Source organism: Streptomyces pseudoechinosporeus (assembly GCF_054783935.1).
This window is the reverse complement of record NZ_BAAGPS010000012.1, coordinates 85,612-131,014: the sequence shown is the minus strand read 5'-3', so window position 1 is coordinate 131,014 and position 45,403 is coordinate 85,612. Positions and strand designations below refer to the sequence as shown.

The window sequence follows — 45,403 nt, the reverse complement described above, 5'->3', positions numbered from 1 at the left end:
CACGTCCTGATCGCCCTGCTCGCACCGGTTCTCACCTCGTACGACCCCATCGCGAACAACGCCGACCAGGCGCTGCTCGGGCCCAGTCGGGAGCATCTTGCCGGGACCGACCAGTACGGCCGCGACGTACTGACGCGCGTCCTGTACGGCGGCCGGTACGCGCTCGGTGTCTCCGTGACCGCGACGCTGCTGACCGTCGCGCTCGGCACGATGGCCGGGTGTGCGGCGGCGCTGCGCGGCGGCTGGTTCGACGATGTGCTGGGGCGGGTGCTCGACGCGGTCCTCTCCGTGCCGCCCGTTCTGGTGCTGCTGGTCGTCGTCACGGCGCTGGGCACAGGGCCGTCGGTGATCGTCCTCGCGATCGCCGTCGTGTACGTCCCTCAGGTCGTACGTGTCGTGCGGGGCGCGGCGTTGGCGATTGTGCCCGCCGACTACGTGACCGCCGCCCGGGCCCGCGGCGAGGGCACCTGGGCGATCCTGCGGCGTGAAGTCCTGCCGAACATCACCGACGTGGTGTGCGTGGAGTTCGCGATGCGGGCCTCATGGGTGGTGCTGTTGATCTCCTCGCTCTCCTTCCTCGGCTTCGGCGCCGATCCGCCGACTCCCGACTGGGGACTGATGGTTGCCGAGAACCGGACCGCCATCACCGTCGTCCCGATGGCGAGTCTCGCGCCCATCATCGCCCTGGCGACACTCGTGGTGGGGCTCAACCTCGCGGCCGACGCCCTGTCCAAGGCGTGGGGCGTCGACCGGATCAGGGAGGGGCTCTGATGACCGCCAAAGCTGCTGCCACTGCCACCGCCATCGTGTCCGTGGACTCCCTGTCCGTCGCCTACCGCTCGGGCGGACGTGACGTGTCCGTCGTCCATGAGGTGTCGCTCGACGTACGACCGGGCCGGACGCTGGCGCTGGTCGGCGAGTCGGGCAGCGGGAAGTCGACGGTCGCGGCGACGCTGCTCGGACATCTGCGGCATGGCTCGCGGGTGACGGGGGGTACCGTCCGGGTCGACGGCGCCGATGTATTCGCCCTGCCCGCACGGGAGTTGAGGCGGCTGCGGGGTGGGACGGTCGCGATGGTCGGCCAGAACGCCGGGCAGGCGCTGACGCCGTCCATGCGGATCGGACGGCAGATCGCGGAGGTCGGCGGGGCAGCCGGACCTGCTGGAACAGGTCCGGCTGCCCCGCCCCGCCGGACTCGCCCGCCGCTACCCGCACGAACTGTCCGGCGGTCAGCAGCAGCGCGTCGCCATCGCCATGGCCGTCGCGGCCCGGCCGAAGGTCCTCGTCCTCGACGAGCCGACGACCGGTCTCGATGTCGTCACCCAGCGCGGTGTCCTCGACCTGATCGGGGCTCTGCGCGACGAACTCGGCCTCGCCGCCGTGCTGGTGAGCCATGACCTCGGCGTCGTCGCGCACATGGCCGACGAAGTGACCGTGCTGCGGTCCGGGCGGATCGTGGAGGCCGCGCCCACCGGCCGGCTGTTCGCGGCGCCCCAAGACCCGTACACCAGACGGCTGTTGGCGAGCGTGCCGCGGCTGGATGACGCCGGGCTCGCCCTCGTGGGTGAGGCGGGGGAGCGGGAAGTGCGGCCCAGGGCCGTTGTTCCCGACGCTTCTCCTGTCGCCGTCTCGGCGCGGGACCTCACCGTCGACTATGGATCGTCCCGTGCCGTGGACGGAGTCTCCTTCGAGGTCCGGCGCGGTGAAGTCCTCGCCCTCGTAGGGGAGTCGGGCAGCGGAAAGTCCACGCTCGCCTGGGCGCTCGCCGGCCTGCGCGCTCCATCGGGCGGCGCGATGACCCACGAGTCGGGTGACCTCGCCCGGCCCGCCCGCAAACGGCCGTTGTCGTTGCGGCGCCGGGTGCAGCTCGTCTTCCAGAACGCCGATACGTCGCTGAATCCGCGCCGTTCGGTCGGTGACGCGGTGCGACGGCCGCTGCGGTTCTTCGGTACGGCGCCTTCGCGCGCGGAGGCCGCCACTCGAGCTCGGCAGCTCATCTCCGACGTACGCCTCGATCCCGCGTTCGCCGACCGGCTGCCCGCGCAGCTATCCGGCGGGCAGCGGCAGCGGATCGGGATCGCGCGGGCGCTGGCAGGGGAGCCCGATGTGCTGATCGCGGACGAGATCACGACGGCGCTGGACGTGTCGGTACAGGCCGACGTCCTGCGGCTGCTCGACGATCTGCGGCGGGAGCGGGAGTTGGCCTGCCTGTTCATCAGCCACGATCTCGCCGTCGTACGGGGGATCGCCGACCGGGTGGTCGTGCTGCGCAACGGCGTCGTGGTCGAGGAGGGCCCGACGGACGCCGTCTTCGCCGCACCCGGGCACCCCTACACCCGGCAGCTGATGGCGGCGGCCCTCGAACCCGACCCCGACGCGCGGCCTCTCGTGGCGGACGCCCCCGAGTGGACGGATGCCGCCGAACCGGACGACCTCTGGACGGACCACGGCGACGGCCACCGGGTCCGGCGCTGGCGCACGGCAGGCCGTGGCGAAGGAGACATGTGAGGTACCGCGAGCATTTCGAGCGCCAGGTCGTGCGCCAGGACGTCTGGATCCCCACCCGGGACGGCAGGACGCGCCTGCACGCCCGGATCTGGCGACCGATCGACGCCGCGGACGACCCCGTCCCCGCCCTGCTCGAATATCTCCCGTACCGCAAGACGGACTGGACCGCCCCCCGGGACGCCCAACGGCACCCCTGGTACGCGGGCCATGGCTACGCCTCCGTCCGCGTCGACATCCGAGGCCACGGCGACAGCGAGGGAACACCCGGCGACGAGTACGACGCGCAGGAACTCGCGGACGGCGTGGACGTCGTCAACTGGCTTGCCGAGCAGCCCTGGTGCACCGGCAAGGTCGGCATGTTCGGCATCTCCTGGGGCGGCTTCAACTCACTGCAGATCGCCGCCCTCGCCCCCGAACCGCTCAAGGCGATCGTGACGGTCTGCTCGACGGACGACCGCTACGACAACGACGTGCACTACACCGGCGGCGCCGTCCTCGGCATCGACATGCTCGCCTGGGCGGGCACGATGCTCGCGTTCGCCGCCCGCCCGCCGGACCCACGGAGCGTCGGCAGGGACCGCTGGCTGCCGATGTGGCGCGAACGCCTCGACGCCCTCGAACCCTTCCTGCACACCTGGCTGGCACACCAGCAGCGCGACGACTACTGGCGGCACGGCAGCGTCTGCGAGGACTACGGCGCCATCGACGCGGCCGTGCTCGCCGTGGGCGGCTGGAACGACCCGTACCGCGACACCGTGCTGAGGCTCGTGGAGCGCCTGCCGGACGACCGCGTACGAGGGATCGTCGGGCCCTGGTCGCACCAGTACCCGGACCGCGGGCTCCCGCCCGGCCCCGCGATCGGCTTCCTCCAGGAGACCCTGCGCTGGTGGGACCAGCACCTCAAGGGCGTCGCTGCATCCGACAGCGCCTCCGGCGCGGGGGGCATCATGCGCGAGCCGAAGCTCCGCGCCTGGATCAACGGCTCGGTGCCGCCCGCCACTTCGTACGAGGTCATGCCGGGCCGCTGGGTGGGCGAGCCCAACTGGCCCTCGCCATCGGTTGCTTGGGACGAACGTCCGCTGGGACAGACCCACGCCCCCGTCCTCGTCCGCACGTCCCAGCACACCGGCATCGACGCCGGCCGCTTCTTCCCGTTCGGCAACGCCAGCGACCTCCCGCCGGACCAGCGGGAGGAGGACGGCCGCTCGGTCTGCTTCGACTCGGAACCCCTCAACGACCGCGTGGAGATCCTGGGCCGCCCACGCGTGAGGCTCCGACTCGACAGCGCGACCCCGCGCGCCCACGTGATCGCCCGCGTGTGCGACGTCGCGCCCGACGGCTCCTCCACTCTCGTCACACGCGGCGTGCTCAACCTGCTCAGCAGGCGGGGGCGCGAGAGGGCCGTGGAGTGGACGCCGGGCACGTACGAGACGGTGGAGTTCGAGCTCGGCGGCACCGGTTACGCCTTCCCGCCTGGTCATCGCATCCGGGTCGCCGTCTCCGACACGTACTGGCCCTGGGTGTGGCCGCACGGCGAGCGCGGCGCCGGCCTGACCGTGGTGCCGGCCGACAGTGCCGTACTCCTTCCCGTACGGGATCCCGCGTACGACGAAGGCAGGGAGCCGATCCGCTTCGAGGAGCCGGAACAGGCGCCACCGCTGCCGGTGACGTACGAGCGGCCCGCCCCAGCGCGGCCGGAGCGGCTGGTCACGCACGATGTCGCGAAGGGCGAGTGGACGCTGGAGGTCGACCCCAACTACGGGGGATCCCGGACCTATCCGGACGAGCTGCGCTACGAGGAGAGCGCGCGCGAGACATACCGGATTCGCTCCGACGATCCGCTGTCGGCGACGGCCGTCTCCGAGTGGGGCATCCGGCTGCGGCGCGACGGCGACTGGGACGCTGAGATCATGGCGCGTACGGAGCTGCGGGCCACGGCCACGGAGTTCATCATGGACAGTCGCATCGAAGCACGGGCGGACGGAGAGACAGTGGCCAAGCGCGCATGGCATCGCGTCATCCCGAGGACATCGGCATGAAGGCCGCCAGGACGCCCCGCCGTGCCGTCGCCGCCGCCGACCGTACCCGGCAGCCCACCGAGGTGCGCCGCCGGCTCATCGTGGAGGCGGCCGTGCCGCTGATCGCGGAACGCGGGTACCAGTCGGTGGGCGTACGCGATGTCGCCGCCGCGGCCGGGGTGTCGGTCGGCACGGTCACGTATCACTTCGGCAGTGTGCAGGAGATCCTCTCCGAGGCGATGGTGCTGCACATCGAGCGGTACTACGCGGCGCTGCACGAGGCCGCCGAGCAGGCGTCCAGTGGCCGTGAGGCGCTGCGGCTGCTGATCGACGCGCTGTTCACCGAGGACACCGAACGGCACTGGCGGATGTGGTTCGACTACTGGAGCGCGGGCGACCGCGACCAGGACCCCGAGCGAGCCTTCGCCCGCGGCCAAGCTAGACGGTACGAGGACTGGCACAGCCAGATCCGCGCCCTGATCGAACGGGGCGTCGCCGAGGGCGAGTTCGTCTGCGCGGACCCGGCCGGCTTCACGGTGCGGTTCGCGGCGCTCTCCGACGGCCTGGCCCTCCAGTGGCTGCGCCAGGCGCCTCCGCTGAGCACACAGGACGCCCGTCGGCATCTTTACCGGCTGGTAGAGACGGAGTTGGGGACGGGGCGCCAGGGCCCTTCTGCGTAAAGGGTTGCGCAAAGTCTTGACCGTGACTCGATCACGCCCCTACGGTGCCGCCGACGCTACGAACCGTGTTCGAAATGCCGAACAACCGGGTCGAGTTGAGAGAGCCCGACTCCCGGAGCCGAAAGTCCGAGCCGCCCATGCCCGAAACTCGCCACATGCGACGTCACCGACGCGCCGACACCGACGGATGCCCCCACCCGTGCTCGTCGGCTGCCCGACGTTCCCCGACACCTGAACACCGGTAACACCTGACCATCGGCCGAGCCGTGCCAGCCCGTACGAGCGCGGCCACGTCGTCGAACCGGTTCGACGGCCCTCCTGAAAGGACGTCACCCATGCCCTCCGCTGACAGAGCCGCGCGGCGCAGAGCCCCGGCCGCCGTGGCGCTGGCCCTCGGCGCGGGCCTGCTGGCCGCGCCGGCCGGCCCCGCGCAAGCGGCCGATCCGCCCCAGCCGACCGCCCACTACACCTTCGACCAGGACGACCTCGCCTCCGGCAAGATCACCGACAGCTCCGGCAACGGACTGACGGCGGATCTGGTGAACGGCTCCACCGCCCAGTCCGTCGAGGGCACGGGCGGCGGCAAGGCGCTCGCCCTGCCCGGCGGGCCGGACACGTCCAACGGGGCGTACGTCCGCCTGCCCCGCGAAATCATCGGTGACGCAAGCGACTTGACGGTCTCCGCCCGGGTGAAGTGGAGTGGCGACAAGTCGTCCTGGCAGCGGATCTTCGATCTGGGCACCAACACCACCAAGTACTTCTTCGCCACCCCGTACAACGGCAACGGGGTGCTGCAGACCTCCGTGACCACCGGCGGAGGGGGCGCGGAGAACCAGGTCAAGGGTTACGCGCCACTCCCCGCGAACGAGTGGAAAACCATCACCGTCACCCTCGACACCTCCGCCGGCCGGCTCACCACGTATCTCGACGGTGTGGCGGTCTCCTCCACCGAGACCAGCATCAAGGCCAAGGACGTGCTGGAGAGTTCGGCCACGGCCGCCGGTTACATCGGCAAGTCCCTCTGGCCGGATCCGCTGCTGAAGGGCGCGGTCGACGACTTCGCCGTGTGGCACTCGGCGCTCAGCGCCGAACAGGTGGCCGGCACGGTCCCGACCCTGCCCACCCTCCAGGAGCTCTCGAAGACGTCCTTCGAGGCCCGTACGACGAACGGGACCGCCCCGACCCTCCCCGCCGCCGTCCGCTCCACCTACTCCGACGGCTACGACCGCGACACCCCGATCACCTGGGACGACATACCGGCCGACAAGTACGCCCAGCCCGGGACGTTCACCGTGGCCGGAAAGGCGGCCGGGCGCGACGTGAAGGCGACCGTCACCGTGGTCCGCGAAGGCCAGCTCACCGTCGATCTTGGCTCGGACACGGGCAAATTCCACGGCGGCGCCTCCGGCACCCTCTACGGCGTGTATGGACCGGACGTCCCCACCAACAACCTCATCGAGGGCATGGGCCTGCGCACGGTCTCCACCAAGGCGCAGGACGGCCCGCAGCATCCCGGTGCCGACGCGCTGGAGGTGGTCAAGCCGCTGGCGGACTCCACCGATGGTGACGTGTACATCTACATGACGGACATCCACCGCGGCTTCCCGTACCAGTGGCCGGGCGACACCCCGGAGGAGAAGGTCAAGCTCTACCGGGAGAAGGTCGCCAAGCAGGTCGACCAGGTCCTGAAGCTGCCGAAGGAGTACCAGGACAACGTCGTCTTCGTGCCGTTCAACGAGCCCGAGGGCAACATGTTCGGTACGGGCGAGTGGAGTTACAACAAGACCAGCTGGCTCAACGACCCGGACGACTTCTTCGCCACCTGGGACGACTTCTACAAGCTGATCAAGGGCAAGCTGCCGGACGCCCGTATCGCTGGCCCCAACACCAGCGTCCTGTATGACCAGGTGAAGGGCTTCCTGACCCACACCCTGGAGGCCGGCACCCTCCCGGACGTCATCACCTGGCACGAGCTGAGCCACCCGGAGGCGGTGCGCGACAGCACCGCCAAGTACCGGGAGTGGGAGAAGGACCTGTTCAAGGGCACCGACCGCGAAGGCACCCAACTCCCCATCAACATCAACGAGTACGCCTTCAACTACCACACCTCGGTACCCGGCCAGATGATCCAGTGGGTGTCCGCGATCGAGGAGTCCAAGGTGGACGCCGACATCGCGTACTGGAACATCGACGGCAACCTCTCCGACTCCGCGGTGCAGTCCAACCGTGGCAACGGCCAGTGGTGGCTGCTGAACTCGTACGCCTCGATGAGCGGGCACACGGTGCAGGTGACCCCGCCGTTCCCCGGCGAGAACTACACCATGCAGGGCGTCGCCACGCTCGACGAGAAGAAGAAGCAGTCCCGGCTGATCTTCGGCGGCTCCACCGGCAAGGGGCACATCACCTTCGACAACGTCCCGAAGAAGGTCTTCGGGGACCGGGTGCACGCCTGGGTGAAGGAGATCGACTGGAGCGGTCAGGTGGGCGACAACTCCGGCCCGAAGCTGCTCTCGGAGCAGAACCTGAAGGTCGGTGCCGACGGCAAGGTCGTCGTCGACTTCGGCGACGGAGGCCTGCCGACGCTCAAGGAGTCCTCGGCGTACGAGATCGTCCTCAGCCCGGCCGGGAAGGCGAAGGACACGCAGTCGCCGCCCGTGCGCTGGCAGGACTCGTACGAGGCGGAGGACGCCGCCCACACCGGGTCCGGCTACTCCAAGAACGGCCCGGAGGGCTCGCCGCGCGACGTGTCGAAGTTCTACACCTCCGGCGGCTACGACGTGGGCGGCCTGCGCACCGGCTCGGACGTCACGCTCGACTTCACCGTGGACGTGCCCGAGGACGGCACCTACGACCTGAGCGTCTTCGCCAACTCCCTCAACACCTTCGACAAGGTGAAGGAGCAGGGCCCGACCAACGTCTTCCTGCGCGTGGACGGCAAGGCGGACAGCGAGCAGGAGCTGCATCTGCCGCTCGGCTACAAGTGGGTGGTGTGGGACCACACCGACACCAAGGTCAAGCTCACCAAGGGCAAGCACACCATCACGCTGGCCGCGAAGAGCGCCGACGGCAAGGGCGCCACGAAGGGTGATGCCATAGTCGACCGCCTTACCCTCTCCCTCCCCGAGGCTTCGGCCGACACCCAGGTGTACGAGGGCGAGTTGGCTTGGCTGGGCGGTGGGGCGCAGCCCGTCTACACCCTGCCGAAGCAGCCCGCCACCGGCTCGGGCGCGGTCCGGCTCCCGAAGAACGGGACCGCCACGTTCTGGGTCTACTCACCCGCCGACCGAGAGGCCACTCTCAAGGTCGACACCCTTGGCGGCTCGGGCGCCCGGATGTCCGTCAACGGGCACGACGTCCTGCGCCTGGGCAAGGGCAGCAGCAGCGCCGCGGTCTCCCTGACGGGCGGTGTCAACAAGGTGACGGTGACCGGAGGTTCGTCCACCACCCTCGTCGATCGCCTCCGGGTCACGCCCACTGAGGGCGCGCTCCCGGCGCGTACGTACGAGGCGGGCGACGCCAAGCTCGCCGGTTCGGCCAAGCTCGCAGAGCTCTCCCTGGCCACCGACGGCACGGCGATCACCGACATCGGCGGTGACCCCGGCAACGGCAACACCGCGACGTTCACCGTCAAGGCCGACCGGTCCGGTCTGCACGCGCTGCGGGTCCGCTACTCCAACCCGGAGCAGTCCGAGGCCACCCACTACAACCCGGACCCGCTCGCCCGCCACGCCGACATCAGCATCAACGGCGGCAAGGTGCAGCGAGTGGGCTTCCCGCACAGCTTCCACCAGAACAACTTCTGGGAGCTGACCATCCCCATCGAACTGAAGAAGGGGCAGAACACGATCGCCTTCCGCTCCGAGGAACTGCCGAACTTCGACGGCACCTCCTACGCCTCGGACACCTTCCCCGGCGTACTGCTCCGCTCCCGCTACGCGCCGCTGATCGACCGGATCACCGTCGCCCCGTACGCCCGGGAGACCCGATGAAGTGATGACCACCGGCGGCGCGGCGATGAGGGCGCCGCGCCGCCGGTACCCCACGCAGGTGCCCGGGTCCGCCGAGAGGTCGGCGGACCCGGGCACCTGCCGTTCACGGCTCTCTCAGTTCGTCGCGGCGGTCAGCGCCCTGGTGATCGCCCGGGTCATACGCAGGATGCCGGGGGAGCGGACCGGGCAGGGCCTGGACTTCTCGGTGGTGGGGGCCAGGCAGAAGTGCAGGTAGTCGTCGTCGCGGTGCAGGGCGGTGCGGTTGTTGCCCGGCTGGGTGCAGTACGCGGGGTGGTCGCGTTCGTACGCCGTGCACGGCAGGTGCTGGGCCCAGGTGTAGCGGGCGTCGGCCGGGCCGACCTCCTTGCCGGCGTCCGCGACCAGGCCGCCGGACGCGTCGGCCTGCTCCTCGTAGATCGCGTTGACGCGGCGGACGCGGTCCGGGGTGATCGGGTCCGGGCCCTGAAGCACCCACACGACCTTCGGCCGGTTCTCACCTCCCGCGTTCGCGATCTGGTCGGTCAGTTTGCGGGCGTCGGAGGTGTAACGCGCGAAGTACTCGGCCGGCGCCTTGCCGTGCGTGATCCCGTCCATGCACCACGTGTAGTCCCAGGCGTTGCCCCAGAACTGCAGCACCACGAAGTCCGGCCGCAGCGAACGCACCAGGGCGGCAGCCTTGTCCCTGTCCGGGACGAGCGACTTCTCGCCGGTGCCCTCCAGGTAGTCGCAGAGCGTCGTCCCCGAGTACGGGGCGCTGGTGTAGCGCGCCTTCAACTCGTCCTGGAGGAGCCCGCCGAGCACCTTCTGGTTCTCCATCGCGAGCGAGTCACCGAGGTACAGCACGGTGGGCCGCTTCGCGGGCGCCTCGGGCACGGCGGAGGCGGGCGGCCGCTGCTGCTGCGTGGTCGAGGTCGGCGACGGGACCGGCGCCATCGCCGCCGCTGTGCCGGAAACGGGCCGCTCGGGCGGCGCGGCCTCGGGCCCGGAGGAGGGATCTCCACAGGCTCCGAGCAGCAGCAGACCCACCAGCACCCCGCCGACCCACGCCTTGCGCATACAGCAACTCCCGCCCCACCCACCGAAAACGGCCCCCAGACAAGCACAGCGGGGCGCGCGGGGGAAGTGCCCTGGCTGCCAAGGCCGGGCGGTCACTCGGGAGCGGGCGGGCGAGCCCTGGTCTCAGATCTGATTCCGGGCCAGGTGCCGGGCGGTCAGGGCCAGTTGGAGGCGCAGGCGGCCCTGTGGGGTGCGTACCGGCCAGCCCAGCAGGGACTCCGCGTGGGCGAGGCGGTCCTGGAGTGTGGAGTGGTGGAGGTTCAGTTCGGTGGCCGCTGTGCGCAGGCTCGGGGAGGTGATGACGGCGTACAGCGTGGGGAGGAGCCAGGGGGCTGCCGCGGCGGCGTGGTCGAGGGCGTGTACGTCGGGCGGGGGCTCGATGCCCGGGGTGACCACGGCTGACAGCAGGGCGAGCGTGCCGAGTTCGTCGGCGTGGACGACGCGCGGGCCCGGGTCCTGGTCGCTGCCCCCGGCCGTGAAGCGCAGGGCCGTGCGGGCGGCGGACCAGGAGCGCGGCAGTTCCAGGACGGGGACCGCCGGGCCCACACCCACCCGGCCCTCGTGCGGCAACTCCGGGCCGGGGACCGGCTGGACGAGGGCCCGCTCACCGGAGGCAAGGCTCAGGGACGGCTGCTTCTGAGGGCCGCCGCGCAGGGCGATCGCGCGGGCCTGACCGTCCGGGTCGAGGCCGAGCCCGCGTGCCGCGTGCAGCCGGGCGGTTTCCGCGGCCGTCGGGTCGAGCACCGTCTCCAGCAGGGCCGGATCCTCGGCCGGGCCGTGCACAGGGGCTCGCCCCCGGGTGCGGTCCAGGACATGCCGGGCGGCGCTCGCGGTCCGCTCCAGGACCATGGCGTCGACCACCGTCCGCGGTCCCGTGCGCTCCAGCCACACCGCGGGCGCCCCGCCCGGGATCAGCGGCGCCGAAGGCCACTCGGGGCGTACGGGCCCCAGCTCGTCGCGCCGCCGCCCGTCGGACTCGACCCTGACCCGTACCTGCCTGGCCTCGTCGACGAGCCGCGCGGGGCAGCCGGACAGCACCGCCGCACCCCGCACCAGGGCCTCGAGCCCGGCGCGCCCCTCGACCAGCCGGTCGAAGTAGGCGATGACCTGGACGGCGGCTCCGGCGTCCGGGTCGAGCGCGGCCAGGCGGCCAGCCAGCTCTTCCATCTGCTCATTCTCGGTCAGGAATCACCATTTGGTGCCATGGGTCAGAAGCCATCCTGTACGCCCATGAGTGATGCGTCACTCACCGAGCAGTCGGTGCAGCCACCGCAGCCGGGCCGCCCGGGCGTCCTGGGACAGCGCGGCCTGCGGGGCGAGTCCGTCGAAGCCGTGGAACGCGCCCGGCCACACGTGCAGCTCGGCCTGGCCGCCCGCCTGCCAGATCCGGGACGCGTAGGCGACGTCCTCGTCGCGGAAGGTCTCGGCCGAGCCCACGTCGATGAAGGCCGGAGGCAGCCCTGACAGGTCCTCGGCGCGGGCCGGAGCGGCGTACGGGGAGACGTCCGCCGTGCCGCGGGCCTCACCGAGCAGCGCGGTCCAGCCGGTGTCGTTCGCCGTACGGTCCCAAATGCCGAGGCCGGCCATCTGGTGGGCGGAGGGGGTGTCGTTGCGGTCGTCGAGCATCGGGTAGAGCAGCATCTGGCCGATCGCACGCGGCCCGTTCCGGTCGCGGGCCAGCAGTGCCAGCGCCGCGGCGAGCCCGCCGCCCGCGCTGCCGCCCGCCAGGATGATCCGGTCCGGGTCTGCGCCGATGTCCTTGGCGTTCTCCGCCGTCCACAGCAGGCCCGCATAGCAGTCCTCCACCGGGGCCGGGTGCGGATGCTCCGGAGCGAGCCGGTACTCCACCGACACCACGACCAGGCCCAGTTCCTCGGCCCACTCCATTGTCAGGTCCATGCCGAGTCGGCTGTTGCCCAGCACCATGCCGCCGCCGTGTGTGTGATAGACGACCGGCCGCGGACCGGGCACGGAGGTGGGGCGGCAGATGATCAAGGAGATGTCCGGTGCGCCCTCGGGCCCGGGCACCGAACGCTCCTCGACCTCGAAGGCGCCGTCGCGGCTCAGCACCTCGTTCGTGGGCAGTTCGAAGGGGCCGTCGTCGCCCAGCCCCCGCGCCATCGGGATCCACTCCGGCAGGAGGGTGGTGGGCGCCTGATCGCCCATGACGGCGAGCGCCGCGGCCAGCTCGGGGTCGAAGGGCGGGGGAGTGGTGGTCATCGGGTCCTCCTCGATACGGCGTCGTTGCCTGACGCCGATCATCACCGTCCCTGAGGGACGCGGGGGCCCGCCGTCCGGCGGAAATCTCCCGCAGGACGGCGGGCTGCGTAACCGTTTCGTCTCGAGGACGGCGGGCTGCGTAACCGTTTCGTCGCAGCGCAGGCCGCTCTACAACCCAACTCCTCCGGCGCCGGTCTAGCTGGCACAGAGCACACCACGCAGGTCGAGGAAAGGGAAAGGCCCGCCATGGGGGACATACGCAGACGGGGAGCCGTCGTACTGGGCATCACGGGGCTGGTGGCGCCGCTGACCGTCGCGCTGGGCGCGGTGCCCGCGCAGGCGGCGAGCTGCAGCACGCAGGCCGGTCCGTATCAGAAGCAGGTGGAGAGGTTTCTCGGCCGGACCGTCGACGGCAGGCAGTCCGCCGCCGACTGCAAGGCGATCAAGGCCTTCCAGACCAAGCACGGGATCACGCCGAACATCGGGTACGCGGGCCCGGTCACCTGGGGCGTGATGGACCTGATGCAGAAGCAGAAGGCCGTCGGGAACAACCCCAACAGGGACGGCAAGTGCCCGGTCAACAAGGGCCGCATCGCCTGCGTGAACCTGACGCTGCAGCTCAGCTGGATCCAGGACGGCAGCAGGCTCGTCTACGGCCCGGTCCCGGTCCGCACCGGACGCAACGGATACGAGACCCGTACCGGTCTGAAGAAGATCTACTGGCGGAACATCGACCACGTCTCGACCATCTACGACGTGCCGATGCCCTACAGCCAGTTCTTCGACGGCGGCCAGGCCTTCCACTCCGTCGGCGTGAGCATGTGGAACCCGCCCGGCTCGCACGGCTGCGTCAACATGACGAAGACCAACGCCAAGAAGTACTGGTCGCTCCTCAAGAAGAACGACGACGTCTTCGTGTACGGCCGCAAGCCGGGCACCTGAGCGGTCCGGCCCGGCCGCCCCGAAGGGCAGCCGGGCCGCAGTCGATACAGGGCCGGTCACTCCTCGGGCGCGTCCCCGAAGTCCGGTATGTCCAACCTTGCCCCGCCCTGCCGTGCGGAGTCGTGCGCGACGATGCCCGGCAGGGTGTAGCGGGCGGCCACCCACGCGTTCACCGACGGCAGGGTGCGCGTGTTCACCGCGGTGACGAAGTCGTCCACCAGGAAGTGGTGGCTGCCCTCATGGCCGTTGTGCAGATTGTCGAACTCTCGCGGCAGCCGCGAGCGGTCGTGCACCGGCGCCGAACCGGAGGTGAAGGCGGCCCTCAGGTCCGGCGCGATGTGCTGGAGCGACGGGTCGTCGGGGGACATGGTGGGCTTGGGCTCCAGCAGCTCACTGATGTCCTTCACCCCCTTCTTGTCCTGCCACATGGCCACTGTGGCGAGCTGTTCCATGCTGGCGTCCGTACCGAAGAACCGGAAACGCGACTCCCGGATGTGCGAGGGGTAGCCGACCCGCCGGAACTCGTTCGTACGGAATGAACCGCCGCCCGCGACCTCGAACAGCGCGGTCGCGTTGGAGAAGTCGTTGCCGAACTGGCTGACCTCCTGGTCGAAGACCCCGTCACCGCGATCGTCCTTGACGCCGATCGCGGACACGCTCACCGCATGCGTCTGCCAGGCGCCGAGCACCCCGCCCACCGAGTGCGTCGGGTAGAGCAGCGGCGGATAGCTGGCGGTGGACTTCCAGTCCTCGCCGCCGCTGTACTGGTAGGCCTCGTAGAACCCGAGGTCCATGTCGTGCACATAGTCGCCCTCGGCGTAGAAGAGCCGCCCGAACGCGCCCTCGGCGATCTGGTTGCGGGCGTGCACGGTCGCCGGGTTGTACTGGCTGGTCTCGCCCATCATGTACGTCAGACCGGTGGCGCGTACGGCATCGATGATCGCCGCGATCTCCTCCGCAGTGATCGCCATCGGCACCGCCGAGTAGACATGCTTGCCCGCGTTGAGCCCTTGGACCACCAGCGGCCCATGGGTCCAGCGCTGCGTGAAGATCGCGACGGCGTCCACCGCCGGTGACTCCAGCATCGCCTCGTACGAGGGGAAGGTGCCCGACAGCCCTTCCGCGGACGCCAGTTGCTCGGCCCGCTCGGGCAGGAGGTCGGTGACAAAGACCTCGCTCACACCGGGATGGGCCAGGAACAGCTTGGCGAACTGGCCCGAGAACTGTCCGGCACCGACGATGCCGAGGGAGAACGTCATGTAGGGGGTGCCCTTCACTGGTCGAGTCACTGGTCGAGGATGAGATTGATCTGGTCGTTGGTCTCGTCGAGGCTGCTCACCGGCTTGCCGTTGCCGTAGATGTCCTCCATGGCGGGCTGCATGAGCGCGTTGACGTCGGCCGCGTAGTTGGTGATCGGGTAGGAGAACGTCCGGAAGTTCTTCTTGTCGGCCACGGGCTCGGTGAAGGCCGTGACGTCGATGCCCTTCTTCTTGTAGGCAGCGGTGGCGGCCTCGGTGCCGGCCGGCGTGGCGGGGAAGACGACCCCGGTCTGGCCGACCACGGTCTGGCACGCGTCGGAGGCCAGATACGCCACCCACTTGCGGGCGTTCTCCTTGTTGTCGGAGGCCTTGCTGATGGAGTCGGCGAGGCCGTTCATCATCGTGGCGCGCTTGCCGGTCGGACCGGCCGGGGTGAGGGCGGTGCCGGCGTCGATGCCCTTGGTGCCGTAGTACGTGGAGATCATCCAGGCACCGTCGAAGACGGTGGCGGCCTTGCCCGCGGCGAACTGCGTGATGCCCTGGTTGGACTGGACGTTGTAGTCGGAGAAGGGGGCCATGTAGCCCTTCTTCGCCAGGCCGAAGTACCAGTCGATGGTGGACTGGAAGGTCTTGCTGTCGTACTGGTACTCCGTGCCCCACCGGGCCTTCTCGGTGTAACTCCACCCGGCGGAGCCGGTGAAGGGGCTCCACTGGGTCTGGCCGTCGCCGTAGCCGCCGCCCTGGGAGGCGAGCCCGTACACCTTGACGTTGTTCTTGTCGAAGCCCGGCTCGTCGCCCCGCTTGCCGTTCTTGTCGACGGTCAGGTGGGCGATGGCCTTCTCGAAGGTGCCGCCGTCCTTGGGGTTCCAGGAGAGGCTGTTGAGTTGCTCGGCGGTGACGCCGGCGTCCTTCGCCATCTTCTGGTTGTAGAAGAGCGCGACGGTGTCCCAGTCCTTGGGGGCGCCGTAGCGGTGGCCGTCCTGGCCGATCCAGCTGGCGGCAAGCCCCGGCTGATAGTCGTCCTCGTTGATGCCCAGGTCGTCGAGTGGCTCCAGCACCTGAAGATCGGCGAACTGGCCGAACTTCTGGATGTGGTCGGTGAAGACGTCCGGCTGGGTATCCGCGATGAAGCCGGCGGTGAGCTTGGTCCAGTAGTCGCTCCAGCCCAACTGCGTGATCTTGACCTTCAGGCCCGGGTTCTCCTTCTCGAACCCCTTGGCGCAGGTCTGGTAGGCGGGCAACTGGTTGGAGTCCCACAGCCAGTACGTCACCGTGTTCGCGGAGGCCCCGGTGGAGTCGCCGTTCGCGCAGCCGGTCACCAGGGACAGGGTCAGCGCTCCGGCCAGCGCGGTCAGCGTACGAAGTCGCATGGTCATTCCCTCACTTGATCCCGGTGAAGCCGATGGAGCTGACGATGCGGCGGGCGAAGCAGGCGAAGAGCACCAGCATCGGCAGCGCGGCGATCAGCGTCGCCGCCATGAGCCCGGACCAGTCGACGCCGGTCGCCGGGGTCTGCGCCCGGAACACCGCCAGCGCCACGGTCAGCACGCGCGAGCTGTCGCTGTACGACACCATCAGCGGCCAGAAGTAGTCGTTCCAGGACGTGATGTACGTCAGCACCGACAGGGTGATGATCGGGGTGGACGCCATCGGCAGGACGACCCGGAAGAAGATCTTGATCTTCCCGGCGCCGTCGAGCAGCGCCGCCTCCTCGACCTCCCGGGGGATGTTCATGAAGAACTGCCGCAGGAAGAACACCGCGAACGGCGTCATGAACATCGTCGGCAGCGCGATGCCGAGCAGCGTGTCCACCAGCTGGAGTTCCTTGATGAGCACGAAGTTCGGCAGCAGCGTGAAGATGGTCGGCACCATCAGTCCGGCCAGGAACAGGGCGAACACCTTGTCCCGGCCACGCCAGCGCAGCCGTGCGAAGGCGTACGCGGCCATCGCGGAGAAGAAGATCTGGCAGGCGGTGATCACCGTCGAGACGCCCACCGAGTTGAGCAGATAGCGCCAGAAGTCGAGCCCGCCGCCCGCGCCGCCCTGTGCGACCGCCTCCTCGGCGGACTGCAGACCGAGGGCCCGCTCGAAGCCGCTGGTGGTGAGGTCGACCGGCAGCGGGTTGGTGGGGTCGGCGCCCAGGCCCGCGTTGGTGGAGAGCGCGGTGCGCAGGATCCAGTAGAAGGGCAGCATGGTGATGAGGACGATCAGGCCCATCCCGGTCCAGGCCGCGGCCCGTCCGAAGGAGAACCTGCGCCGCTCCGGTCGTATGCCGGTATTGGTCGTTGTTACGGCAGCCATGTCGGTATCTCCTTTCCGTCAGCCGAGGTCGCTCTGGCCGGCCCGGGTGAGCCGGTACTGCAGGACAGTGATCGCGCTCAGCACGACCAGCAGGGCCACCGACATCGCCGAGGCGTAGCCGAACTGGAAGCGGCCGAAGGCGGAGCCGTAGATGTAGTACTGGAGGACGTTGGTGGCGTTCGCCGGGCCGCCCGCGGTGGTCACCGCGACGGTGTCGAAGACCTGGAACGAACCGATCACCGTCATGATCAGCACCACCGCCAGCACCGGCCGCAGCAGCGGCATCGTGATCCGCCAGAACATCCGCCACTCACTCGCGCCGTCGACCCTGGCCGCCTCGTACATGTCGTTCGGGATCGCCTGGAGCCCGGCGAACAGGAGAAGGGCGGTGTAGCCGACGTGCCGCCAGACGTTGATCAGGGCGATGGTGGGGATGGCCCAGGTCTCGTCGGCGAGGAAGGGGATGCGATCGACGCCGAGACCGCTGATGATCTCGTTGCCGATGCCGAGCTGGGTGTCGAGCATCCACAGCCAGACGAGACCGGCGACGACGTTCGACATCAGATACGGGGTGAGCACGATGCCCCGCAGCAGGGACGACTGCGTGAGCCGCTGGAGCAGGACCGCGATGGCGAGCGCCGCGACCGTCTGGACGCCGATGTTGATGATCACGTACTCGACGGTGACCCACAGCGAGTCCCAGAAGATCGGGTCGTTGACCATACGGACGTAGTTGTCCAGCCCCACAAACTCCGCCGGGGTCAGCAGGTTGTAGCGGGTGAAGCTGAGCCAGATGCCGCGCAGGGTGGGCCAGAGCAGGAAGACCAGGAAGCCCAGCATGGCCGGTGCGATGAAGACGGCCGCGAGGGCGCCGTCACCGCGAGGCCGGGCCTTGGCCTTCTTCACGGGCGCCACGGCTTCGGCACCTCTGAGTGGTAGGCGGGATGGTGGGCTGCTGGAGGCGACGGTCATCGGGGGACTCCCTGCTCTGCGGCTCGTCCTCGTGCCCCACTTACTTTTGATGCGGAATAATCTGCGCGTCAAGAGTCGTGCATGCACCTTCTCGAAGTGGTGCTTCCGGCCTGGCGATGGCCGTATCGTTTCCATGTTGCTTCCACAGCAAAATAAAACATGCGAACGTGCGAGGATTCACGCCATGACCACACTTACCGCCAGCTGGCTGCCGCTCAGTCCCGGCGAGCGTTCCGTGGCGATCGAGGTGCTCACCCACGGCCCGCTGTCGCGCAGTGAACTCGCCCGGCGACTCGACCTCTCCGCGGGCAGCGTCACCCGGCTGACGAAGCCGCTCATCGAGTCGGGCCTGCTGGTCGAGGTCGCCGAAGGCGCCACGCTCGCCGAGGTCCGCCAGGGCCGCCCCTCCCAGCCCCTGGACATCGTCGCCGAATCCCGCAGGTTCGTGGGCTTCAAGATCACAGAAGACATGGTGTACGGCGTCGTCACCACGCTCAGAAGCGACATCGTGGCCCGCCGCGACCGTCCGCTCGCCGGCCATGACCCGGACGAAATCGTCGACGTACTACGGGAGTTGACGGACGAGTTCGCGCGCGACTTCCCCGCCCTTGCCGGGATCGGCATCGGCGTGGGCGGCCGTGCCCACGACAGGTCCGTCGTCGACGAGTCGGCCTTCCTCGACTGGCACGACGTACCCCTGGGCCGACTCGTCGAGGAGCGCACCAGGCTGCCCGTAGTCGTCGAGAACGATGTGGCCGCACTCGTCGAGGCCGAGAGCTGGTTCGGCGCCGGACGAGGCCTCGACCGGTTCGCGGTCCTCACCATCGGCGCGGGCATCGGTTACGCCCTGGTGATCGGCGGCAAACGGGTCGCGACCGCGGAGGACGGAGTGGGCTACGGCCGCTTCTGGATCGTGAACCCCAACGGCCCGCTTACCCCCGACGGCCAACGCGGCAGCGCCGTCTCCCTGTTGACCATCCACAACATCCGCTACCAGATCCAGGCCGCCACCGGCCAGGACCTGTCGTACGAGGAGATCCTCACCCTCGCCGCCGCCGGTGATCCCATGCCCGCCCGCGTCATCGACGAGGCGGCCCGCGCCCTCGGCACACTGGTCGCCCAGATCGCCAACTTCGCCATGCCCCAGAAGATCCTCCTAGCCGGCGAGGGCGTGGGCCTGGTCGACGTCGCGGGCCCGGCGGTCGAGGAGGCCATCCAGGCCAACCGCCACCCGCGGGCGGAACCGGTCAACCTGGAGACCAAGGTGTCCGACTTCCACGACTGGGCACGGGGAGCGGCCGTACTGGCGATCCAGGTGCTGGTGCTGGGAGGCGTCGAAGCATGAGGTCAACGCACCCGCGCGGCTACTTTCGAGTAGCCGCGATGACAGCAGCCACTCACCTGGCCTTCACACCGAGGCCCGTATGATTCACGCTATGTCCACCACTCCACATCGCGCTCCGACCGCCACCGGGCGATCGGCCGCCGAGGTCAACGAGGAGATCCGCGCCCTGTGGCTGCGGACGGGTGGCACGCTCAGCGGCGAGCAGCGGCAGGAGTACCAGCGGCTGGTGCTGGAGTGGGCGGCTGCCTATGAGCGCGCCTCGAACACCCCCGTGACCCAACCGCCCGCGGACTCCCGCAAGGCGGCGTGACCGCCTGCTCTCCAAGTGCCTCGTCATCCCTTCATCGCCCCCTGAAGCAGTCCCGCGATGAAGCTGCGCTGGAAGATCACGAAGAGGATCAGGATCGGCAGCATCACGATGATCGTGCCCGCGGCCAGCGTGGGGATGTCCGTGGTGTTCTGACCCACGAAGAAGCCGAGGCCGGCCGGGGCGGTGTGCCTGGTGGTGTCCTGGATGAGGACCAGCACCAACAGGAACTGGTTCCAGGACCACATGAAGACCAGCAGACCGAGCGTCATCAGGGACGGGCGGGCCAGCGGGAGCAGCACCCGGAGCAGGATCGTGGCCGACGAGGCGCCGTCGATACGGGCCGCCTCCACCAGTGACGTGGGCGTGGACTGGAAGTGGGTGCGCATCCAGAACACGCTGAACGGCATGAACAGCGCGATCTCCACCAGGATCACACCCAGGTACGAGTTGGTCAGGCCGAGGCCCCGCAGGTCGAAGTAGAGGGGGACCACGATCAGTTCGACCGGGATGGTGAGTCCGGCGATGAAGAAGGCCGCGACCGCGTTGCCGCCCGGCAGCCGCATGGTGCCGAGCGCGTAGCCCGCCAGCGCGGCGAGCACCAGACAGGCGGGGACGACACCGACCGCGATGATCAGGCTGTGCCGGATGAGATCGGAGAACCCGGCCACCGACCACGCCTGCTGGTAGTTGTCCCAGCTCCACCTCTCCGGCCAGGTCAGGCCCACCACCGGCGTGCCCGCGGGCTGCACGGAGGCGAGGAAAACACTGAGGAACGGGATCACGACGGCGATCGCCATGACCGTGAGAAGCCCGTAGCCGGACCAGCGTTCCGAACGCGTGGCGGTGGTCATGTCGCCGGTCATGTCTCCGTCCTCGACAGACGGTTGATGAGGTAGACGATCGCGAGGATCAGACAGCCGAGCACGACGGCCAGGGCCGCGGCGAGCCCCACCTTGCCCTCGGAGAACGCCAGCCGGTACACGAGGAGACCGGGAACGGTCGTCTGCTCACCAGGCCCGCCGTTCGTCGTCACGTACACGATGTCGAAGCTGGCGAGCGCGGCCACCGTCGTCACGGTCATGGCCACGGCCAGCTCACCGCGCAGATGCGGCAGGGTGACGGAGACGAACTCCCGGACCGGGCCCGCCCCGTCGAGCCGCGCCGCCTCGTACAGATGGGGATCCACCTTCTGCACGCCGCTGAGGAAGAGCATCATGCACAGGCCGCTCAGCACCCAGCTGCCGACCAGTCCCACGGCGATCAGCGCGGCGTCGAAGTCACCCAGCCACGCCCGCGTCACACCGTCCAGGCCGACCGCGCGGAACGCCTGGTTCACCAGCCCGTCGTCCCCGTACAGCCAGCGCCAGGTGACACCCACCGCGACGAGGGGGATGACCTGCGGCAGCATGAACAGGAAGCGGTACGCCCCCATGCCGGGCCGCCGGTAGCGGGCCAGCAGGCCGGTCATCGCCAGGCCGAGCGCGATGGGGATGAACGAGAAGAACACCACCAGCACAAGGGCGTTGAACACCGACCGGCGCAGCACGGAGTCCTGGAGGATCTCCTGATAGTTGCCGAGGCCGACCCACTCGCCCAGCGTGACGCCGTCCCACTCGAACAGCGACAGGTACGCCGTGTGCAGGGCGGGCAGCACCGCGAAGGCGACGTAGACGAGGAATGCGGGCAGTACGTACACATAGCCGCGCCACGGACTGCGCCCACGGGCACCTGGAGGCCGGACCGGCGGCCTACTCGGCATGGTGTTCCTCCCACTCGTCCTGAAGTGAGTCGAGGTAGTCCGCGGGCTCGACACGATCCGCGATGAGCTTCTGCACCCCGGAGCGCAGCCGGTCGAGCATGGCGGGCGCGGCGAAGTCGGGGAACGTGGTGATCCCGTCGTCGGCGATGGCCCGTCGATGGCCCTCGGCGATGTCGGCGAGCACGCCTTCCGGTTTCGCCACGGCCTCGGGGTTGGGCGGCAGGAAGCCGTTGTCGCCGATGATCTGGCCGGCCTCGGGCGAGGTCAGGAAGTCGAGGAACGCGCCTGCCGCTTCGGGGTGTTCGGTCCGGGAGGAGACGGCGTAGGCGACGCTGAAGCCGGAGGCCACCGTGGGTGCGCCGGCGCGTTCTCCCGGCAGCGGGAAGAATCCGACGTTGTCTCCCATGGCGGTCGCCAGCTGCCCGGCGGCCCAGTTGCCGTTGACCAGGAAGACGCTGTCGCCCTGGGTGAACTGGGCGGTGGAGTCGAGCTGTCCGGTGCCGTTGGCGGACTCGTTGTAGTACCCCTTGCGGCCCCACCCGATGACGCGTTCGCTCGCGGTGAGCCCGGCCCGGGTCTCGATGGTGGCGTCCTCGGTGCCGTTGACCCAGTCCCAGTAGTCGTCCGTGGGCATCAACTGGTTGAGAAGCGCGGCCCACAGGTGCAGGCCGCCGGAGTCGAGGGCACCGACGCCGAGCGGCGTCAGGTCCGCGTCCTTCGCGGCGGCGAGCTGGTCCTCGAACTCCGCCAGCGTCCTGGGCGGCCCCTTGATCCCGGCCTGCTCGGCGAGCTCCCTGTTGTAGTAGATCCCCGTCATCGACAGACCGGCCGGGACCCCGAACAGGGCCCGCCCGCCGGTGGCTTCGCTCTTCCGCCCCGCGGTGAGCTGGTCGAGGCTGACCGGAGGAATGGACTCGTCCCAGCCGTACGCTTCCCGGTACGGCGCCAGGTCGAGGATGTGGCCGTCCTGAGCGAGGTCGGTCATCCCCACCGCGTACTGCGCGATGTCGGGGGCGGAGTCGGAGGTCATGGTGAGCTTGAGGTTCTGGACGTAGTCGGAGAACGTCTTGTACTGCGGCTCGACACTGATCCTGGGATGGTCCTTCTCGAACGCGGCGATCAGCGCGTCGACCATCAGCGGGGCATCGGCGAACTGGACGCGCAGGGTGATGTCCCCCTCCGGCACGGCGGTCGAGGACGGGACGCTGCGCGGACCCGGAACCGCGGCCGTGCTCCCGGGTGTCAGGGCGTCGCAGGCGGCGAGCGGCAGTACGAGGGCGATGGCGCAGGCCGCCCGGGCGATACGGCGGCGTAAGCGCCGCGTGCTCTTCAGCATCGGCCTCCTTGCGTGGTCTCGTCGGGCGGACCGGTGCGTCAGCCCCCTTCGGAGGCGCTGGCTGGGGAGTCGCTGACGTGGCTGTGGACCGTACCAAAGGGGCATGCGGCTGCCCAGACCCCCGGATGACCCCTCGTGGCCACCAAGTAGCGGGACCAGCCCGGCAGTTGACCGGCACCGCACGCTCTGCTGTCGGCGAATCTGCTACGGGCCGAGATTCCTTACGCCACGCCCGAGTCGGGCCGAGGGTGGAGGCACCGCGGCGATGCGGCAGTCACCACAAGGAGGAGCGATGGCACCACTCAGCACCGGCCGGTCCCCGGCCACCGGCTGGGCCCCGGCCCTGACACCCCGAGCCGAGGAGGGCGACACACCTCCGTCACGGTTCGACGACCACCTGGCCGCCCAACTCCTCGGCCAGCGCATCGTGTTCCTCGGCACGCAGGTCGACGAGGTATCCGCGAACCGCGTCTGTGCCCAACTGCTCGTGCTGTCCGCCGAGGACCCGCGCACCGACATCAGCCTCTACATCAACAGCCCGGGCGGCTCCGTGTCGGCGGGCCTGGCGATCTACGACACGATGCGGCTGATCCCGAACGACGTCGCCACCCTCGCCATGGGCTTCGCCGCGAGCATGGGCCAGTTCCTGCTCACCGTCGGGACGCCCGGCAAGCGCTACGCGCTGCCGAACGCACGGATCATGATGCACCAGCCCTCGGGTGGCATCGGCGGCAGCACCGCCGACATCGCGATCCAGGCGGAGAACCTCGAGTTTACGAAGAAGACCGTCGAACGGATCACCGCCGAGCACACCGGCCAGAGCGAGGAGACGATCGCCCGCGACGGCGACCGCGACCGCTGGTTCACAGCCGAGCAGGCGCGGGAGTACGGCATGGTCGACCGCGTCGTCGAGGCGCTCGACGACGTCCGCCCGGCCGCCTCGAAGCGACGGATGGGACTCTGACATGAGCCAGTACACGATCCCCAACGTCGTCGAACGCACCCCCCAGGGCGAGCGCGCGTACGACATCTACAGCAAGCTGCTGGCCGAGCGGATCATTTTCCTCGGCACCGAGATCGACGACGGCGTCGCCAACGTCGTCATCGCCCAACTGCTCCACCTGGAGTCGTCCGCCCCCGAGCGGGAGATCGGGATCTACATCAACTCGCCCGGCGGCTCGTTCACTTCACTCATGGCGATCTACGACACGATGACCTACGTCAGCGCGCCGATCTCGACGTTCTGCGTCGGCCAGGCCGCCTCGACCGCGGCGGTGCTTCTGGCAGGGGGCGACCCCGGACGGCGGCTGATCCTGGAGCACGCCCGGGTGCTGCTCGGCCAGCCCGCGAGCGGTGGCGCCCGGGGAACGGCCGCCGACCTCAGCCTCCAGGCCAAGGAGATGATGCGCATCCGTTCCCAGGTCGAGGAGGTGCTGTCGGTCCACACGCAGCACTCCGTGGAGACCCTGCGCGCCGACATGGACCGCGACAAGGTGTTCACCGCGCAGGAGGCCGTGGCGTACGGCCTCGCCGACCAGGTGCTCAGCCGACGGGTGCTGGCCGCGGCGTAACGGGGCCGGTCCGCTCAGGCTCAGGCGGCCAGACGTACGTCGCCGAACCGTGACTGCGCCTCGGTGGGCCGGGGCGTGGTGCGGGACCTGAGCGGCCGGGCGGGCTGGACGAGCCTGCTGTGGGCGCGGGCCAGCAGGTCGGCGAGGCCGAGTCCGAGCGCGTGGGCGGCGGCCGCGAGGACCTCGGACGAGGCCTCCTTGCGGCCGCGCTCCAGCTCGGAGAGGTACGGCATCGAGATCCGGGCCGCGTCGGCGACATCCTTGAGCGTACGTTCCTGAGCGAGCCGTTCGCGCCGCAGGACGTCACCCACGACGTCCCGCCACAGCGGCTCCTTGGGTGCCGGCTCGGCGGGCCCAGCAGGCTCCGTCGGTACCGGTCGCAGGGGAATGACGCGGGCTTCGTCGGGCGCGTGGCTGCTCACCGTTCCAGCCTAGAAGCGTGACGCGTGTCGGGAAGGGGCTCGCGTTCCGCCCTCGGCGAATCTTGAACGTCCCGTCACCACTTCCCGTACCTCCTGGCACAACCGGTCCATGCCCCGGCCCATGCCCATGTCCAGGAAGGAAACCACGGTGACAAGATCCCGCCTCCGCCCTCTGTGCACCGTCGCGGCGGCCTTGTTGAGCACCCTGCTGGTGGGGTGTTCGGCCGAGTCGGCGGAACCGGCGAGCAAGCAGAGCCCGAGCCCGAGTACGGTCTCCCCGCCGCCGGCGCCGGCGAAGGTCGAGGTAATCGCGTCGCTGACCGACTGCAAGCCGGAGATCCGCATCGAGGCGGACGAACTACGCGAGGGGGTGTGCAGAACCGCGCGCGGCGACTGGACCGTCACCACGTTCCCGCAGGAGAAGTTCAAGGAGACCTGGCTGGATGCCGCCGCCGTGTACGGCGGTACGTACCTCGTGGGCCCGATGTGGGCGATCGGTGCCCAGCCCGCACTTCTGAAGAAGCTGCGCACCGAAGTCGGCGGGGAACTGCGGAAGTTGAGCGGCGTCGGCGGGCAGTCGTCCGCGCCGTAGCCCGGTCAGTGCGGGTGCGGCTCGTCGCGGTGGACCGGGCCGTGCGGCCTCTCGCAGTGGGCGTCGTCGAAGGCGCTGGCGTGGACCTCGAGGACGTCCGCGGGCGCGTGGTCGACCTGGAGCGTGGTGTGGCTGATCCCGTAGTCGTTCTGGAGGGTCCTCTCCAGGTCCCGGCGCACCGTGTGGCAGTCCGCGACGGGGTCGACCAGGACGTGCGCGGACAGGGCGGGCTGCCCCGAGGTGATGGTCCACACATGCAGGTCGTGCACCTCGGTCACCGTGCTGTGCGCGACGAGCCGGTCCCCGATGCTGTCCGGATCGAGGTGCGCGGGAGCCGCTTCCAGGAAGATCCGCCCGGACTCGCGTACGAGCCTGTAACCGGCCCTGACCATGAGGACCACCACGACCAGGGTCGCGATGGCGTCGGCCCGCGCGAACCCGGTGAGCAGTACGACGAGACCGGCGACCGCGGTGCCGACGAACGCGAACAGGTCGTTGAGGATGTGCTGGTAGGCGCCCTCGACGTTGAGCGAGGTGCGGTTGGCCTTCGAGATGCACCAGGCCGCCGCGACGTTCACCACGATCCCGGCAAGCGCCGTGGCGAGTACCAGCCCGCCCTCCACCTCGGGCGGATCGATCAGCCGCAGCACGGCCTCGTACGCCAGCCAGGCGCCGAGCAGCAGCAGCGTCAGCCCGTTCGCCTGCGCGGAGAGGATCTCGGCCCGTTTGAGGCCGTAGGTGAAACCGCCGCGGGCCGGGCGTGCGGCCAGCCGCATCGCGATGAGCGCCAGCACGATGGACACGGCGTCGGTGAGCATGTGCGCCGCGTCCGAGATCAGGGCGAGCGAGCGGGCGATGATGCCGATGACGACCTCGATGGCCATGAACGAGGCGATCAGCGTCAGCGCGATCGCGAGCCAGCGGCGGTCCGCGTCCGCGGCCACACCGTGCCCCTCGTGCCCCTCGTGCCCGGCGTGCCCGCCCGGCCCGTGTTCGTGGTGCGCGCTGGTCATCTGTTGCCCCCTCGATTCAATGGCTGACTCACGCAGTGAAGCGCACCTCGCGGAGATCGGCAAAGGCTGCATCGGTGACCGTTGTCATCATCGTTAACAGGCCTCTGACCAGCGCCGATGCTGCTGGTCACCGAGAGGCTCCGAAGGCCGCGGAGGCCCCGCGGTCAGGCGCCGAAGAGCTGCGTCCAGTACGTGCCCGCCGCGCCGCCGCCCGCGAAGCCGATGCCTATGTGGGTGAAGGCCGGCTTGAGGATGTTGGCGCGGTGGCCGGGGCTGTTCATCCAGCCTCGTACGACCTCGGCGGCGGAGCGCTGGCCGCAGGCGATGTTCTCGCCGATGGTGCGACGGGTGCTGCCCGCGGCGGCGGCGCGGTGCCAGGGTTCGCTCCCGTCGGGGGAGGTGTGGGAGTAGAAGGCGCGGGCCACCATGTCCGCGCTGTGCGCCTGTGCCGCCGTGGTGAGCAGAGAGTCGGGGGCGAGGGGCGGCAGTCCGGCCGAGGCGCGCTCGGCGTTGGTGAGCGCGATGACGTCGGCGGCCGTCTGCGCGAGCCCGCCGGGGGTGAAGGGCCGGGCCCACAGCGCCGTCCAGTAGAGCGTGCCGGAGCGGCTGTCGGGGACGTACGCCACGCCGGTCTCGGTGAACGCCGGGTCGTGGAGCGTGCCGCGGGACTGCTCGCCCGACAGGCAGTACTCCACGAACTCGGCCGGGGTGCGCGGGCCGGAGACCAGGTGTTCGCCGACGGTGAGATACGCGTATCCGCCCGCGGTGACGCGCTGGTACACGGACAGCCCGTCCGCGCCCTCGGAGCCCAGACGCCCTTGCGCGGCCATGCCGACGGCGTGGGCGCGGGCCGCGGTTCCGAGCCGGGCGTCGAGCGAGACGGGTGGTGAACCGGCGGCGGTGCGCGCGGAGTTGACCAGGCCGAGAAAGCCGTCGGGGTCTGCGGCACGAGGGCCTCCGGCCGGTGCGGCAGGTGAGATACGAGCACTCGGAGCCGGAGCCGGAGCCGGGGCCGGGGCCGGGGCCGGGGCCGGAGCGGTGCCCGGGCGTGCAGCCGGTGCGCGCCCGGTTCCGCGCAGCCGGTCGAGCCCGGCACGTGCGACGCTCAGGGCCGTCGCGACACCGGTGCCCCTGGAGCCCGAGGCAGGGGAGCCCTCTGGAGCCGCGCCCCCGCCCGCGTCGGCGTCCTCGCTGACGTCCACGCCGAAGTCCCGTGCGATGCCTGCCAGTCCGTCCGCGTACCCCTGGCCCAATGCGCGGATCTTCCACGTCGTGCCGCGACGGTAGATCTCGGCGAGCAGCAGCACGGTCTCCTGCTGGGGCCGCGGCGGGGTGAACCGGGCGAGGACACGGCCGCCCGGCCCGGTCACACGCAGGTTCGGGGCGGGCAGTCGGCCCAGCGGAGTGCCGGCCTCGGCGGGAGAGACGACCACGGTGACGCGGCTCGCCCCCGGCCGCAGCGCGAGCGGGTCGACGCTGATCGTCTCGCCGGTGAGGCGCGCACCGGGCGCGCTCGGCTGGTTGTAGAACACGAAGTCGCCGTCCGAGCGCACCTTGCCGCTGTCATCAGTGATGAGCGCGGACACGTCGAACGGCCCCGGCACCTGAAGCGTCAGGGTGCCACCCGGCAGGGCCAGATTGCCTCCGGGAACCAACTCGCTCATCGTGCCGCCGCCTGTCGGGATGCTGAATCCGCTGTCCGCGCCCCGAGGGGCGTTGCCCGGACAACGTCTCACCGGTGAGCGGCGGTTCCCGGGCCCGTCGCGAGCGAGGGGGCGAAGCCGAAATGCCAGCCCTTCGACGAGTTCCCACTGGGGTGCGGACGCTTCAGGGTCCTGCGCCGTGGTGAAGTCGACGCGACTGAGAGCGGCGCCGAGCGTCTCGTCGTAGAACTGCCGGGTTCGGTCGGGGTGTTCGCAGGCAAGGGTCTGTACCGTTCGCGTCGCAGTCGCGCGGCAACCCTACGGTTTGCGGCCGACCCCGCACCACATGGGGAGCGTGCCGGTGGTGGGTGCGGCTTCGGGGTCGGGCCGCCACTGCGGCAGCTGTACGACTCCCGGGTCCAGAAGGTCCGTGCCGGCGAAGAAGCGAGTGACCTCGCCGTGCGGGCGGGGGGTCGCCGCCGCGTGTTCGGCGGCCCGCTCGTTGTACACGCGCATCGACTCGGCGACTTCGTCGGCTCCGATGTCCGACGCCGGGTGGGAGAGGACGAGATGGCTGCCGGGGGCGAGCGCGTCCAGGAGGCCGCGCGTGATGGCGTACGGGTCGTCGGCGTCCGGGACGTACTGCAGGATCGCCACGAGCATGAGGCCCACCGGCTTCGACAGGTCCAGCGTGTCCTGCGCCGCGGTGAGAATGCGGTCGACGTCGCGCAGGTCCGCCTGCAGGTATTCCGTCGCCCCTTCCGGGCTGCTGACGAGCAGCGCATGCGCGTGGGCCAGCACGATCGGGTCGTTGTCGACGTACACCACCCGGGCGCCGGGATCGACCCGTTGCGCCACCTCGTGGGTGTTGTCCGCCGTGGGGATGCCGGTCCCGATGTCGAGGAACTGCCGGATCCCCGGCTTCCCGGCCAGCTCGCGCACCGCCCGCCCCAGGAAGGCCAGGTTGGCCCTGACCGCGGGAATGATCTCCGGATTGGCCGCGGCGGCCAGCTCGGCCGCCTCCTGGTCGGCCGGGTAGTTGTCCTTGCCGCCCAGCCAGGCGTTGTACACGCGCGCGGGATGCGCCACGGAGGAGTTGATCGGGGTCATTCCGCCCGCCGACCGCTCGTGCATGGTGCTCAGCTCCCCACTCACTGTCATATGCCTGCCGCAGGCACACAGTAGTCGACACGAATCAGCAACTCGTGGGCGGGCAGCGGCAGTTGCTGATACCGGTACTGCTCCTCAGGAGGCCAGTTCCCGGGCGCGCTGAGCCGCCTCGCGTACGGAACCCTGGTGAACCGGCCCGTGCCCGGGCAGCATGACGTCCCCCGAAAGCGTCTCGAAGGTGTCCAGCGCGGTGAGCGCACCGCCTCGGGTGAACTGCCCACGGCCGCCAGCGATTCGAGGACCTTCGCGCGGTCGCCGGGATAGCCGGTGTCGACCAGGGTGACGGCGTCGCCTTCGGTGAGGATCACCCAGTTGGTGTTGCTGCCGTGCACCAGATGGACGTTGTCGGCAACTTGGCGCATATATGCCTGCATCATCATCCTGACCTCGGAGTCCCTGCCTGCCGGACACAGCCAAGCAGAAGTCCGGCCGAGTCAGCGCTGCGGGTCCGCGGAAGCGCGCAGTGACCTCAGGGCCAGCAGCAGGACGCCGATGTCGTCGAGGTAGACCGGGTCGGGCAGGAGGTCGGTCGGCAGCACGACGTAGGCGACGGCTCCCCAGAAGACCCAGGGCGAGCCCGTCGGGAGCCCCGCGCGCCTCAGCGCGCGCCGAGTCCGGACCAGCCGTACGAGGAACGTGACCGCCACCGCGAGGACCGCGGCCAGCAGTGCGGCGACGAGAAGGACCACAACCCACGTACTGGTGTCCATGCGTCCTGCCTCGGCTCGTCCGACTTGCCCTTCTTCGCGTTCAGCTTTCCCGGAGCGCGGGCCCGCCACGCGGCCTGGTAAGCCCGGAGCGCCGCCCGCCCCGCTTCTGCCCTGTGCTGTCGATTGATCACCTGGAGAGAACCAGCGAACAGTTGGGGTGTGCCCATGAAGATCGCCTGCGTCGACGGTGGCCCGGCCGGCCTGTACTTCTCGATCCTCATGCGGCACAACTCCAGATGCTGCGCAGACTGAAGCGCCGGCTCGGTCCCAAGCTCGCGCGGACCCTGCACGCGAGGCGCGGCTGACCGCCAAAGGGGCAATCCGTTTGGCTGAATGGCGCTGTTGCTCATGTGCTCCGCGATACGCGAGCGTGCTCAGTCATGGACCGTGACAGGAGCAACGCCACCCCCTCGCCGTCCCCTTCACCCTCACTCTCCCGTCGACAACTCCTCGCAGCCGCGGGCGCCGCCGGAGCCGTCACCGCTGTCGGCTCCGCGCCCACCGTGGCACAGCCGCGCACCGGGCTCTCGCTGTCCTTCTCCGCGGCCACCAACGGCTCCGCGACCCTCGCACCCGGCGGCGAGCGGCTGATCGCCGAGATCCAGAACGTCCTGTGGTCGCTGCCGCGCACCGGAGGCAAGGCCGTCCCCCTCACCCCGGCCGGGCTCGAACCGAACCGGCCCGTGTACGCCCCCGACGGCAAGCTCATCGCGTTCTGCGCGTACAAAGGCGGCGGTTTCCACGTATGGACCATGCGCCCCGACGGCTCCGACGTACGGCAGCGCACCGACGGCCCCTGGGACGACCGCGGTCCGGCCTGGTCGCCCGACGGCACCCGCCTCGCCTTCGCCTCCGAGCGTGGCGGCGATCCGGTGACCGGGAGCCCGTACCGCATCCATGTGCTGGACCTGTCCACCGGCGAACTGACCCGCGTCACCGGCCTCCCCGGGCAGGACGGTCCTCTGCAGGACGGGGCCTGGGAGGACTTCGACCCCGCCTGGTCGCCGGACGGGAAGCGGATCCTGTTCGTACGCGCGAAGGGCGTCACCACCGCCTCCGGCCCCGCACTCGAGGCCCGGACCGTCGCCGCCGTCCCGGCCGAGGGCACGGGTCCGGTCGTCGTGGAGCACACCGAGACGCAGGCCGCGCAGGTCATGACTCCGGCCCTCGCACCGGACGGCCGACGCCTGGCGTATCTGCGGGTCACGGCACCGCCCAACGGCTCGTGCACGCTGGTCGTCGACAGTAAACCCGTCACCGTCGCCGGAGACATCGCGCCGGTGCCCCCGCGCTGGACGACGGCGGGAGAGCTGCTGCTCACCGTGGACGGCCACTTCACCCTCGTACGACCGGAGAGACCGGCCGAGCCGGAAACGGTCCCCTTCGAGGGCGTGCTGCCCGTGGACCGGCCGCGTTACCGCGTCAAGGAGTACGACCTGGGGGAGGGGCGGGCGAGACCGGTGCGCGGCATTCATCTGCCGGCTCTCTCGCCCGACGGGCGGCGGATCGCGTTCGCCGCGCTCAATTCGCTGTGGCTGGCGGACAGTTCGGGGGGCCGGGCGCCGGAGCGGCTGCGCCGGTCGGAACCCACCCGCTATCTCCTCGGACCCGTGTGGGCGCGCGACGGGCGCTCCCTGCTGTACGCCGACGACCGCGACGGACTGCTCGGCGTGTACCGGCAAGATCTGGCCACCGGGGAGGAGACCGCAATCGCGACCGGCGGCCGGGTCCACCCGGCGCTCTCGCCCGACGGCACGCGGCTCGCCTGCCTCGACCTGACCGGGCAGCTCGTAGTCTGCGACCTGGAGTCCGGTACGGAACGCGTGCTCGTGACCCCGCTCGGCGCGGGCGGGCTGCCCGGCCGGCCCAGTTGGTCGCCCGACGGGCGATACGTCGCGCTCTGCGACCGGGGCCGCCTCAACCTCCGCTTCCGCGAGGGCTACAACCTCATCCGGGTCGTCGACACCACCACCGGCACCGACCACCTGCACTCCGTCGCACCCCATGTCTCCCTCGCCGACCGGTACGACTCCGGGCCCGTCTGGTCGCCCGACGGGCGCTGGATGGCGGTGATCGTCGAATCCGCGCTCTGTCTGCTGCCGGTCGCACCCGACGGCACCCCGCGCGGCGCCCTGCGCACCCTCACCACCGAACCGGCCGATCACCCGTCCTGGTCCGGCGACTCGAAGACGCTGCTGTACTTGTCGGGCGCCCGGCTGCGGCTGATCGACATCGACGGCGGACCGGCGCGGACGGTCCGCGCACCGCTCGATCAGCGCAGGCCCGCACCCGCCGACACGGTGGTGCACGCCGGTCAACTGTGGGACGGCACAGGCGAATCCGTACGGGACGACGTCGACATCGTGGTACGCGGCGGACGCGTCGCCGCCGTCGAACCGCACCGCCGGCGCGGCGCACTCAGGCGCATCGACGCCTCGGACCACACCGTCGTCCCCGGACTGTGGGACACCCACACCCACCCCTGGCAGATCACCTACGGCGGACGCCAGACCGTCGGCCAGCTCACCTACGGCATCACCACCGCGGTGTCGCTCGGCGGATTTGCCCATGAGCAGGCCCGGATCCGCGAGGCCGTGGCGACGGGGCAGTTGGCCGGACCACGGCTGCTGACCACGGGGGAACTGCTCGACGGGGCCCGCGTCGCCTACAGCATGGGACGCGCCCATGGCACCAGGGACGGGCTGCGACGCTCGTTGGAGCGGGGTGCCGCACTCGACTGGGACTTCGTCAAAACCTATGTCCGTGCGCCGAGTTGGGTGATGGAGGAGGCGGCCCGGTTCGCGCACGAGCGCCTCGGCGTACGGACGGGCGGCCATCTCCTGTCGCCGGGCGTCCAGCTCGGCCAGGACCTGACGACCCATCTGCAGGCCACGCAGCGAGGGGAGTTCGGGCACGCGGTGACCGCGTCCGGGCGCGCCTACCAGGACCTGGTGGAGATCTACAGCGCGCGCGGCGTCAACTTTGGCCTCATCGCCACGCCGTTCACCTCCGCGCCGCTCCTCGGCGCGGACCCGGGGCTCGCCGACGACCCGCGGGTCACCGCCGTGATGCCGCCATGGGACGTGGCCCTGGTCCAGCAGTCCGCGGGCGTGCCCCCGACCCCCGCCCAGCTGGCGACGCTGCGTACCGAGACCGACATCTACCGGCGGATCCTCTCCGCGGGCGGCCTCGTCGCCCTCGGAACCGACCAGCCCCTCGTTCCCGTCGGTCTTTCCCTCCACCTCGGCCTGCGCGCCTTGCACCGGGGAGGACTGTCCCCGGCGGCGGCCCTGCGCACCGCGACCGTGCTGCCCGCCCGGCTCTTCGGCGTCGAGGGGGATCTCGGCACCGTGCAGCCGGGCAGGCTCGCCGACCTGACGGTGGTGGACGGCGACCCGTTCGCGGACTTCGACACCCTGGTCCGCACGGTCTCCGTACTCCGCGGCGGGGTGCCGTACACAACCGAGGACCTGGTGGCCTCGTACGAGCCCGCGACCCGGCGCTCGAAGCAGAACTCGATGGAGAACCCGATGGAGAAGGAGGACTGGCTCGAAGTGGGCCGGCTGATGCGCCGGGAGGGTTGCTGCGACGCGGGGCACTGAGCCTACGATCCCCACCGTGATCGACCGCACGCCCCCGTCCGGCTCCCCGTCCGACTCCCAGACCGATGACGTCCTGCGCCTGGTGCACCGCGTACTCCGCACGGACGTCGTCGGCGTCTACCTGCATGGCTCCGCCGTACTCGGAGGTCTGCGACCGGGCAGCGATCTCGATCTGTTCGTNNNNCCCCCCCCCACGACGGAGCATGAGCGGCGGGCCCTGGTCCAGGGCCTGCTCGAAGTCTCCGAGGGCGAGGGCCAGGCCCGGAGCGGTCCCGGCCGCCCCGTCGAGCTCACCGTCGTCGCCCGGGGCGACGTCCGTCCCTGGAGCTATCCGCCCCGCTGCGAGTTCCTCTACGGCGAGTGGCTGCGCGACGAGTTCGAGCGCGGGGTGGTGCCCGCTCCGGCGCCCGCGCCCGATCTCGCGCCGCTGATCACGATGGTGCTGCTCGGGAACGCCCCGCTGTTCGGCCCGCCACCGGCGGACGTACTCGATCCCGTCCCGCACGAGGACCTGCGGCGGGCGATCGTCGCCGGTGTGCCGGAGCTGCTCGCCGAACTGGAGTCGGACACCCGCAACGTCCTGCTGACGCTCGCCCGTGTCTGGACGACCCTGGAGACCGGAACGATCACGTCCAAGGACGCGGCGGCCACCTGGGCGCTCGAGCGCCTGCCGACGAGGCACCGGTCCGTACTGGCCCGTGCGCGGTCCGGCTATCTCGGGCACGAGAAGGAGTCCTGGGACGGCCTGATGCCGCAGGTCCGCGCGCTCGCCGATCACTTGGTTGCTCAACTGAACGCGCAGGAGCGCGAATTTTAGGCCGGTTCGCGTTCGGAGAGCGACGCGTTCTGTTGCATGCTTGATCATTGGTCGTGCGCTGCCGCAACGAAAGTGACGAAAGTCGACCACAGAGCGTCTCCGGCGGTATACGCTCCCGGCACCCCACGTTCGAGTCCGTGCACGTGGGGGCCGGTCACCCCGGCCTGCTCGTGTGCGGGTTCAACGGAAAACCACCCCGAGACACATACCGAACGGTCTGCCGCAGTACTGCCCCACCGGAACCCGGTGGGACCAGCCGGTCCCGGAAAGCTCCCTGCACCCGGGCGCCGGTTCACCTGGTGCACCTCGCCGGACGTACGAGCCGTACGAACCAGTCCGGTGCGGTGACTTGTCACTTTACGAGGAAGATGACCATGCGCGTCCGCATCACCGCAGCTGCGGCCCTGTCCGCGGCCCTGTCCCTGTCCCTTACCGCCTGCGGTGAGAGCGGCGACGTGGGCAGTTCAGGAGACGAAACCGTCGGCATAGCGATGCCCACCACGGACTCCCCGCGGTGGATCAGCGACGGCCGCAGCATGGTCGACCAGGTCAAGGGCTTCGGCTACGGCGCCACGCTGAAGTACGCCGAGAACGACCCGAAGACCCAGGTCGAGCAGGTGCAGGCCATGATCGACGACGGTGTGGACGCCCTGGTCATCGCGGCGGTCGACGGACGTGCGTTCACCGATGTGCTGCGCAAGGCGGAGTCCGCGCACATCCCCGTGATCTCGTACGACCGCCTGATCCTGGGCAGCTCCGACGTCGACTACTACGCCACCTTCGACAACGAGCAGGTCGGCGAGCTCCAGGCCGACTTCCTCATCGAGCAGCTGGGGCTGGCCAACGGCAGCGCCAAGGGCCCGTTCAACATCGAGTTGTTCGCCGGCTCGGCCGACGACAACAACACCGGCTATTTCTTCGACGCCGCGATGAAGACTCTGCAGCCCTATATCGACAGCGGCGACCTCGTCGTGAGATCCGGGCAGACAGAGATGGACCAGGTCACGACCCTGCGCTGGGACGGCGTCAGGGCCGAGAAGCGCATGAACGAACTGCTCGACTCCCACTACGAGAACGAGCGTGTCGACGCGGTCCTCTCCCCGTACGACGGCATGTCGATCGGGATCATCAAAGCGCTGAAGTCGCATGGCTACGGAGACGGAGGCAGGCGGCTGCCCATCATCACAGGGCAGGACGCCGAGGTGCCGTCGGTGAAGTCGATCATGGCCGGTGAGCAGACGCAGACCGTCTACAAGGACACCCGCGAACTCGCGCTCATCACCTCGTACATGGTCAACGCGGTGGTCCACGGCAAGCGTCCGGCGGTCAACGACAGCAGTACGTATGACAACGGGGAGAAGGTCGTGCCCGCGTACCTTCTGGAACCGGTGAGCGTCGACAAGGGCAACTACAAGAAGGTGCTCGTCGACTCGGAGTACCTCAAGGCGAGCGACCTCCGCTGAAACGCCGGACCTCCGGGTTCGGTCAGTGCACGCCGTGCGGCCGGAACTGGATGCTGATCCGGGGCCCGGCCGCCCGCGTGGTCTTGGGGATCGCGTGTTCCCAGGTGCGCCGGCAGGAGCCGCCCATCAGGAGCAGGTCCCCGTGGCCGAGTGGGCGGCGTACGGTGCTGCCGCCGTGCCGGGGCCGCAGGAGCAGATCGCGTGGCGCGCCCACGGAGAGGATGGCGACCATCGTGTCCTCGCGCGCGCCCCGCCCGGTCCGGTCCCCGTGCCAGGCCACGCTGTCCCTGCCGTCCCGGTAGTAGCAGAGCCCTGCGGTGGTGAACGGCTCCCCAACTCCTCGGCGTAGTGCGCGGAAAGGGCATCCCGCGCCTCGGCCAGGACAGGGTGCGGCAGTACGTCGTCAGCGCCGTGGTAGGCGAGCAGGCGTGGGACGTCCACAGCGTGCTCGTACATCTGCCTCCGCTCGGCCCGCCAGGAAACCTCGGGGGCGAGCCGCGCGAACAGGGCGTCGGCGCCGCTCAGCCATCCCGGCAGCAGATCGATCCAGGCGCCGTCGCCGAGCCGGGTTCTGCGCAGCTTGTGCAGCGGGCCGAGGCGGATGTCGTCGGTCTGGTCGAAGAGCGAGCCCTGGAGGTGAGTGGACATGGGTACAAGGTACGCTCACATTCGAATGGTTGTACGATTATGTGGCCCGGACCTGGTGTCAGCCCAAGGTCAGCAGGATGATCGCGGCGCTCGCGCTCACCAGGCCGACCACCTGCCTGGGGCTCACTCGCTCATTCAGCATCACCAGCCCGAGGACCGTCGGAATGGCCGGATACAGCGAGGCCAGCACAACGGCGAGGGCCAGCATCTGCTGCCGCGTCGCCCAGAGGTACAGGATCAGGCCGAGAGCGGCGCCCGCCCCGATCACGGCGGCCTGAACCAGCGGCTTCGGGGACTGCCGGAACTTCGGGACATGCCGCCACACGCCGGGCAGCACCACGACGACCGCGGCCACCCGCCCCGCGACCACCGGCCACACCCCGCTGCCCGCACCCGCCTGGGCCAGCCCGATGTACTGCACCGCCACACCCAGACTGGCGAGCAGACCGTCCGCGGACGCCTGCGCCGTACCCGCGCCGCGGCGGACCTCTCCACCGGAGACGAGCCACAGCGCGGGCACCGTGACACAGATGCCGAGCCAGGCCAGGAGCGTGGGCCGGTCGCCCAGGAAGCAGACGCCGCACAGCACGGACAGGGCCACCCCGGTGACGGCGCTCACCGGCACCACGATGCTCATCGCCCCGCGGCTCAGCCCCCGGTTGAGGAAATGCATGGCCGAGCCGCTGCCGACCCCGGACAGCGCTCCCCACATCACATCCGCGGACCGCACCGCCTCCGCGGGCATCGCCAGAGCCACCGCCAGCGCCAGCAGGAGTCCGCCGATCTGCCCGAGAAAGGTGACCACGGCGAAGTGGATACGGCGCGACAGCAGTCCACCGGCGTAGTCGACGATGCCGTAGCAGGCCGCCGAAGCCAGCGCGAGAAGAGCACCCACCCGCCAGGCCTCAGCCCGGAGGCGCCCCGAGAGGCCGGTCGGTCAGGGCCCGGGCGACGCCGTGCAGGTTGGCGGCCATGGCGCGGCCCGTCTTGTGTGACCAGTCGTGGCCGCGCTCGTCGTCGACGTAGTCGGGGCCCGGGCCGGGACCGAGGTGCCAGTAGGTCCATGCCTGACCGGGGACGGTGTACCCGAGGTCGCCCAGAGCGCCCGAGATCTCGCTGATCACATGGTGGGCACCGTCCTCGTTGCCGGTCACCACCACGCCGGCGACCCGGTTGTAGGCCACGGGACGTTCCTCGTCGTCCGTCTCGGTCATCATGGCGTCCATTCGCTCCAGCACCCGCTGCGCGACCGACGAGGGCCTGCCGAGCCAGGTGGGAGAGGCGATGACCAGGATCTCCGCGTCGAGGAGCTTCTCGTGGACGGGCGGCCACGCGTCACCGTCGCCCGCGTCACTGGTGACGCCCGGCTTGATGTCCAGGTCGACGGCCCGTACGAAATCGACGTCCACGCCGTCCTTCGCGAGCTGCTCGGCGACGACGGTGGCGAGGGCTTCCGTGTTGGACGGTTCGGGTGAGGCCTTGAGGGTGCAGTTGATGATCAGTGCCTTCATGGGGACGACGGGTATCCACGGGAGTCCGGCCCATACGGGGTCGGACTCACATCGCGGCCTCAGGTGTGGGTCTCATGTCTGGTTGCCCTTCGGCCTGCCGCGCTGGTCCGGAGTTCCGTGGGGCGGCGGGTGGGTCGCCTCCGCGGCGGTGGCGGGTGACACCGACCGGCCCGCGCGGTGCGGGGACTGTTCGGGGCGTACGGCCCTGGGGTCGCCGCCCGTGGGTTCGGCGCCGGAGGCGAGCTCGGCCAGCCGGGCCTTGATCATCTCCACCACCGGCGTACGGTCGGCGTGTGCGCGCTCGTACGCCAGTACCTGCTCGACCTCGTCGGTGGACAGCGCCCGGATACGGGTCCGCAGACTGCCCAGCGGCAGATGGTCGAAGTCGGGCAGGGGCAAGGTGTCGCGGTCGGTGTGACTCATGTGCGTATTCCTTCCCGTTCCTTCCTGAGCGGCGGCGCACCCGGGCGTCGAGGGATCCCGTGCGTCGAAGGATCAGGTCCGCCCGGGGCCACCGCTGCCGAAGCCTCCGCTGGAGTTCTCGTCCCACTTCGGCGCCTGCTGGTCCGCCGCGCGGCGGGTACGGAGGTTGCCGTGTCCTCGCAGCCGGTGCGGAGTGATCCGGTGGCGTCCGCGCGGCACTTCGGCGGGCTCGCGGCGCTCACGGACCTCGTGCACGGGGCCGGAGTCGGGCGGCCTGGGCTGCTCCTCCGGGCGCGGCGGTGCGGGCTCGCGGGCGCGGATCCGGCGGCCACGCCACACGGCCCAGATCAGGGCGCCGACGATGACGAGCCCCACCAGGAACGGCACCACTCCGCTCACCACCGCGGAGGAGACGGCCAGTCGTGTCGTCACGATGTCCATCACCCGCGAGTACCCGGCGCGACCGACCGAAACAGCGGCCTGCGGCCCCGTTCGGCATTTCCCGGCCGCGAATTCAGGGGGTACTTCGCTGCACCCGTCACATTTCGGAATCGGCCGATGGCTCGGCGTCACGCCATTCCCGTCTCGATGGACCGTACCGGTGTGACCGGCCGGGTTTGGGTGACCGAATGCGGGGCAAATGCCCTATAAGTGCTTCGGACAGGAGGCACGTCCGTGGGAGCTGGTCCGCCAGATCGCGGGTGTGTTCCGAACGGTTCGTGTGTGCCTGCTCCCATGGTGACTGTCTCGGCACCTTCTGAGGGAGATGCACGCACCATGCGAGTCACCGTCAGATCGAAGCAACACCCGCACGACGATGCCCCCGACACGGCCGCGGCCTTCGAAAGGCTCGCCGCTCTGCCCGAGGGGCCCGAGCGCGACGCCCTCCGCGACGAGATCGTCCGCGCCTGGCTGCCCATGGCCGACCGCATCGCCACCCAGTACCGGGGGCGCGGCGAGTCGGTCGAGGACCTCTGCCAGGTCGCGGCACTCGGTCTCGTCAAGGCGGTCGCCCGCTACGACCCGGACCGTGGTTGTGCCTTCGAGAGTTACGCGATCCCGACGATCACCGGCGAGATCAAGCGCCATTTCCGGGACCATATGTGGGTCCTTCACGTACCGCGACGGGTCCAGGACCTGCGCAACCGGGTCCGTACGGCCGCGAAGGACCTGGCCCAGACGTCGTCCGGCCGTCAGCCCACCATCGCCGAGATCGCCGAGTATGCGCGGATGAGTGAGGACGACGTACGCATCGGTCTCGAAGCCCTCGACAGTTTCACCGCCCTTTCGCTGGACGCCGAACTGCCGGGCAGTGACGACGGTTACGCACTGGGAGACGTCCTCGGCGAGCCCGACGCCGGATTCGATCTGGTCGTAGACCGCGAGGCCGTGAAGCCTTGCCTGCAGGAACTCCCCGAACGCGAAAGGACCATCCTCTACCTGCGCTTCTTCGGAGGCATGACCCAAAGCCGCATCGCGCATCAGCTCGGTATCTCGCAGATGCATGTGTCCCGGCTGCTCAGCGCCTGCTGCGCCGAACTGAGGGAGAAGGCCCTCTCCGAGAGGGCCGCCTGATATCCGGCCCGCGGTCGTGTCCGCGCAGGCGTCCTGGAGCGTCCGCTCCGGTGTCCCGGAGCGGACAAACCCAGTCGCCCGGTGGGGGTGCCCCCGGGCCGGACGACCGAGCGGCGGGCTCACTGCCGAACCCTCCCGGGAGCGGTTCGCCAGTGTGTCGCCGCTGTCCGAATTAACCAGTCGGACGGATCCGAAACACTTCGGATCCGTCCGAACAAAGCGGTTGCCCTGCCCTGTTGGGGAATTTTGAAGAATGACCAACGGGTCCGACAGTTCGAATTCCGGAGGTGATGAGCGGGGCGATTACCCCAGTGGTGGTCCGCCCGGAATCTGTGTCGGCCCGTAACGATCGAGCGTGTCTTCCAGCGTGGCTCGAATAGCGGGTGGGAGATCGCCTTTCTGCCCCCAGATGATGATCAGCTCCGCGACATTCCGCAGCTTGATGTTCGTGTGCTGGGAAACCTCCCGCAGAACGGCCCAGCCCTGGTCGGGTGTCACCCGCCCCAGCGCGACCATCATGCCGATCGCCTGGTCCACGACGGCATGCGAGGTCACGGCTTCCTTCAACTGGTCGACCTGCTCCTGCAACGCGACGATCTGGGCCGTTTCGTCAGGCACGGTCGCCTCCTGTGGGCCACCGGCCGGCTCGACAGCTCCCGAACGGGTGTGTGAGGTCATCGTCCCCTCCGGGTCGGAGCGCTGACGTGTTTCTCCATCCTCGCCACTTGTCCGGCGGTGTGCCAGTGCGGGCGCCGCCGGATCCGTACTTGCTCACTCATGGTGGCGAAAAATTCACGAATTGCGAAGGTGAAGGCCGGGGCGCAGGGTGGATATGCCAGTCCATCTTTCCGCAAAGGACGGATCACCATGGCTAAGGCAAAGGGCAAGGCCAAGCAGATGAAGGGCAAGATAAAGGAGGCCACCGGCAAGGCCACGGGCGACAGGACCCAGGAGGCCGAGGGCCGGGGCGAGCAGGTGGCGGGCCAGGCGCAGGAAGCCGCGCAGAAGGCCGCCGACCGCGCGAAGAAGACCGGCCGGTAGCCCCCGCTCACCGACGCGATACCCCTCCGGCGGCCGTATCGGGCTCGGCCCGTGCGGTCGCCGGAGGCGTTTTCCGTGACGGTCCTCCATGACCGTCCCCGTAATTGCTTTTGCGTGACCGCTCTCCATGGTGACTCTTGTTCTCTTCGGCGGCCGGCGACCGAAGTCTCATCCGCGCTCGCGGAGGTACGCCTCCAGCTCGGCGGCCCCGGTCAGCATCGCCCGCCCGCGGGCGGACAGCCGACCGTGCCAGTCGCACAGTGCGGCCTCCAGCGGCTCCAGCCCGCCGGCCGCCCGCACCTGGGCGATCAGCGGGGCGATCTGCTCCAGCAGGTAGCCGCCCCGCCTGAGCTGGTGGGCCAGCCGGGCGTCCCGTACGTCGGCTTCGTCGTAGACGCGGTACCCGGTCAGCAGGTCGCGGCGCGGGCGCACCAGCCCGGCGCGCTCCCATTTGCGCAGCGTCGCGGGCCGGATTCCGAGCTTCCCTGCCAGCGGCCCGATGAACGTGCCGCCAGGCTCGGACACCGCGGTCGGCCCGGACCCCGTACCGGCCTCGAGCGCCGTGGTGGGCTTCAGGTCGCGGAGGGCGCTCTCCACGGCCTGGAGTGTCCGGCGGTCGTCGAGGAGCTGGGCGTGGCTCTCGTCGATGAGGCGGAACGCCTCATCGACCGCGCCCTGGTTCACGGCCCGCATGATCGACGTCGCCGTCTGGTGACCGTGGCCGGGCATGAGAGCGAGGAATGCGCGCAGGGCCCGCGCGTGCAGCGGGGTGTAGGTGCGGTAGCCGTGCGGTGTACGACCGGCGGCCGGAAGGATGCCGGCCTCCTCGTAGTTCCTGATGGCCTGTGTGGACAGACCGTGCTCGCGCGCCAGGTCAACCGGCCTGAGCCGTTCCCCGTTTTTAAGGTTTCGCCCCATAAGACTGACGATATCGCGGAAAAGTCTCAACTAAAGATTCAACGATACCGTTGAAGACATGGCTACTGACATCAAAGACATCGCCCATGCCGTCGAAGCCACCGCCGTCATGAAGCTGCTCCCGGCCCGGCCGCGGCTGCTCGCCCTGGGCGAGCCCACTCACGGCGAGGACACTCTGCTCGACCTGCGCAACGAGCTCTTCCGGCAGCTCGTCGAGCAGGAGGGCTACCGGACGATCACGATCGAGAGCGACTGCATGATGGGCCTGGTCGTGGACGCCTACGTCACCTCGGGCACGGGCACCCTCGACGAGGTCATGGAGCACGGATTCAGCCACGGGTGGGGCGAGTTCGCGGCCAACCGCGAACTCGTGCGCTGGATGCGCGCCCACAACGACGGCCGGCCCGCGTCCGAGCAGGTCCGCTTCGCCGGCTTCGACGGCCCGCTGGAGATCACCCACGCCGCGAGCCCCCGGCAGGCCCTCACCGCACTCCACGGCTACCTCTCGGCCCAGGTGGACGCGGACCTGCTCCCCTGCACCGAGGACACGCTCGACCGTCTGCTCGGCACCGACGACCAGTGGACCGATCCCGCCGCGATGATGGACCCGGCCCAGTCCGTGGGGCAGTCGGCCGAGGCCAAGGAACTGCGGCTGCTCGCCGACGACTTGGTGGCGCTGCTCGACGCGCAGACACCGCACCTGATCACGGCGACCTCGCGGGACGACTGGGACCGGGCACGCCTGTACGGGCGCACCGCCACCGGCCTGCTGCGCTACCACTACTGGATGGCCGACACCTCACCGGCCCGCATGACGCGGCTGTGCGTGCTGCGGGATTTGATGATGGCCCACAACCTCCTTGCCGTCGCCGCTCGGGGCCCGGCACTCATCCACGCCAACAATTCCCATCTCCAGCGGGAGAAGAGCACGATGCAGATGTGGGAGGGGCCGGTGGAGTGGTGGAGCGCCGGCGCACTCGTGAACGCCCGCCTGGGCGAGGAGTACGCCTTCTTGGCCACGGCCCTCGGCACGATCCGGCACCAGGGAGTGGACACCCCGCCACCGGACACCTTCGAAGGACTCCTGTACGCGCTCCCGGAGGACCGCTACGTCATCGACGCCCCGCGGCTGGCCACCGCCCTCGGCGACACACGGCCCGCGCCCCGCGTATCCCCCTGGTTCGGCTACGCCCCGCTGGACCCGGCCCACCTGGCGGGCAGCGACGGCATCGTGTTCGTCAAGGACGTCCAGCAGAGCTAGTGCCATAGTGCCACCCTCAGCAGTCCGGCGAACGGCGTGGCTGGTAGCGGCTGTCGGCTCCGCGCGCCTCGCGCAGCCGTCGGCTCTCGTCGGCGGACAGGGTGCCCAGGAGGTCGGTCATCGCCGCTCATTCCTCCCGGGCGACCTGCCGCAGAGTGCGTCCGCTGTGCACCGAGCGGGCCCGGCGCGGATCGGGCGTACCCGAGTCACCGGGCCGGGCCCGCTCGTCGTCCGTCTTCACCAGCAGCCACGCCTCGCGCCTGCCGCCGCGGAACCGGGTGAGCGCGTATCCGCCGTGCAGCTTCGAGCCGTCGAGCCAGAACCTGGCATGACCCCGCTCCAACGCCTCGTCGAAGGGCACGGGCCGTCCCCGCCGGTCATGGCTCATGGGCCGGTACGTACCGCGGTCCCAGACGATGACCGTTCCGCCGCCGTACTCGCCCTCGGCGATCACACCCTCGAACTCCTCGTACTCCAGCGGATGATCCTCCGTGGGCATCGCGAGCCGCTTGTCCTGCGGGTCGGCCGACGGGCCCTTCGGCACGGACCAGGACTTCAGTACGTCGTCCACCTGCAGCCGGAAGTCGAAGTGCATGGTGCTCGCGTCATGGATCTGCACCACGAAGTGCCGCCCGTCGTCCGAGGACACGTCCTGGCCGTGACGTTTCCCGGCTCCCCGAGGCCCCTTGGCTCCCTGAGGCTCCTTGGTCCGGTCGAAGTGGCGCTTGCCGCGGTAGGTCCGCAGCCGGTCCTTCCCAGCCACGTCCGGCTCCTTCCCCCGGCCCGCGGCTCCAGCGGGCCGGCACCGTCTCGCAGCCCCCGGGTACCCCCCATGCACCCGGCCGACTCAGGACCCCGCGAGGCTGATGCCGAAGACGTCCAGCACGCCGTAGACGCCGAGGAACACGATCGCCGCGCTGCTGATGGCGAGCGCCGCCGTCAACCACGGGTTGGCGCGGAAGCGCTTGTCGACGCCGGTGGACCGCAGCCGCCAGACCGCGATCACCACGGCGAGCAGGAAGACACCGCCGCCGATGCCACCGATCTGCACCATCAGCACCGGCGACTGCACCCAGAGGAAGAATGACGCCCAGACCGGCGGCAGGCAGCACGTCAGGATCTGGATTGTGCGCCGCCGTACGCGGACGTCGTGCCAGTCGATGACGCCGAGGAGTCCGAGGGTGTTGGTCCACAGCCGCGGCACGCTGGCGGTCGACCCGACCAGCGTCGAGAAGAGGACGGCGAACGCGCCGATCAGGAACAGGTACTCGGCCCAGGGGCCCATCGTGTCGGTGTAGATCCGGGACAGCGTGGTGATCATCGTGTTGCCCTCGGGGACCAGGCCCTGCGGATGCAGCACGGCCGCGCCGATGACGTAGAAGGACAGCGTGCACAGGGTGCAGACCAGCCAGCCGGCGGCGACGTCCAGGCGCATCACCTTCAGCCACCCCTCGGCCCGCCGCGCCCGTTCCTCGCTCCCGTCGTCCGGACCCGTCCAGCGGGCGTAGCCCTTCTCGATGCACCAGTAGGTGTACGTCGTCATCTCGTCGGCGCCGACTCCGGTGATCCCGAACATGGCCAGCGCCACCCCGGCCGTGCCCGCCGGAATGAGGAAGCTGAAGCCCTCGCCCAACTCGCCTGCCCCGTAACCGAATTCGGTCATCGGCAGCCCGAGCGCCAGCGCCACCGTGGCCACGGTGAAGACGACGACGGAGGCGAAGCACACCCGCTCCACCACGCTGTACCGGCCCGTACGCAGCAGGACCACGGCCAGCGCGGTGACCACCACCGTCCACACGGCGAGCGAACGGTAACTCAGCGCTTCCCCCGTGATCGGCCACATCACCGAACAGGCCGCCGCGGTACCGCCGATGATGCCGCCTCGCTGGAACATCTTGGCGAAGTCCATGCCGATCCAGAGCCAGTTGATCCAGCCCACCCGGCCGATTCTCGGAGCAACGCACTTGTAACCCTCCAGCGCCGTACGGCCGTTGAGGATCGTCCAGCGGGCCAGCTCCATCTGCACCCACACCTTCACCGCGGTGCTGATGACGACCAGCCACAGCAGTACGAACCCGGCCTCGGCGCCGAGCGAGGTGGTCACGATGAGCTCGCCCGAGCCGACCACGGCGGCCGACAGGATGAAACCCGGGCCGAGATGGCGCAGCCGCCCGGTGAAGGTACGGGGTGCCTCGCGGACGTCCTCGGCGCGCAGGGCGTACGGGTCGGGTTCGGTCGGTGGGGCCGCGGTTGCCGTCGGCGTGGTGGTTTTCGGCATGGCGGATCCTTCGGGGCGTCCGGCTTCGTCGCCGGACTCGGGGACAGAGA

General features: G+C 70.0%; 39 protein-coding genes and 3 pseudogenes. 17 read left to right on the top strand and 25 right to left on the bottom strand.

All coding sequences use genetic code 11. The features are described from left to right. The 5 genes and pseudogenes from ACYVO6_RS18235 to ACYVO6_RS18215 all read left to right on the top strand — a co-directional run. Positions 1-771: ABC transporter permease (locus ACYVO6_RS18235; protein ID WP_461062444.1), on the top strand; the 771-nt coding region annotated here is incomplete at its 5' end. Further along, a pseudogene (locus ACYVO6_RS18230) lies at positions 771-2,508 on the top strand (dipeptide ABC transporter ATP-binding protein). The gene ACYVO6_RS18235 and the pseudogene ACYVO6_RS18230, both read left to right, overlap by 1 nt. After that, positions 2,505-4,547, top strand: a complete 2,043-nt coding sequence (locus ACYVO6_RS18225; RefSeq protein WP_461062443.1) for a CocE/NonD family hydrolase — start codon at positions 2,505-2,507, stop codon at positions 4,545-4,547. Before ACYVO6_RS18230 ends, ACYVO6_RS18225 begins: the two are co-directional and overlap by 4 nt. Beyond that, on the top strand, positions 4,514-5,206 hold the full coding sequence (locus tag ACYVO6_RS18220) for a TetR/AcrR family transcriptional regulator (RefSeq protein WP_461062442.1): 693 nt from the start codon (positions 4,514-4,516) through the stop codon (positions 5,204-5,206). The genes ACYVO6_RS18225 and ACYVO6_RS18220 overlap by 34 nt, the downstream gene beginning before the upstream one ends. 335 nt (positions 5,207-5,541) lie before the next feature. After that, the gene (locus ACYVO6_RS18215) at positions 5,542-9,195 is read left to right on the top strand and encodes a LamG-like jellyroll fold domain-containing protein (RefSeq protein WP_461062441.1); all 3,654 of its coding nucleotides are present in this window, start codon (positions 5,542-5,544) and stop codon (positions 9,193-9,195) included. Between the two features lie 114 nt (positions 9,196-9,309). Here the strand turns inward: ACYVO6_RS18215 and ACYVO6_RS18210 are convergent, their stop codons facing one another. The 3 genes from ACYVO6_RS18210 to ACYVO6_RS18200 all read right to left on the bottom strand — a co-directional run bounded on the left by ACYVO6_RS18210 (position 9,310) and on the right by ACYVO6_RS18200 (position 12,471). Continuing rightward, positions 9,310-10,251: an SGNH/GDSL hydrolase family protein gene (locus ACYVO6_RS18210; protein ID WP_461062440.1), complete on the bottom strand. Its 942-nt coding sequence runs from the start codon at positions 10,249-10,251 to the stop codon at positions 9,310-9,312. A gap of 123 nt (positions 10,252-10,374) precedes the next feature. After that, positions 10,375-11,418 carry a helix-turn-helix domain-containing protein gene (locus tag ACYVO6_RS18205; protein ID WP_461062439.1) on the bottom strand — a complete coding sequence of 348 codons (1,044 nt, stop codon included), beginning with the start codon at positions 11,416-11,418 and terminating at the stop codon, positions 10,375-10,377. A gap of 75 nt (positions 11,419-11,493) precedes the next feature. Further along, on the bottom strand, positions 11,494-12,471 hold the full coding sequence (locus tag ACYVO6_RS18200; RefSeq protein ID WP_461062438.1) for an alpha/beta hydrolase: 978 nt from the start codon (positions 12,469-12,471) through the stop codon (positions 11,494-11,496). A 246-nt stretch (positions 12,472-12,717) separates the two neighbouring features. Between ACYVO6_RS18200 and ACYVO6_RS18195 the strand changes: the two genes are divergently transcribed. After that, complete coding sequence (locus tag ACYVO6_RS18195; RefSeq protein WP_461062437.1) at positions 12,718-13,413, top strand: L,D-transpeptidase family protein; 696 nt, start codon at positions 12,718-12,720, stop codon at positions 13,411-13,413. Between the two features lie 56 nt (positions 13,414-13,469). Here ACYVO6_RS18195 and ACYVO6_RS18190 read toward each other — a convergent pair whose 3' ends face one another. From ACYVO6_RS18190 to ACYVO6_RS18175, 4 genes are read right to left on the bottom strand one after another with little or no spacing between them, the layout of a single operon-like run. Next, positions 13,470-14,672 (bottom strand): Gfo/Idh/MocA family protein, encoded by a 1,203-nt coding sequence (locus ACYVO6_RS18190; RefSeq protein ID WP_461062965.1) that lies wholly within the window; start codon positions 14,670-14,672, stop codon positions 13,470-13,472. Positions 14,673-14,698: 26 nt separating this feature from the next. After that, a complete protein-coding gene (locus ACYVO6_RS18185) occupies positions 14,699-16,042 on the bottom strand; it encodes an ABC transporter substrate-binding protein (protein ID WP_461062436.1) in 1,344 nt (447 codons plus the stop codon). A 10-nt stretch (positions 16,043-16,052) separates the two neighbouring features. After that, a complete protein-coding gene (locus ACYVO6_RS18180) occupies positions 16,053-16,973 on the bottom strand; it encodes a carbohydrate ABC transporter permease (RefSeq protein ID WP_461062435.1) in 921 nt (306 codons plus the stop codon). An 18-nt stretch (positions 16,974-16,991) separates the two neighbouring features. Next, on the bottom strand, positions 16,992-17,945 hold the full coding sequence (locus ACYVO6_RS18175) for a carbohydrate ABC transporter permease (RefSeq protein ID WP_461062434.1): 954 nt from the start codon (positions 17,943-17,945) through the stop codon (positions 16,992-16,994). A 184-nt stretch (positions 17,946-18,129) separates the two neighbouring features. Here ACYVO6_RS18175 and ACYVO6_RS18170 point away from each other — a divergent pair, with 184 nt between their 5' ends. Further along, on the top strand, positions 18,130-19,290 hold the full coding sequence (locus tag ACYVO6_RS18170; RefSeq protein ID WP_461062433.1) for an ROK family protein: 1,161 nt from the start codon (positions 18,130-18,132) through the stop codon (positions 19,288-19,290). 79 nt (positions 19,291-19,369) lie between these two features. Next, complete coding sequence (locus tag ACYVO6_RS18165) at positions 19,370-19,600, top strand: hypothetical protein (RefSeq protein WP_461062432.1); 231 nt, start codon at positions 19,370-19,372, stop codon at positions 19,598-19,600. A gap of 23 nt (positions 19,601-19,623) precedes the next feature. Here the strand turns inward: ACYVO6_RS18165 and ACYVO6_RS18160 are convergent, their stop codons facing one another. From ACYVO6_RS18160 to ACYVO6_RS18150, 3 genes are read right to left on the bottom strand one after another with little or no spacing between them, the layout of a single operon-like run. Then, the gene (locus tag ACYVO6_RS18160) at positions 19,624-20,463 is read right to left on the bottom strand and encodes a carbohydrate ABC transporter permease (RefSeq protein WP_461062431.1); all 840 of its coding nucleotides are present in this window, start codon (positions 20,461-20,463) and stop codon (positions 19,624-19,626) included. Then, complete coding sequence (locus tag ACYVO6_RS18155; protein WP_461062430.1) at positions 20,460-21,359, bottom strand: carbohydrate ABC transporter permease; 900 nt, start codon at positions 21,357-21,359, stop codon at positions 20,460-20,462. Before ACYVO6_RS18155 ends, ACYVO6_RS18160 begins: the two co-directional genes overlap by 4 nt. Further along, on the bottom strand, positions 21,349-22,695 hold the full coding sequence (locus ACYVO6_RS18150) for an ABC transporter substrate-binding protein (protein WP_461062429.1): 1,347 nt from the start codon (positions 22,693-22,695) through the stop codon (positions 21,349-21,351). Before ACYVO6_RS18150 ends, ACYVO6_RS18155 begins: the two co-directional genes overlap by 11 nt. 292 nt (positions 22,696-22,987) lie before the next feature. On the opposite strand from ACYVO6_RS18150, the gene ACYVO6_RS18145 reads away from it, so the two are divergent. Together ACYVO6_RS18145 and ACYVO6_RS18140 are read left to right on the top strand one after the other, a co-directional pair. Further along, positions 22,988-23,659, top strand: coding sequence for a ClpP family protease (locus tag ACYVO6_RS18145; protein ID WP_461062428.1), 672 nt, complete (start codon positions 22,988-22,990; stop codon positions 23,657-23,659). Position 23,660: 1 nt separating this feature from the next. After that, positions 23,661-24,266: a ClpP family protease gene (locus ACYVO6_RS18140; RefSeq protein WP_461062427.1), complete on the top strand. Its 606-nt coding sequence runs from the start codon at positions 23,661-23,663 to the stop codon at positions 24,264-24,266. Between the two features lie 20 nt (positions 24,267-24,286). Here ACYVO6_RS18140 and ACYVO6_RS18135 read toward each other — a convergent pair whose 3' ends face one another. Beyond that, a complete protein-coding gene (locus ACYVO6_RS18135; RefSeq protein ID WP_461062426.1) occupies positions 24,287-24,688 on the bottom strand; it encodes a helix-turn-helix domain-containing protein in 402 nt (133 codons plus the stop codon). Positions 24,689-24,836: 148 nt separating this feature from the next. Here ACYVO6_RS18135 and ACYVO6_RS18130 point away from each other — a divergent pair, with 148 nt between their 5' ends. Beyond that, complete coding sequence (locus ACYVO6_RS18130) at positions 24,837-25,280, top strand: hypothetical protein (protein ID WP_461062425.1); 444 nt, start codon at positions 24,837-24,839, stop codon at positions 25,278-25,280. Positions 25,281-25,285: 5 nt separating this feature from the next. Here ACYVO6_RS18130 and ACYVO6_RS18125 read toward each other — a convergent pair whose 3' ends face one another. The 5 genes and pseudogenes from ACYVO6_RS18125 to ACYVO6_RS18105 form a co-directional block, all read right to left on the bottom strand. Beyond that, a complete protein-coding gene (locus ACYVO6_RS18125; protein WP_461062424.1) occupies positions 25,286-26,293 on the bottom strand; it encodes a cation diffusion facilitator family transporter in 1,008 nt (335 codons plus the stop codon). 164 nt (positions 26,294-26,457) lie between these two features. Then, positions 26,458-27,957 carry a CAP domain-containing protein gene (locus ACYVO6_RS18120; protein WP_461062423.1) on the bottom strand — a complete coding sequence of 500 codons (1,500 nt, stop codon included), beginning with the start codon at positions 27,955-27,957 and terminating at the stop codon, positions 26,458-26,460. A 297-nt stretch (positions 27,958-28,254) separates the two neighbouring features. Then, positions 28,255-29,070, bottom strand: coding sequence for an SAM-dependent methyltransferase (locus ACYVO6_RS18115; protein ID WP_461062422.1), 816 nt, complete (start codon positions 29,068-29,070; stop codon positions 28,255-28,257). A gap of 233 nt (positions 29,071-29,303) precedes the next feature. Then, positions 29,304-29,480: pseudogene (locus tag ACYVO6_RS18110) on the bottom strand (MBL fold metallo-hydrolase); the annotation flags it as partial. A 60-nt stretch (positions 29,481-29,540) separates the two neighbouring features. Further along, complete coding sequence (locus ACYVO6_RS18105) at positions 29,541-29,816, bottom strand: DUF1232 domain-containing protein (protein ID WP_461062421.1); 276 nt, start codon at positions 29,814-29,816, stop codon at positions 29,541-29,543. A 380-nt stretch (positions 29,817-30,196) separates the two neighbouring features. Here ACYVO6_RS18105 and ACYVO6_RS18100 point away from each other — a divergent pair, with 380 nt between their 5' ends. From ACYVO6_RS18100 to chvE, 3 genes are all read left to right on the top strand, one after another. After that, a complete protein-coding gene (locus tag ACYVO6_RS18100) occupies positions 30,197-33,418 on the top strand; it encodes an amidohydrolase family protein (RefSeq protein WP_461062420.1) in 3,222 nt (1,073 codons plus the stop codon). Between the two features lie 16 nt (positions 33,419-33,434). Beyond that, positions 33,435-34,235: an aminoglycoside adenylyltransferase family protein gene (locus ACYVO6_RS18095; protein WP_461062419.1), complete on the top strand. Its 801-nt coding sequence runs from the start codon at positions 33,435-33,437 to the stop codon at positions 34,233-34,235. A 368-nt stretch (positions 34,236-34,603) separates the two neighbouring features. Next, a complete protein-coding gene (gene chvE / locus ACYVO6_RS18090) occupies positions 34,604-35,698 on the top strand; it encodes a multiple monosaccharide ABC transporter substrate-binding protein (protein ID WP_461062418.1) in 1,095 nt (364 codons plus the stop codon). A gap of 22 nt (positions 35,699-35,720) precedes the next feature. Here chvE and ACYVO6_RS18085 read toward each other — a convergent pair. The 5 genes and pseudogenes from ACYVO6_RS18085 to ACYVO6_RS18065 form a co-directional block, all read right to left on the bottom strand. Then, positions 35,721-36,346: pseudogene (locus tag ACYVO6_RS18085) on the bottom strand (alpha-ketoglutarate-dependent dioxygenase AlkB). A gap of 58 nt (positions 36,347-36,404) precedes the next feature. Further along, on the bottom strand, positions 36,405-37,241 hold the full coding sequence (locus tag ACYVO6_RS18080) for an EamA family transporter (RefSeq protein WP_461062417.1): 837 nt from the start codon (positions 37,239-37,241) through the stop codon (positions 36,405-36,407). A gap of 10 nt (positions 37,242-37,251) precedes the next feature. Continuing rightward, the gene (locus ACYVO6_RS18075; protein WP_461062416.1) at positions 37,252-37,857 is read right to left on the bottom strand and encodes a flavodoxin family protein; all 606 of its coding nucleotides are present in this window, start codon (positions 37,855-37,857) and stop codon (positions 37,252-37,254) included. A gap of 72 nt (positions 37,858-37,929) precedes the next feature. Then, positions 37,930-38,280 carry a hypothetical protein gene (locus ACYVO6_RS18070; RefSeq protein WP_461062415.1) on the bottom strand — a complete coding sequence of 117 codons (351 nt, stop codon included), beginning with the start codon at positions 38,278-38,280 and terminating at the stop codon, positions 37,930-37,932. Positions 38,281-38,352: 72 nt separating this feature from the next. Continuing rightward, a complete protein-coding gene (locus ACYVO6_RS18065) occupies positions 38,353-38,721 on the bottom strand; it encodes a DUF6479 family protein (protein WP_461062414.1) in 369 nt (122 codons plus the stop codon). A 336-nt stretch (positions 38,722-39,057) separates the two neighbouring features. Here ACYVO6_RS18065 and ACYVO6_RS18060 point away from each other — a divergent pair, with 336 nt between their 5' ends. After that, positions 39,058-39,855 (top strand): RNA polymerase sigma factor SigF, encoded by a 798-nt coding sequence (locus ACYVO6_RS18060; protein WP_461062413.1) that lies wholly within the window; start codon positions 39,058-39,060, stop codon positions 39,853-39,855. Positions 39,856-40,158: 303 nt separating this feature from the next. Here the strand turns inward: ACYVO6_RS18060 and ACYVO6_RS18055 are convergent, their stop codons facing one another. After that, on the bottom strand, positions 40,159-40,473 hold the full coding sequence (locus ACYVO6_RS18055) for an ANTAR domain-containing protein (protein ID WP_461062412.1): 315 nt from the start codon (positions 40,471-40,473) through the stop codon (positions 40,159-40,161). Positions 40,474-40,722: 249 nt separating this feature from the next. Here ACYVO6_RS18055 and ACYVO6_RS18050 point away from each other — a divergent pair, with 249 nt between their 5' ends. After that, positions 40,723-40,896, top strand: a complete 174-nt coding sequence (locus ACYVO6_RS18050) for a CsbD family protein (RefSeq protein WP_461062411.1) — start codon at positions 40,723-40,725, stop codon at positions 40,894-40,896. Between the two features lie 168 nt (positions 40,897-41,064). Here the strand turns inward: ACYVO6_RS18050 and ACYVO6_RS18045 are convergent, their stop codons facing one another. Continuing rightward, complete coding sequence (locus tag ACYVO6_RS18045; RefSeq protein WP_461062410.1) at positions 41,065-41,814, bottom strand: TioE family transcriptional regulator; 750 nt, start codon at positions 41,812-41,814, stop codon at positions 41,065-41,067. Between the two features lie 58 nt (positions 41,815-41,872). Here ACYVO6_RS18045 and ACYVO6_RS18040 point away from each other — a divergent pair, with 58 nt between their 5' ends. Next, entirely contained in the window at positions 41,873-43,075 is a 1,203-nt protein-coding gene (locus tag ACYVO6_RS18040; protein WP_461062409.1) for an erythromycin esterase family protein, read from the top strand. 127 nt (positions 43,076-43,202) lie between these two features. Here ACYVO6_RS18040 and ACYVO6_RS18035 read toward each other — a convergent pair whose 3' ends face one another. Together ACYVO6_RS18035 and ACYVO6_RS18030 are read right to left on the bottom strand one after the other, a co-directional pair. Continuing rightward, positions 43,203-43,838: a DNA polymerase ligase N-terminal domain-containing protein gene (locus ACYVO6_RS18035; protein WP_461062408.1), complete on the bottom strand. Its 636-nt coding sequence runs from the start codon at positions 43,836-43,838 to the stop codon at positions 43,203-43,205. Positions 43,839-43,922: 84 nt separating this feature from the next. Beyond that, a partial coding sequence (locus ACYVO6_RS18030; protein WP_461062407.1) for an Nramp family divalent metal transporter occupies positions 43,923-45,403 on the bottom strand: 1,481 nt, incomplete at its 5' end.

Coding starts and splice junctions, on each gene's coding strand:
- ACYVO6_RS18220 (WP_461062442.1), top strand. CDS start 4,514: ATGGCATCGCGTCATCCCGAGGACATCGGCATGAAGGCCGCCAGGACG.
- ACYVO6_RS18215 (WP_461062441.1), top strand. CDS start 5,542: ATGCCCTCCGCTGACAGAGCCGCGCGGCGCAGAGCCCCGGCCGCCGTG.
- ACYVO6_RS18210 (WP_461062440.1), bottom strand. CDS start 10,251: ATGCGCAAGGCGTGGGTCGGCGGGGTGCTGGTGGGTCTGCTGCTGCTC.
- ACYVO6_RS18205 (WP_461062439.1), bottom strand. CDS start 11,418: ATGGAAGAGCTGGCTGGCCGCCTGGCCGCGCTCGACCCGGACGCCGGA.
- ACYVO6_RS18200 (WP_461062438.1), bottom strand. CDS start 12,471: ATGACCACCACTCCCCCGCCCTTCGACCCCGAGCTGGCCGCGGCGCTC.
- ACYVO6_RS18195 (WP_461062437.1), top strand. CDS start 12,718: ATGGGGGACATACGCAGACGGGGAGCCGTCGTACTGGGCATCACGGGG.
- ACYVO6_RS18190 (WP_461062965.1), bottom strand. CDS start 14,672: ATGACGTTCTCCCTCGGCATCGTCGGTGCCGGACAGTTCTCGGGCCAG.
- ACYVO6_RS18185 (WP_461062436.1), bottom strand. CDS start 16,042: ATGCGACTTCGTACGCTGACCGCGCTGGCCGGAGCGCTGACCCTGTCC.
- ACYVO6_RS18180 (WP_461062435.1), bottom strand. CDS start 16,973: ATGGCTGCCGTAACAACGACCAATACCGGCATACGACCGGAGCGGCGC.
- ACYVO6_RS18175 (WP_461062434.1), bottom strand. CDS start 17,945: ATGACCGTCGCCTCCAGCAGCCCACCATCCCGCCTACCACTCAGAGGT.
- ACYVO6_RS18170 (WP_461062433.1), top strand. CDS start 18,130: ATGACCACACTTACCGCCAGCTGGCTGCCGCTCAGTCCCGGCGAGCGT.
- ACYVO6_RS18165 (WP_461062432.1), top strand. CDS start 19,370: ATGATTCACGCTATGTCCACCACTCCACATCGCGCTCCGACCGCCACC.
- ACYVO6_RS18160 (WP_461062431.1), bottom strand. CDS start 20,463: ATGACCGGCGACATGACCACCGCCACGCGTTCGGAACGCTGGTCCGGC.
- ACYVO6_RS18155 (WP_461062430.1), bottom strand. CDS start 21,359: ATGCCGAGTAGGCCGCCGGTCCGGCCTCCAGGTGCCCGTGGGCGCAGT.
- ACYVO6_RS18150 (WP_461062429.1), bottom strand. CDS start 22,695: ATGCTGAAGAGCACGCGGCGCTTACGCCGCCGTATCGCCCGGGCGGCC.
- ACYVO6_RS18145 (WP_461062428.1), top strand. CDS start 22,988: ATGGCACCACTCAGCACCGGCCGGTCCCCGGCCACCGGCTGGGCCCCG.
- ACYVO6_RS18140 (WP_461062427.1), top strand. CDS start 23,661: ATGAGCCAGTACACGATCCCCAACGTCGTCGAACGCACCCCCCAGGGC.
- ACYVO6_RS18125 (WP_461062424.1), bottom strand. CDS start 26,293: ATGACCAGCGCGCACCACGAACACGGGCCGGGCGGGCACGCCGGGCAC.
- ACYVO6_RS18120 (WP_461062423.1), bottom strand. CDS start 27,957: ATGAGCGAGTTGGTTCCCGGAGGCAATCTGGCCCTGCCGGGTGGCACC.
- ACYVO6_RS18115 (WP_461062422.1), bottom strand. CDS start 29,070: ATGCACGAGCGGTCGGCGGGCGGAATGACCCCGATCAACTCCTCCGTG.
- ACYVO6_RS18105 (WP_461062421.1), bottom strand. CDS start 29,816: ATGGACACCAGTACGTGGGTTGTGGTCCTTCTCGTCGCCGCACTGCTG.
- ACYVO6_RS18100 (WP_461062420.1), top strand. CDS start 30,197: ATGGACCGTGACAGGAGCAACGCCACCCCCTCGCCGTCCCCTTCACCC.
- chvE (WP_461062418.1), top strand. CDS start 34,604: ATGACCATGCGCGTCCGCATCACCGCAGCTGCGGCCCTGTCCGCGGCC.
- ACYVO6_RS18075 (WP_461062416.1), bottom strand. CDS start 37,857: ATGAAGGCACTGATCATCAACTGCACCCTCAAGGCCTCACCCGAACCG.
- ACYVO6_RS18070 (WP_461062415.1), bottom strand. CDS start 38,280: ATGAGTCACACCGACCGCGACACCTTGCCCCTGCCCGACTTCGACCAT.
- ACYVO6_RS18065 (WP_461062414.1), bottom strand. CDS start 38,721: ATGGACATCGTGACGACACGACTGGCCGTCTCCTCCGCGGTGGTGAGC.
- ACYVO6_RS18060 (WP_461062413.1), top strand. CDS start 39,058: ATGCGAGTCACCGTCAGATCGAAGCAACACCCGCACGACGATGCCCCC.
- ACYVO6_RS18050 (WP_461062411.1), top strand. CDS start 40,723: ATGGCTAAGGCAAAGGGCAAGGCCAAGCAGATGAAGGGCAAGATAAAG.
- ACYVO6_RS18045 (WP_461062410.1), bottom strand. CDS start 41,814: ATGGGGCGAAACCTTAAAAACGGGGAACGGCTCAGGCCGGTTGACCTG.
- ACYVO6_RS18040 (WP_461062409.1), top strand. CDS start 41,873: ATGGCTACTGACATCAAAGACATCGCCCATGCCGTCGAAGCCACCGCC.